Source organism: Rhodococcus sp. 114MFTsu3.1 (assembly GCF_000383555.1).
Taxonomy (GTDB): domain Bacteria; phylum Actinomycetota; class Actinomycetes; order Mycobacteriales; family Mycobacteriaceae; genus Rhodococcoides; species Rhodococcoides fascians_E.
The window spans coordinates 173014-226300 of record NZ_KB911554.1; the positions used below are offsets into that span (position 1 = coordinate 173014).

General features: G+C 65.2%; 51 protein-coding genes and 1 tRNA gene (1 of these 52 cut by a window edge). 25 read left to right on the plus strand and 27 right to left on the minus strand.

Translation table 11 applies throughout. The features are described from left to right. Positions 1–531, plus strand: the 3' portion of a protein-coding gene (locus H292_RS0119135) for a hypothetical protein (RefSeq protein ID WP_020112447.1). 123 nt of this gene lie to the left of the window's left edge; 531 of the gene's 654 nt are visible here — the last part of the coding sequence; its start codon lies off the left edge, out of view; the stop codon is at positions 529–531. Positions 532–534: 3 nt separating this feature from the next. Here H292_RS0119135 and H292_RS0119140 read toward each other — a convergent pair whose 3' ends face one another. Beyond that, positions 535–1299, minus strand: a complete 765-nt coding sequence (locus tag H292_RS0119140; RefSeq protein WP_020112448.1) for a deoxyribonuclease IV — start codon at positions 1297–1299, stop codon at positions 535–537. Between the two features lie 71 nt (positions 1300–1370). Here H292_RS0119140 and H292_RS0119145 point away from each other — a divergent pair, with 71 nt between their 5' ends. The 5 genes from H292_RS0119145 to H292_RS0119165 all read left to right on the plus strand — a co-directional run bounded on the left by H292_RS0119145 (position 1371) and on the right by H292_RS0119165 (position 9205). After that, positions 1371–2168, plus strand: coding sequence for an ABC transporter ATP-binding protein (locus H292_RS0119145; protein ID WP_020112449.1), 798 nt, complete (start codon positions 1371–1373; stop codon positions 2166–2168). A gap of 20 nt (positions 2169–2188) precedes the next feature. Next, a complete protein-coding gene (locus H292_RS0119150; RefSeq protein WP_020112450.1) occupies positions 2189–4696 on the plus strand; it encodes an ABC transporter permease in 2508 nt (835 codons plus the stop codon). Positions 4697–4854: 158 nt separating this feature from the next. Further along, positions 4855–7446 (plus strand): alpha/beta fold hydrolase, encoded by a 2592-nt coding sequence (locus H292_RS0119155; protein ID WP_020112451.1) that lies wholly within the window; start codon positions 4855–4857, stop codon positions 7444–7446. Between the two features lie 206 nt (positions 7447–7652). Continuing rightward, positions 7653–8570 carry an alpha/beta fold hydrolase gene (locus tag H292_RS27270; protein WP_051127775.1) on the plus strand — a complete coding sequence of 306 codons (918 nt, stop codon included), beginning with the start codon at positions 7653–7655 and terminating at the stop codon, positions 8568–8570. A gap of 2 nt (positions 8571–8572) precedes the next feature. Beyond that, positions 8573–9205, plus strand: coding sequence for an LON peptidase substrate-binding domain-containing protein (locus H292_RS0119165; protein WP_020112453.1), 633 nt, complete (start codon positions 8573–8575; stop codon positions 9203–9205). Positions 9206–9268: 63 nt separating this feature from the next. Here the strand turns inward: H292_RS0119165 and H292_RS0119170 are convergent. Next, positions 9269–9342, minus strand: a tRNA-Met gene (locus tag H292_RS0119170). A 160-nt stretch (positions 9343–9502) separates the two neighbouring features. On the opposite strand from H292_RS0119170, the gene H292_RS0119175 reads away from it, so the two are divergent. Continuing rightward, positions 9503–10147, plus strand: coding sequence for a ClpP family protease (locus H292_RS0119175; protein ID WP_020112454.1), 645 nt, complete (start codon positions 9503–9505; stop codon positions 10145–10147). After that, entirely contained in the window at positions 10144–10734 is a 591-nt protein-coding gene (locus H292_RS0119180; protein WP_020112455.1) for a ClpP family protease, read from the plus strand. The genes H292_RS0119175 and H292_RS0119180 overlap by 4 nt, the downstream gene beginning before the upstream one ends. Before the next feature lie 26 nt (positions 10735–10760). Here the strand turns inward: H292_RS0119180 and H292_RS0119185 are convergent, their stop codons facing one another. Further along, the gene (locus H292_RS0119185; protein WP_020112456.1) at positions 10761–11120 is read right to left on the minus strand and encodes a helix-turn-helix domain-containing protein; all 360 of its coding nucleotides are present in this window, start codon (positions 11118–11120) and stop codon (positions 10761–10763) included. Between the two features lie 9 nt (positions 11121–11129). After that, on the minus strand, positions 11130–12041 hold the full coding sequence (locus H292_RS0119190) for a DUF998 domain-containing protein (RefSeq protein ID WP_020112457.1): 912 nt from the start codon (positions 12039–12041) through the stop codon (positions 11130–11132). A 23-nt stretch (positions 12042–12064) separates the two neighbouring features. On the opposite strand from H292_RS0119190, the gene H292_RS0119195 reads away from it, so the two are divergent. Both H292_RS0119195 and H292_RS0119200 read left to right on the plus strand, forming a co-directional pair. Further along, positions 12065–12613, plus strand: coding sequence for a TetR/AcrR family transcriptional regulator (locus tag H292_RS0119195; protein WP_020112458.1), 549 nt, complete (start codon positions 12065–12067; stop codon positions 12611–12613). Then, entirely contained in the window at positions 12610–13962 is a 1353-nt protein-coding gene (locus tag H292_RS0119200) for an ABC1 kinase family protein (protein WP_020112459.1), read from the plus strand. Before H292_RS0119195 ends, H292_RS0119200 begins: the two co-directional genes overlap by 4 nt. Positions 13963–13981: 19 nt before the next feature. Here H292_RS0119200 and H292_RS0119205 read toward each other — a convergent pair whose 3' ends face one another. Next, positions 13982–14971 carry an NADPH:quinone oxidoreductase family protein gene (locus tag H292_RS0119205; protein WP_026348114.1) on the minus strand — a complete coding sequence of 330 codons (990 nt, stop codon included), beginning with the start codon at positions 14969–14971 and terminating at the stop codon, positions 13982–13984. 94 nt (positions 14972–15065) lie between these two features. Here H292_RS0119205 and H292_RS0119210 point away from each other — a divergent pair, with 94 nt between their 5' ends. Beyond that, complete coding sequence (locus tag H292_RS0119210) at positions 15066–15746, plus strand: dienelactone hydrolase family protein (protein WP_019666974.1); 681 nt, start codon at positions 15066–15068, stop codon at positions 15744–15746. Then, the gene (locus H292_RS0119215; RefSeq protein ID WP_020112460.1) at positions 15733–16665 is read left to right on the plus strand and encodes an amidohydrolase family protein; all 933 of its coding nucleotides are present in this window, start codon (positions 15733–15735) and stop codon (positions 16663–16665) included. The genes H292_RS0119210 and H292_RS0119215 overlap by 14 nt, the downstream gene beginning before the upstream one ends. A 22-nt stretch (positions 16666–16687) precedes the next feature. On the opposite strand, the gene H292_RS0119220 is transcribed toward H292_RS0119215, so the two are convergent. Continuing rightward, positions 16688–17551: a patatin-like phospholipase family protein gene (locus H292_RS0119220; protein ID WP_230595535.1), complete on the minus strand. Its 864-nt coding sequence runs from the start codon at positions 17549–17551 to the stop codon at positions 16688–16690. A gap of 56 nt (positions 17552–17607) precedes the next feature. Beyond that, positions 17608–18480 carry an alpha/beta hydrolase gene (locus tag H292_RS0119225; RefSeq protein ID WP_037188763.1) on the minus strand — a complete coding sequence of 291 codons (873 nt, stop codon included), beginning with the start codon at positions 18478–18480 and terminating at the stop codon, positions 17608–17610. A 152-nt stretch (positions 18481–18632) separates the two neighbouring features. Here H292_RS0119225 and H292_RS0119230 point away from each other — a divergent pair, with 152 nt between their 5' ends. Beyond that, positions 18633–19751, plus strand: a complete 1119-nt coding sequence (locus H292_RS0119230; protein ID WP_020112463.1) for an alkane 1-monooxygenase — start codon at positions 18633–18635, stop codon at positions 19749–19751. Positions 19752–19763: 12 nt separating this feature from the next. Here H292_RS0119230 and H292_RS0119235 read toward each other — a convergent pair whose 3' ends face one another. Then, the gene (locus H292_RS0119235; protein WP_020112464.1) at positions 19764–20954 is read right to left on the minus strand and encodes an ATP-binding protein; all 1191 of its coding nucleotides are present in this window, start codon (positions 20952–20954) and stop codon (positions 19764–19766) included. Positions 20955–21250: 296 nt separating this feature from the next. Here H292_RS0119235 and H292_RS0119240 point away from each other — a divergent pair, with 296 nt between their 5' ends. After that, entirely contained in the window at positions 21251–21802 is a 552-nt protein-coding gene (locus H292_RS0119240) for an alpha-isopropylmalate synthase regulatory domain-containing protein (protein ID WP_020112465.1), read from the plus strand. Positions 21803–21883: 81 nt separating this feature from the next. Here H292_RS0119240 and H292_RS0119245 read toward each other — a convergent pair whose 3' ends face one another. Then, positions 21884–22366, minus strand: a complete 483-nt coding sequence (locus H292_RS0119245; protein WP_020112466.1) for a hypothetical protein — start codon at positions 22364–22366, stop codon at positions 21884–21886. A 70-nt stretch (positions 22367–22436) separates the two neighbouring features. Between H292_RS0119245 and H292_RS0119250 the strand changes: the two genes are divergently transcribed. Beyond that, the gene (locus tag H292_RS0119250) at positions 22437–23333 is read left to right on the plus strand and encodes an alpha/beta fold hydrolase (RefSeq protein WP_027498933.1); all 897 of its coding nucleotides are present in this window, start codon (positions 22437–22439) and stop codon (positions 23331–23333) included. A 23-nt stretch (positions 23334–23356) separates the two neighbouring features. Here H292_RS0119250 and H292_RS0119255 read toward each other — a convergent pair whose 3' ends face one another. Beyond that, positions 23357–24289 (minus strand): quinone oxidoreductase family protein, encoded by a 933-nt coding sequence (locus H292_RS0119255; RefSeq protein ID WP_020112468.1) that lies wholly within the window; start codon positions 24287–24289, stop codon positions 23357–23359. A 112-nt stretch (positions 24290–24401) separates the two neighbouring features. Here H292_RS0119255 and H292_RS0119260 point away from each other — a divergent pair, with 112 nt between their 5' ends. Then, a complete protein-coding gene (locus H292_RS0119260) occupies positions 24402–25010 on the plus strand; it encodes a TetR/AcrR family transcriptional regulator (protein WP_019666984.1) in 609 nt (202 codons plus the stop codon). Here H292_RS0119260 and H292_RS0119265 read toward each other — a convergent pair. The 5 genes from H292_RS0119265 to H292_RS0119285 form a co-directional block, all read right to left on the minus strand. Further along, complete coding sequence (locus H292_RS0119265; RefSeq protein ID WP_019666985.1) at positions 24998–26269, minus strand: LLM class flavin-dependent oxidoreductase; 1272 nt, start codon at positions 26267–26269, stop codon at positions 24998–25000. The two genes, H292_RS0119260 and H292_RS0119265, sit on opposite strands and share 13 nt — an antisense overlap. Continuing rightward, positions 26269–27024: a 3-oxoacyl-ACP reductase gene (locus H292_RS0119270; protein ID WP_026348116.1), complete on the minus strand. Its 756-nt coding sequence runs from the start codon at positions 27022–27024 to the stop codon at positions 26269–26271. The genes H292_RS0119265 and H292_RS0119270 overlap by 1 nt, the downstream gene beginning before the upstream one ends. Before the next feature lie 290 nt (positions 27025–27314). Then, a complete protein-coding gene (locus tag H292_RS0119275; RefSeq protein ID WP_020112469.1) occupies positions 27315–28598 on the minus strand; it encodes an alpha-amylase family glycosyl hydrolase in 1284 nt (427 codons plus the stop codon). Next, entirely contained in the window at positions 28595–29755 is a 1161-nt protein-coding gene (locus tag H292_RS0119280; RefSeq protein ID WP_020112470.1) for an alpha-hydroxy-acid oxidizing protein, read from the minus strand. The genes H292_RS0119275 and H292_RS0119280 overlap by 4 nt, the downstream gene beginning before the upstream one ends. Further along, the gene (locus tag H292_RS0119285) at positions 29742–30500 is read right to left on the minus strand and encodes a type 1 glutamine amidotransferase (protein ID WP_020112471.1); all 759 of its coding nucleotides are present in this window, start codon (positions 30498–30500) and stop codon (positions 29742–29744) included. The genes H292_RS0119280 and H292_RS0119285 overlap by 14 nt, the downstream gene beginning before the upstream one ends. Positions 30501–30587: 87 nt before the next feature. Here H292_RS0119285 and H292_RS0119290 point away from each other — a divergent pair, with 87 nt between their 5' ends. The 3 genes from H292_RS0119290 to H292_RS0119300 are packed head-to-tail and all read left to right on the plus strand — an operon-like array spanning position 30588 to position 36365. Continuing rightward, complete coding sequence (locus H292_RS0119290) at positions 30588–32522, plus strand: helicase-related protein (RefSeq protein WP_231383876.1); 1935 nt, start codon at positions 30588–30590, stop codon at positions 32520–32522. 39 nt (positions 32523–32561) lie between these two features. Then, on the plus strand, positions 32562–33008 hold the full coding sequence (locus H292_RS0119295) for a PPOX class F420-dependent oxidoreductase (protein WP_019666991.1): 447 nt from the start codon (positions 32562–32564) through the stop codon (positions 33006–33008). A 45-nt stretch (positions 33009–33053) separates the two neighbouring features. Next, positions 33054–36365, plus strand: a complete 3312-nt coding sequence (locus tag H292_RS0119300) for a BTAD domain-containing putative transcriptional regulator (RefSeq protein ID WP_027498934.1) — start codon at positions 33054–33056, stop codon at positions 36363–36365. On the opposite strand, the gene H292_RS0119305 is transcribed toward H292_RS0119300, so the two are convergent. Then, complete coding sequence (locus H292_RS0119305) at positions 36355–37047, minus strand: hypothetical protein (protein ID WP_231383877.1); 693 nt, start codon at positions 37045–37047, stop codon at positions 36355–36357. The genes H292_RS0119300 and H292_RS0119305 overlap by 11 nt on opposite strands. Positions 37048–37216: 169 nt before the next feature. On the opposite strand from H292_RS0119305, the gene H292_RS0119310 reads away from it, so the two are divergent. Continuing rightward, a complete protein-coding gene (locus H292_RS0119310; protein WP_020112475.1) occupies positions 37217–37972 on the plus strand; it encodes an SDR family NAD(P)-dependent oxidoreductase in 756 nt (251 codons plus the stop codon). A 46-nt stretch (positions 37973–38018) separates the two neighbouring features. Here H292_RS0119310 and H292_RS0119315 read toward each other — a convergent pair whose 3' ends face one another. From H292_RS0119315 to H292_RS0119325, 3 genes are all read right to left on the minus strand, one after another. Next, a complete protein-coding gene (locus tag H292_RS0119315; RefSeq protein ID WP_020112476.1) occupies positions 38019–38450 on the minus strand; it encodes a DoxX family protein in 432 nt (143 codons plus the stop codon). A gap of 77 nt (positions 38451–38527) precedes the next feature. Next, the gene (locus H292_RS0119320) at positions 38528–39001 is read right to left on the minus strand and encodes an ArsR/SmtB family transcription factor (protein ID WP_020112477.1); all 474 of its coding nucleotides are present in this window, start codon (positions 38999–39001) and stop codon (positions 38528–38530) included. Further along, the gene (locus H292_RS0119325) at positions 38998–40092 is read right to left on the minus strand and encodes a serine hydrolase (protein ID WP_020112478.1); all 1095 of its coding nucleotides are present in this window, start codon (positions 40090–40092) and stop codon (positions 38998–39000) included. Before H292_RS0119325 ends, H292_RS0119320 begins: the two co-directional genes overlap by 4 nt. 495 nt (positions 40093–40587) lie before the next feature. On the opposite strand from H292_RS0119325, the gene H292_RS0119330 reads away from it, so the two are divergent. Both H292_RS0119330 and H292_RS0119335 read left to right on the plus strand, forming a co-directional pair. Continuing rightward, a complete protein-coding gene (locus H292_RS0119330; protein ID WP_019666998.1) occupies positions 40588–41343 on the plus strand; it encodes a GTP pyrophosphokinase in 756 nt (251 codons plus the stop codon). A 113-nt stretch (positions 41344–41456) separates the two neighbouring features. Further along, positions 41457–42041, plus strand: a complete 585-nt coding sequence (locus tag H292_RS0119335) for a hypothetical protein (protein WP_019666999.1) — start codon at positions 41457–41459, stop codon at positions 42039–42041. Here H292_RS0119335 and H292_RS0119340 read toward each other — a convergent pair whose 3' ends face one another. The 5 genes from H292_RS0119340 to H292_RS0119360 are packed head-to-tail and all read right to left on the minus strand — an operon-like array spanning position 42042 to position 46990. Next, positions 42042–42881 carry a DUF72 domain-containing protein gene (locus tag H292_RS0119340; RefSeq protein WP_020112479.1) on the minus strand — a complete coding sequence of 280 codons (840 nt, stop codon included), beginning with the start codon at positions 42879–42881 and terminating at the stop codon, positions 42042–42044. Positions 42882–42905: 24 nt separating this feature from the next. Next, positions 42906–44231: an MFS transporter gene (locus tag H292_RS0119345; protein WP_051127773.1), complete on the minus strand. Its 1326-nt coding sequence runs from the start codon at positions 44229–44231 to the stop codon at positions 42906–42908. Next, positions 44228–44812 carry a 3-isopropylmalate dehydratase gene (locus tag H292_RS0119350; RefSeq protein WP_020112481.1) on the minus strand — a complete coding sequence of 195 codons (585 nt, stop codon included), beginning with the start codon at positions 44810–44812 and terminating at the stop codon, positions 44228–44230. The genes H292_RS0119345 and H292_RS0119350 overlap by 4 nt, the downstream gene beginning before the upstream one ends. Before the next feature lies 1 nt (position 44813). After that, positions 44814–46058 carry a 3-isopropylmalate dehydratase large subunit gene (locus H292_RS0119355; protein ID WP_019667003.1) on the minus strand — a complete coding sequence of 415 codons (1245 nt, stop codon included), beginning with the start codon at positions 46056–46058 and terminating at the stop codon, positions 44814–44816. A gap of 59 nt (positions 46059–46117) precedes the next feature. Then, entirely contained in the window at positions 46118–46990 is an 873-nt protein-coding gene (locus tag H292_RS0119360) for an isocitrate lyase/PEP mutase family protein (protein WP_020112482.1), read from the minus strand. 151 nt (positions 46991–47141) lie between these two features. Between H292_RS0119360 and H292_RS0119365 the strand changes: the two genes are divergently transcribed. Further along, positions 47142–47939 (plus strand): IclR family transcriptional regulator, encoded by a 798-nt coding sequence (locus tag H292_RS0119365; RefSeq protein WP_019667005.1) that lies wholly within the window; start codon positions 47142–47144, stop codon positions 47937–47939. A 72-nt stretch (positions 47940–48011) separates the two neighbouring features. After that, on the plus strand, positions 48012–49532 hold the full coding sequence (locus tag H292_RS0119370; protein WP_020112483.1) for a metallophosphoesterase: 1521 nt from the start codon (positions 48012–48014) through the stop codon (positions 49530–49532). Here H292_RS0119370 and H292_RS0119375 read toward each other — a convergent pair. The 3 genes from H292_RS0119375 to H292_RS0119385 all read right to left on the minus strand — a co-directional run bounded on the left by H292_RS0119375 (position 49519) and on the right by H292_RS0119385 (position 52441). After that, entirely contained in the window at positions 49519–50433 is a 915-nt protein-coding gene (locus H292_RS0119375; RefSeq protein WP_020112484.1) for a TIGR03564 family F420-dependent LLM class oxidoreductase, read from the minus strand. The two genes, H292_RS0119370 and H292_RS0119375, sit on opposite strands and share 14 nt — an antisense overlap. Before the next feature lie 75 nt (positions 50434–50508). Continuing rightward, entirely contained in the window at positions 50509–51162 is a 654-nt protein-coding gene (locus H292_RS0119380; protein ID WP_020112485.1) for a response regulator, read from the minus strand. Positions 51163–51166: 4 nt separating this feature from the next. Continuing rightward, a complete protein-coding gene (locus H292_RS0119385; protein ID WP_231383878.1) occupies positions 51167–52441 on the minus strand; it encodes a sensor histidine kinase in 1275 nt (424 codons plus the stop codon). A gap of 232 nt (positions 52442–52673) precedes the next feature. On the opposite strand from H292_RS0119385, the gene H292_RS0119390 reads away from it, so the two are divergent. Further along, on the plus strand, positions 52674–53287 hold a 614-nt coding region (locus H292_RS0119390), incomplete at its 3' end, for a DUF222 domain-containing protein (RefSeq protein WP_020112486.1).

Here is a 53287-nt window from a genome sequence, read left to right on the forward strand (position 1 = left end):
GAGACGCACACGCAATGGGCCGCGCCGGAGCACCCGACGTCCGCGACGCTCCTGGCCGTCCTCGCCGCCACCGTCGGCGCGTGGCAGAGCGACCGGTGCCGCTGCTCCTCGTCCGGAGTTCTCGTGGATCTTCCGTGCAGCACCGTGGGGCAGGACCATGCCCGGTACCCGGTTCGGCTGCCGGTGACCGGCGCGCCGAGCACGATTCTCACCGAAGTTCGACGCCGCATCGCCGCCGTCCCGGACGGCGGCGCAGGTTACGTCACCGCGAAGCGAGCCCCCGCCCTCGCCCGCAAGCACGGCGCGCAGATCGCGTTCTTGTTCGAGCCCGACGCCGCCGCGATCACCGCGCCCGGCGACGACGATCCCCTTCGCCACAACCTCTCCGTCACGTGCAGCGTGTCCGAACTCGACGGAGTGGTCATGGTCGACGCCGAGTTCCGCTGGAACAGCCGAGTTTTCACTCGCGCCGACGTCGACGACTTCGAGAGGTTCTGGGAGAAGACCGTCTCGGCGTTCGTTCGGTCCTGAACCTCAGAGCGACTTCAGGTACTGCACGTCGGCCGCGAGTCCCTCCGCTGGAGTTTCCAGGATCACCGGCGCACCCGATGCCTCCGCGACCGCGACCAGAACGTCGGCGTCGATGATTCCGTCGGCAAGATTCGCATGGCGGTCACGAGCGGAATCGAACTCGTCGCGTGAATTGTTCAGGTGTACCAGGTCGATTCGTCCGGTGATGGCCTTGATCCGATCGACCACACCGACCAATTCCTCCCCACCCGCCCATGCATGGCACGTGTCGAGGCAGAAACCTGCACCGAATTCTCCGACGGCATCCCACAGCCGAGCGATGTCGTCGAAATGCCTGGCCATCGCGAAATCCCCGCCCGCAGTGTTCTCGATGAAGATCGGCACCGCGAAACCACCGTCGTCGGCCTGGCGCTCGAAAAGCTTGCGCCAGTTCTCGAATCCTTTGGCGGTGTCCTCACCGTCGCGGACATGTCCGCCGTGGACGACCAATCCGATGGCGCCGATGTCGGCCGCAGCGGACGCCTGCTCGATCACCGCTTTACGCGACGGAATGCGGATCCGGTTGTTCAGACTGGCGACGTTGAGAACGTACGAACTGTGTACGACGACGTCGACGTCACTCGCCTTCAACTCCTCACCCTGCGGATGCGGTGTCAGCTTGTTCCACTTCTGCGGGTCGGTCAGAAACATCTGAACGAAATCGACCCCGAGGCTTGCCGCAGAACCGAGCGGGTCGGCACTGTCACGAACGTGTGCTCCGATGCGCATCTCTCCATACTAGGGGCGGATGGGTGGTCTCCCCGATATGGAAATGCAGAAAACACTGAAACACTGATGCCATGACTGACACAGGACCCTCAGGTCGTTCCGCAGGCTCCACTCCTGGCCATCCGGGTCGTTCCGCAGGCTCCACTCCTGCCGCCCGGGCGAGCGCCCTCACCAAGACCTACGGTTCCGGCGACACTCAGGTCCATGCGCTGCGGGACGTGACGGTGGAGTTCGCCCGCGGCGAGTTCACGGCGATCATGGGCCCGTCGGGGTCGGGCAAGTCGACGCTGATGCACTGCCTCGCAGGTCTCGACACGGCCACCTCGGGAACGGTCACGATCGGTGACACCGAGCTGACCAATCTCGACGACAAGCAGATGACCGGACTACGCAGGGACAGAATCGGTTTCGTGTTCCAGTCGTTCAACCTCGTGCCCACGCTGACGGCGTTGGAGAACATCACGTTGCCGCTGGACATCGCGGGGCGCAAGGCCGACCCGCAGTGGCTCGACACCGTCGTCGACCGACTCGGCCTACGTGACCGTCTCGGCCACCGGCCGAGCGAACTGTCCGGTGGCCAGCAGCAACGCGTCGCGTGCGCACGTGCACTCGCCGGACGACCCGATATCGTCTTCGGCGACGAACCGACCGGCAACCTCGATTCCCGCTCGTCCGGTGAGGTGCTGAGCATCCTCCGCGCTGCCGCCGACGAGTTCGACCAGACCGTCGTGATCGTCACGCACGATCCCCGCGCCGCCAGTTACGCCGACCGGGTCGTGTTCCTCGCCGACGGTTCGGTCATCGATCACCTCGCGAACCCGACCGCCGAGAACGTGCTCGACCGCATGAAGCGTCTGGAAACGGCCTGACCATGCCTTCGACCAATCCCATGCGCAAGGTCTCACTGCGCAATCTCGCCGCCCACAAGGTCAGACTCGCACTGACCGTCCTGTCCGTCGTGCTCGGAACCGCCTTCGTTGCAGGGTCTTTCGTGTTCACCGACACACTGCAACGAACGTTCTCGTCGATCTTCTCCGACACCGCCCAGGGCGCCGACGTCCGCGTCAGTGCCGAGGACGCACGCTCGAGCGGCGTCCCTGTCTCCGCAGCCGACGTCATCTCGTCCCTACCCGACGTTCGTGCCGTCGCACCGTATGTCAGCGGTCAGATCGTCGTACTGGATTCCTCGGGCGCTGCCGTGCAGACCGGTGGCGCGCCGACTATCGGCGAGGCGTACCTACCGCCCGAGCGGCGACTGGGCGAGGACGCGGTGTTCATCGCAGGTTCAGCGCCCACGGCACCGGGCGACGTCGTCATCAACGAGGGCGGCGCCACGCGCTCCGGGCTCGGCGTGGGTGACACCACGCAGGTTCTCGTGCCGTCGAAAGGCACCGTGGACGTCACCGTGACCGGGATCTACGACACCGCCGTCGAATCCGGCGGGTACATCGGCATCCAGTTCACCGAGGGCCAGGCCGACGAATTGTTCTCCGACGGCGAGCACGTGCAGTACTACGACATCGCCGGAACAGGCGTGTCGCAGACGGAGCTTCGGGACGAGATCGCCGCCGCCCTACCCGACTCGAAGGTGCAGACCGCGGACGACGTCCGGGACGAAGCACAGGCCGAGATCGAACAAGCCCTGTCCTTCGTGAACTACTTCCTGCTCGCATTCGGCGCGATCGCATTGCTCGTGGGCACGTTCATCATCTACAACACCTTCTCGATGATCGTCGCCCAGCGCGTTCGCGAGCTCGCTCTGCTCCGCGCGATCGGCGCCAGCCGCGGCCAGGTCAGCCGCTCCGTGGTGCTGGAAGCTCTCGTCGTCGGTGTCATCGGCAGCGCGATCGGCTTCGCGGGCGGTATCGGTCTCGCCTACGGCCTGCGCGCACTGCTCAACGCGTTCGACCTCGGATTGCCCTCGGGGGCACTGGCACTCGAACCTCGAACCGTCGTCGTCGCTTTCGCCGTCGGCATCGTCGTCACCGTGCTCAGCGCATACGCACCCGCTCGTCGTGCCGCCAAGGTGCCACCCATCGCGGCGATGCGCGAGGAGTTCGCCTCCGCCGGTGACAGTCTGCGCGTGCGCACCTGGATCGGCGTCGTGATCGGCGCGATCGGCGCCGCTGCCGTCGTCATCGGAGCGCAATCCACCGGCGGCGCTGCCGCAGCGACCGTCGGCGCAGGTGCCGTGGCCGTGATCGTCGCCGTCGCGCTGGCGGCACCGTCACTGTCCCGGCCGGTCGTCGGTGCCCTCGGTTCGGTTCTGACGCGGCCGTTCGGCCCGATCGGACGCCTGGCCCGAACCAACTCGGTCCGCAATCCCCGGCGTACGGCCGCCACTGCCTTCGCTCTCATGCTCGGGCTGATGCTGGTGTCGGTCATCGGCGTCCTCGGCTCGACCGCCAAAGCGAGCGTCGACGCCCTGGTCGACAACGGAATCGAAGCCGACTACATCTTCAGCGGCCCACCGTCGATCGGAATCCCGACGGGAGCCGCCGCAGCCGCCCGGGAAGTGAACGGGGTCGACCGCGTCGCCGTACTTCACCCGGTGTCGGTGGACATCGACGACGAGCCCGCCTTCGGCGTCGCGCTCGAAGGGAGCCCGGAAGGATTGTTCGACAGCGTCGTCGTCGCCGGGTCGCCGGAGCTGCGGGGAGACAGCATCGCTGTGTCGTCCTCCGCGTCGCGCGACGAGGGGTGGGCGCTCGGCTCGATCGTGAACATGACGTCGGTCGACGGGCAGCAGGTTCCCGTCACGGTCACCTCCGTCTACGAGGACAACCCGCTGGTAGGGCAGTGGATGATCTCGAACGACGTCTACCAGAAGGTGACTCCCAGCATCGTCCGGTCGGACATCGTCGTGCTCGTCGGCGCCGCTCCGGGAACCGACCTGAACGTGCTCAGGACCGACCTGGAAGCCGCCACCAAGCCGTTCGTCGTCGTTCAGGTCCAGGATCGCGACGAATTCAAGGGGTCGCAGGGCCAGCAGATCGACACGCTGCTCGCCGTCCTCTACGGGCTGCTCGCGCTCGCCGTCGTCATCTCCGTGCTGGGAATCGTCAACACTCTCGCTCTGTCGGTCGTCGAACGACGCCGTGAAATCGGAATGCTCCGGGCCGTCGGCATGCAGCGCCCCCAGGTCAGGCGCACGATCTATCTGGAGTCGCTGCTCATCGCGCTCTTCGGGGCCATCGTCGGTCTCGGCCTCGGAGTGGCCTTCGGATGGGGATTCGTCAGAACTCTGCGCGACGAAGGTCTCGGTCTCCTGACCGTTCCGTGGGGCCAGATAGTGGCCATGCTGTTCGGCTCGGCCGTCGTCGGAGTCCTCGCGGCACTCTGGCCGGCGGTGCGCGCCGCCCGCACCCGACCTCTGGAGGCAATCACGGAACCATGAGACGGGTCGTGGCGGCCTCGTCGGTCGATCGAACGAAGAAGTTGCAGCCAAAAGGACCGCAGGGTTACCTTGTATGGAGTAAAACAGACTTTACGATTGTTTTCGGGTCGGTTTCCCGGTAGAGCGATCGCAAAGGACGCCGTACTCGAGGAGCAACCATGTCGGTGCACAAGCTGGAAGCGCCCACCCACGCGCCGCTTGCACCGCTGTGCAAACCCGGCACCAGGGATACCCTTCTCGACCGACTCTGCGAGGTCGCCCACGCGGTGCCCGACGCCGTCGCCGTCCACACCGAGGACGGGGCGGTCACGTTCGACGAACTCCTGCACCGCACCTATGCATCGGCGAGAAAGATCGCCCAGCTCGCGGGTGACGACCCTCGCCCGATCGCCGTGGAAGCCGCCTCCACGTCGGAGTCGATCGCCACGATGCTCGCGGTGATGGCGTCGGGCCACGCGCTGGTCCCGTTGGATTCCAACCTGCCGGCCAACCGCGCGGACCGCATCGTGGAGTCGGCAGCGGCACTCCGCCTCGACCAGGCGGACCTCGCGAACACGCAGGATTCCGCGATGCCGCTACCCACTCTCACCGGCAGCCGGACGGCATTGATCGCCTACACCTCGGGCTCCACCGGTGCCGCCAAAGGTGTGCTGCTGAGTCATCGCATGTGCCTGACCAAGGCGTACGAGGTCAGCTCCGCACTCGGCCTGTCCTCCCGCGATCGCGTCGGCAATGCGCTGCCGGTCAGTTTCGGTGCGGGCCTGAACACGTTGTTCGCCGGCATCCTCAGCGGTGCGACGGTCTACTGCACGGACCCACGCACCGTCCTGCCCACCACCTTGACCGAGTGGATCGAACGCTCCTCGCTGACAACACTGCACTGCTCCCCATCGCTGGTGCGGAGCTTCCGAGGGGGAGCAGGGGAAAGCCCGTCCGACGCCATCGTCCCGCTCCCGGACAACGCCGTGCCGTCGCTGCGCGTCGTGACCACCTACGGCGAAGCCCTGCACTCGCGGGACGTCATCGGATTCCGTAGCGCACTCGGCAGCGGCGCCACCTTCGTCAACTGGTACGCAACCACGGAAGCAGGCGGCGTGGCGTACGGCGAGTACCGATCGGACCACCCCCTGCCGTCGGGCTTCCTCACCGCGACGACCCTTCCGAAGGGCAAGATCGTCGACGTCGTCGACCCGGCGGGCACGCTCGCACCGGCCGGAGTGGCCGGGGAGATCCGCGTCTCCGCGGAATGCCTGTCCGACGGCTACCTCGGTCTCCCGGACCTGACGGAATCCCGCTTCGCGAGCGACGGGCCGCTCATGCGCTACGCAACCGGCGATCTCGGCCGATTCGACGAGACCGGACAGCTGCACCTGCTCGGCCGAGCCGACGACGCCGTCAAGATCCGCGGATACCTCGTCGAACCCGCCGAGGTGGAAGCAGCAATCCGCGGACTCGACGGCGTCCGAGACGTGGCGATCGTTCCCCGCTCGACCGACGACGAACCTCACCTCGATGCGTTCTTCGTCAGCGACACACGGGACAGTGCCTACGTCCGGGCGCGCATTCAGGACCAGCTCCCCACGTGGATGGTTCCCCGGAACATCACGCGCACACACACGATCGAACGCAACGAACGCGGCAAAGTGGACCGGCAGCGGCTGCCGGAGCAGGGTGCAGACCTGGAGTCCGCCACGGTGACGGAAGCGCCGCGCGGCGCGACGGAGATGTGGATCGCCAACATCGTCCACGATGCCCTTCGGGACGAGGTCGACGGGATCGACGACATCGGGTCCACCACCGACTTCACCGCCATGGGCGCTACGTCGCTTGCTCTGACTCGTATCTCGGTGGGGGTCGCGCGCGCCTTCCACATCGTGCTGTCGGCGGAGGAACTGGTCGGGGCCATGAGCGTCCGCCGTCTGGCCTCGATCGTGGACACCAAGCTCGCGTCCATCGACAACAACTCGGCCCGTTCCAGAGCCGAGTCGATCGCGGTGCCACTGCGCACCACAGGTGCGCTCACGCCTCTCTTCGTCGTCGCAGGTGGTGGGGTGCCCGCCGTCGGTCTGGCCGCGCTTGCTCGGCGGCTCGATCCGGACCGTCCCGTCTACGTGATCCAGGCCAAGGGAATGGACACCCGGGCACTTCCCGACCGCACCATCCGCGCCGCAGCCCGCACCTACGTACGAGAGATCACGCGAATCCAGCCGACGGGCCCGTACCTTCTCGCCGGGCACTCGCTCGGCGGATGGATCGCACTCGAGATGGCACACCAGCTTCGGGCCGGCGGCAGATCGGTGGCGCGGTTGGCTCTCCTGGACCCCCGCCTGTACCGCCATCTGCTCGACCGCTTTCCTGGCGGAAGCTCCCTCGAAGCTGCACCGGCGGGCGTAGGTGCAGCCGCGTCGCCGAAGATCACCGTCGCAACCCGCGTCGGTATCGCAGCGCGGGTGGTCACCGCGGGCATCGCACGTTATTCGACGACCGAGAGGTGGCTGGCATTCGCGGCGATCGGCTCGCTCGCTCTGCGCTTCCATCGTCCGAAACCATGGAACGGGCCGGTCAGCGTCATCGTCACGGCGGAGAACACCGACGATCGCCGGTCGTGGGCCGCGATAGCCACCGGTGACCTGTCCATCACACATGTCGACGGCCGCCACGTCGACATGGTCCGCGAACCGGTCGCCGAGGATGTCGCTCGAATCCTCGACCACGAACTACGCCGAGCAACCGAGGGAATCATCCACTAGTGCAGCACCTCGACCCGGAACGACGACACTCCTCTCGTCGTGCCGCCTCACGGTCACTGACGGCCTCCATCGCTGCTCACCGGGGCATCGACTGTCCCGAGGACGCCGATCCGCGTACGTTGGGCATCGAAGCCGCCGGCGGAACGACCCAAGTCGGCAGGAGTGGAGCCGGCGGAACGACCAGAGTCACTGCGCGAGGAGGATCGATGCCAGACCGAACGTCGCCCTACGAGCTCGAGTCGGTCGAGTTCCATCGGGACACCCTGCGGTACGTCGACGCCGGGGACGGTCCACCTGTGGTCCTAGTTCACGGCCTTCTCGGCTCGCACGAGTCCTGGGCAGGTCAGATCGAGCGGCTGTCGGAGAAGTACCGCGTCATCGCACCGGACCTGTTCGGCCACGGCGACTCGGACAAGCCACCCGGCGACTACTCGCTCAGTGCGCACTCGGCCACCATCCGCGATCTACTGGACCACCTCGACATTCGTTCGGCACCGATGGTGGGGCATTCGCTCGGCGGCGGAATCGTCATGCAGACCGTCTACCTGTTCCCCGAGCGCGTGGAGCGGATCGCCCTCGTCAGCAGTGGCGGCCTCGGACGCGAAGTCAGCTTGTTCCTGAAGGCTGCGACTCTGCCGGGCAGCGAACTGGTGCTGCCGGTGTTGGCGTCGGACTGGGTCCGTAGGAACACCGAGAACGTGGTGACTCAGCTCGGTAAATGGGGGCTGCCTGTGCGTCCCGGTAAGAGCACCACCGAGACGTGGCGCGCGTTCAAGACGGTGGCGGACCACGGCTCCCGCTCCGCTTTCCTGGCGTCGACCCGCGCCGTCGTCGGTCCACGCGGTCAAACCGTCAGCGCCAAGCAGCATTTCGAGAAGTTCGAATCGCTGCCCTCTCTCCTGGTCTGGGGCGGGAAGGATCGCATGATCCCAGCGTCGCACGCGGACAACATCCGCCGCGAGGTTCCGAACTCGCGCGTCGAGATCTTCTCCGATGCAGGGCATTTCCCACAACTGGACGAGCCCGATCTGTTCTTCCGGGTGCTCGACCAGTTCCTCGGCACGGCAGCGGTGTCCGAGCTCGCACCGATTCCGCAGTCGACGCGGCCGGCCTCGTCGGACTGACCGTGGCAGTGATTCCGATGTTTCCCCTGGGAAGCGTTCTGCTCCCGGGTGAGCCGCTTCCTCTGCACATCTTCGAACCGCGCTACCAGGAGATGCTGCGAGACTGCCTCGCTACCGAGGACCCGAGCTTCGGGGTGGTGCTCATCGCCCGCGGCCACGAGGCCGGAGGCGGAGACGTTCGGCACGATGTCGCCACCAGGGCACACATCGTCGCGCACCAGGACATCGGCGACGGCCGCTTTCTCGTGGAATGCGTAGGAGGGGAAAGAATCCGAGTCGACGCCTGGCTCGAGGACGACCCGTACCCTCGTGCCGACGTACGGCCGTGGCCCGATCATCCCGAGGATTCGGTCACCGAATCCGAGTTCGCCGAACTCCAGGAGCAGATCAGGGCGCTGTATCGACTGATCGGCACTCTCGCCGAAGCGGAAGGCTCGACGCCGCCGGACGATCCCGAATTCTCCGAGCTTCCCGCCGCGTCGGGGGAACGCCTGTTCCGCCTCGCCGCACAGGTTCCCATGGGCCAATCCGACCGCCAGGACGTCCTCGAGGCACTCGGCGCGTCGGATCGACTGCAGGCCCTGACCGACGCCATCGACAACGTCAGCGACATAGTCCGGTTTCGCCTGCAGTAGCGCATTCAGCGCACAAAGGAAGAACCCCCGGGAAGCAATGCTTTCCGGGGGTTCTTCTTTCAGTAGCGGGGACAGGATTTGAACCTGCGACCTCTGGGTTATGAGCCCAGCGAGCTACCGAGCTGCTCCACCCCGCGTCGGGTGCTTCATTAGCGTACCTCTCCACGGGCCCGAACACCCAATCGCCTGGTCAGACGCATTATGCCCACAGCGATCTCTGCTCGGAGCAGAGAATCCTTCCTTCCCGCCGACCCACCGCGCAGCCTGATGGGGACCGACGACACTCACGAGTGAGGAATGCACATGTACACCACCATGAACGAACGCGACACCGCCGCGGTGTCACCGTTCGACGACCAACTGGCGTCCCGACTGCTCGATCAACGCATCGTCGTACTGGGGGCCGCCGTCGACGACGGCATCGCCGGCCGGATCTGCGCGCAGCTGCTCCTCCTGTCCGCCAACGACTCTCGCCGCGATATCAGCCTCTACATCAACTCACCTGGAGGTTCGGTGAGCGCGGGCCTCGCGATCATGGACACCATGCGGCTCATACCCAACGACGTATCCACCCTCGCAATGGGTTTCGCCGCCAGCATGGGCCAGTTCCTGCTCACCGCGGGCACCAAGGGAAAACGCTACAGCCTCCCGCACGCCCGCGTGATGATGCACCAGCCGTCCGCAGGCATCCGCGGCACCGCCGTCGACATCGAGATCCAGGCGCAGAACCTCGAATACACGAAAGCATTGATGCACAGCCTCAATGCCGAACACTCCGGCCACGACGTGTCCACGGTGACGGCGGACAGCGAACGCGACCGTTGGTTCACGGCCGAGCAGGCTCGGGACTACGGCCTTATCGACCACATCGTCACCACCCTCGACGACATACGACCATCGGCACCGCACCACAAGGTAGGACTGGGAGTCGAGCAATCATGAGCCAGTACACGATCCCCACCGTCGTCGAACGGACTCACAGCGGCGAGCGCGCCTACGACATCTACAGCCGACTCCTGTCCGAACGCGTCATCTTCCTCGGAACCGAGATCGACGACGGCGTCGCGAACGTCGTCATCGCGCAGCTCTTCCACCTCGAATCGGACAACCCCGATGCCGACATCAGCTTGTACATCAATTCACCCGGCGGATCGTTCACCGCGATGACCGCCATCTACGACACGATGGAATACATCAAACCCGACGTGTCCACCTTCTGCGTCGGGCAGGCAGCGTCGGCCGCGGGAGTGCTGATGGCGTCGGGAGCACCAGGTAAGCGAATCATGCTGAACCACGCCAGGATTCTGCTTCACCAGCCGTCAGGTGGAGGTGAGGGAACCATCTCCGATCTCACGCTGCAACGCGACGAGATAGTGCGCGTGCGCTCGGAGATGGAGAAGATCCTCGCCCATCACACCGGTCAGAAACCCGAGACACTACGGCTGGACACCGACCGTGATCGGATCTACACCGCCACCGAGGCAGTCGATTACGGGTTGGCAGACCTGATCGCGACCAATCGGAACTGACTGCGCTGCAGACCACTCCGCCCCGGTCAGGCGGCCAGCATGGTGACGGGAGCGGGACCGCGCGAGACTCGTTGGGCGGAGTTCGTTCCAGCGAGTTCTCGCCCGGTCAACATCAGCAGGCGAGACGGGGCGATCTCCAGCGCGCCGCACAGAGCCGAGAGCACCTCGGACGACGCTTCCTTTCGTCCCCGCTCGACCTCGGAGAGGTAGGGCATCGACACCCGCGCCTCGGACGAGACCTCCTGCAAGGTGCGGCCCTGTTCCGTGCGGATTCGACGCAGAACCCGGCCCATACCCTCACGGACCAGCGGTTCGGGGCCGGGCGGCGTACGACCTGCGGCGGGGCGCAGCGGGAGAACCTTCGCGATAGCTCGTTCGTCTGCCATGCAGCCAGGCTAGGAGCTGTGTGGACCCTTCGCTCGATCTTCCGAACCTATTCTGCTGTCGGCAGAAATCGGTCCCGTCCGTCCTGGTCGTCGCCATACTGTCGCCGCGGTCATGAGCTCCCACGCCACGAAGGTGTAGATCGAGCCACGCTCCACCGCGCCGACCGGCCCGATACCCGTGAGGAGCAACGCCGACGCCGCGAACCCCACCGTCCCCAGCCCGACGGAAGCGCGCGAGTACCAGCGCGGGAATCTCGTCGCATCGGAACCCACAGTCCGTGCCGAACCGACAGTCCGTGCAGAACCGACAGTCCGTGCAGAACCGACAGTGAGGGCGATGACGTTTCCTGCGCCGATGGCCAGAACCGCCCCCAGGGTGTGCAGGTTGCCCTCGCCCGTGTGCACCACGGCAACCAGCACACTCCCGACCGCGTAGGCGAGGACACTGCCACGCATCAGCTGCGCCCGTCCCCTCGTCAGCAGGGGAGCCGCGACGAGTCCCGCCGCGAGCACCGACGCCGCGGACACGCAGAACGAGGCGTTCATCAGTCCGTGCCACTCGGACACCTCCGGCACCCCGAGCTCGCTGACGGTGTCGTGCAGTGGGCTGTAGCCGTCGAACCGGAGAGCTGTAGCCGCCTCCGCGAGCAGATATTGCACACCGGCCACTCCGAACAGAGCGCCGGCAATGCGGCATCGTCGACCTACCGATGCGCCGCGTGCCCAGGCAGTACGCAGTGTCCCGATGACTGTCTCCCTGTACGAACGATCCGGAACCAAGGGGTCCGGGTGAACAGCCTGTACCGGTAGGTACAGTCGGGGTCGTTCCCACGCAGCGCGGCGCGGGAGCACCCCCTCGAGGAGCAACTGTGCCACGAACAGCAGCGTCACGAAGAGCAGCGTCACGAACAGCAGCGTCACGAACCACCGCCGACAGGCGGGACGTGGTGCCCGTCCTGGCAGGTGTCTTCGGAGACCTGGGCTGGAACGGGTCCTCGCTGTCGGTGATCAGCAAGCGAACCGGGCTCGGCAAGGGCAGCCTGTACCACTTCTTTCCCCGCGGAAAGACCGAGATGGCGGAGGCAGTTCTCGACGAGGTCGAGCGGTGGTTCCAGAGCAACGTGTTCGCACCGCTGCGTGCCGCGACGGACGCCCGCGCGCGCTCCCACGACATGTTTGCGCAGACCTCGAAGTACTTCCAGTCCGGCCGTCGGGTCTGCTTGTTCGCGGCGTTCTCGCTCGGTGAGGAGCGGGCACTCTTCGGCTCCCGCGTCGCCAAGTACTTCAGCGATTGGATCGACGCGCTGACGCCGGTGCTGCGGCAACTCGGACACGGCGACGACGCCCAGGGTTTGGCGGAGGAGATCGTCGCCGGGATACAGGGAGCGTTGGTGCTCTCCCGCACGTCCGGCGACACCCGTAGCTTCGAGCGTCTCATGTCCCGCCTGGAGACCGCCGCGCTCGGCACGGGCTCGCTGGAGATGGCGCGATGACCACCGGACCCATCACCACCAGACCTGCTCCGCCGCTGCGTACATTCGGAGTTCGCGAATTTCTGCGCCTGCTCGTCATCGGCGCGGTCCTGGTGTTATATCAGGTGCTGGCTGTCGGAAAGTGGGCGCTCGCACCGCGTCGCGGTTGGCCGCTTCACGCCTCGGAGGGCGTCGTCGACGCCTTCTTCGTCCTGGGACCGACGTTCGTCAAGGTCGGGCAGTTGATGGGCTCGTCCCCGGGACTGTTTCCCAAGGTCCTGGCCGACACCTGCCTCCGATGTCTCGACGAGGTCCCGCCCTACCCGGGTGCGCAGGCCCGCGCCACCATCGAGTCCGACCTGGGACGGCCGACGGCGGAACTGTTCAGCCGCTTCGACGACGTCCCGCTGTCCTCTGCATCGGTCGCGCAGGTGCATCTGTGCGTCCTGCGCGACGGCCGCGAAGTGATCATGAAGGTCCAGCGCCGGGGCATCTACCACCGCATGAAGGTGGACCTGCGCATCGCCTACATCTTCGCCCGGGCGCTCGAGAAGTTCATCGTGTTCTTCAAGACCGCCAACGCATCCGCGATCATCGTCGACCTCCACGCCGCCACATTCGCCGAGTTGGACAGTGTGGTCGAAGCGCGCAGGCAAGCACGCTTCCGCGAATCGATCTCCGCGTTCGGCGACAACGAGTACGTCACCGCGCCAGAGGTGTTCACCGAATACTGCGGCAGCCGCGTGATCTGCATGGAACGAATGCACGGTTCACCGCTCGACCAGTGCACGCCGGGCGACGCGTCGGAACTCGTCGTCCGGCGAGCCGCGAAGGTGTGGATGGAAGCGCTTGTGCTGCACGGCCTCTTCCACGGCGACGTCCATGCGGGCAACGTCTGGGTGCTCGACGACGGACGCGTGTCCTTCCTCGACTTCGGCGTGATGGGCGAACTCGACGAACAGTGGCGGATGCTCCTGCAGGACCTGTTCCACGCCACAGTCGTCGACGGCGATTTCACCCGCCTCGCGGGCAGCGTCAAGCGTCTCGGCATCGTCACCGACGACGTGGGCACCGACGCCGAGGTCGGACTCATCCTTCAGGCCGTGTTCGCACCGATGCTGTCGGACACGTTGGCGCACTTCAGCCTGACCGATTTCATCAAGGCTCTCGTCGGAATGGGCAAGCAGTACCGAACGTCGAGTCCCGAGGAACTCATTCTCGTCGGCAAGCAACTCGGATACTTCGAGCGGTACGCGATCGAACTGGCCCCGAACTGGGCGCTCGGGACCGACCCGTTCGTCTTCAAGAACGTCTTCCCCGCGGAGATCGCTGCGTTGTCCACAGCACGCGGAGTGGAACTTCCCGATTGAACCGGAGTGGAACTGCCGGCTACTTCAGTTGGAGAACCACTTTTCCTGCGGCGGTGCGATTTTCGAGTGACAGTATGGCATCGGATGCCTTGTCGATCGAGAACACCGTCGGCTCCGGGGCGGTCAGTTCTCCCGACGCCAGCAGCGGTTCCAGCTCCGCCCACTGAGTCGCGAGGTACCCCGGCCGCGTCATCCACCATGCGCCCCAACCGACACCGACGACGTCGACGTTGTTGAGCAACAGGCGATTCACCTTCACTGTCGGGATCTCGCCGCCCGTGAAACCGAGCACCAGGATGCGTCCCGACGGCGCCAAACTCCTGATGCTGTCGGTGAACCGATCACCGCCGACAGGATCGACGACGAGGTCGACGCCTCTGCCGTCGGTCAGCTTCTTGACGGCGTCCTTCCATCCTGTTCCGTCCGCGTCCGCGGTGAGCACGACGTCGGTGGCGCCTGCAGCCCTCGCGATCTCACCCTTTGCCTCGGTGCTGACGACCGCGATCACGCGCGACGCTCCGAGTACCGGCGCCAACCGCAGCGCAGACGTTCCGATACCGCCTGCAGCGCCGTGCACCAGCACGGTCTCGCCCTCGGCCAATCGCCCTCGTTCGCGAAGCGCGAAGTGCACCGTCAGGTCGTTGAAGAGCAAACCCGCCCCTGCCGTGAGCGACACGGCGTCGGGTAGTGGAAACACGGTGTCGGGCGAGACGACGGCGACCTCCGCCATACCGTCGGACAGTCCGGTCAGCGCGGCGACACGGTCGCCAGGGGCGAAACCCGATCCCTCCGGCGCCGAGCGCACGATCCCGGCGATCTCGCTGCCGGGGACGAACGGTAGTTCCGGCTTGTACTGGTACAGCCCCCTGGTCAGCAGCGCATCCGGGTACGCGACGCCCGCCGCCTCGACGTCGATCACCAACGCGTCGTCGCGAACCGCGGGTTCGTCGATGTCGACGATCTGCACCGATTCCGGGCCGTCGAGACTCGTGATGTGTACCGCGCGCATGTGCTGTCCTCTCGGAAGATCTGCTGCCAGGGGGAATGCCGACGATCTACGTACCTCGATCCCACCGTACAAGTCGATGTGATCGAATCGACTCATGAGTACCCCCCTCACCGTCGAAACACCGTCCGGGCCGGCGCGCGGAGGCATCGTCGTCGTCCAGGAAGCCTTCGGAGTGACCACCCACATCGTCGACATCTGCCGGCGCCTCGCCGACGCCGGCTGGGTAGCCGTCGCACCCCATCTCTTCCACCGCCAGGACAAGCAGATTCACGATTACACCGACATGGACTCGGCGATGGCGTCCATCGGCGCGCTGCAGGCCACCGAGGTCGATGCCGACGTCGACGCGGCCCTCGGTGACATCGCCGCCCGAGGCTTCGAACCGGCCCAGTCCGCGATCATCGGGTTCTGCATGGGCGGATCGGTTGCCTTCCACACCGCTGTTCGACGCACGCTCGGCGCAGCCGCCACCTACTACGGCGGCGGTATCGACAAAGCCCGCTTCGGTTATCCGACAATGCTGTCCGTCGCCGACGCACTCCAGACACCGTGGCACGGTTTCTTCGGCGACCTGGACACCGGCATTCCCGTCGAACAGGTGGAACAACTGCGTGCCGCCGCAGCAACGGCCCCTGTGTCGACCGAGATCACTCGCTATGCAGAAGGCCGGCACGGCTTCAACTGCAACGACCGGCCCGCGGTCTACAACCCCGACGCCGCCGCCGACGCCTGGGTCCGCACTCTCGACTGGTTCGACGGCCATGTCGCCCGCTGAACCGAGCTCGACCGAACGAGGAACGGACGAACCAGGAACGGACGAGACGGAGCAGGTCCGAGCGTTCTGGCAGGAGCTCGAACTTCCGGGGCTGTTCGACGTCCACACCCACTTCATGCCGAAGAACGTCATGGACAAGGTGTGGGCGTACTTCGACAGTGCGGGGCCGCTCGTGGGCATGGACTGGCCGATCACCTACCGCGAGGACGAGGAGGTGCGGCTGAACCGGCTGCGCGAGTTCGGCGTACGCGGTTTCACGTCGATGATCTATCCGCACAAGCCGGGGATGGCCGCGTGGCTGAATTCGTGGGGTGCAGATTTTGCGCAACGCACACCGGATTGCCTTCGGACGGCAACGTTCTATCCCGAGCCCGATGCGGGACGGTATGTCGCCGACGCGATTGCCTCCGGGACCCGAATCTTCAAGTCGCACATCCAGGTCGGGAACTACTCTCCCGGCGATTCGATGCTGGATCCCGTGTGGGGCGCCATCGAGGATGCGGCGATACCCGTCGTCATCCACTGCGGTTCCGGCCCTGCACCCGGCGATCACACCGGGCCTGAGCCGATCGCGGCACTGCTTCGACGCTTTCCGCGCTTGCCGTTGATCATCGCGCACATGGGCATGCCCGAGTACACCGAATTCCTCGATCTCGCGACGCTTCACCAGGAGGTACGGCTGGACACCACCATGTCCTTCACCGATTTCTCCGAGTCGGCGTGGCCGTTCCCGGTCGCCGAGAGATCGCGTCTACTGGATCTGCAGGACCGCATCTTGTTCGGAAGCGACTTTCCCAACATCCCGTACCCGTATCTCGATGCGCTCGAGGCCGTCCGTCGACTCGATCTGGGCGACGACTGGGTTCGAGATGTCTGCTACCACAACGGCGCAACCCTCTTCGGACTGCACGACGCCTGAGCCGAAGCACCTGAACCGAAGGTCAGGCCAGCTTGAAACTGCGAAGCGCCTCGCTGGCCGCACTGCCTTGGCGGAAGCCCGCCTCGGCGGCTGCAGAACGCACAGCCGGGTCCGTGGGGTCGGGTCCGATGACGGACAGGGTTTCGGCGTCGGGCCGGATGACCTCGACGCTCGAACCTCCCGCGATCAAGCGTTCACGCTCGGCCGCCGACGGATCCTGCCCGGCATCGATGACGCCGACCTGCAGGATCAGGACTTTCGCGAAACCGACTGCGAGGTCGGCGTTCTCGCTGGATCGAACGCCTCCGTCGACATAACGGTGCACGCCTATCGTCACCGGTGGCCACATTCCCGGGATGGCGCAGCTGGCCGCGACAGCGTCGACCAATCGCACTCCGGAATCACGATTCAGCACGCGGTGTCGGCCCGACTCCGCGTCCACCGCCACGACCCTGAGATCGCGGTCCGGCCACTCGTGCGACGGCAGCCGGTGTGCGATCACCGCACGCCGTTCGGCTTCGGACGGTGTCGACGCCGCCAGTGCGGCGGTACCGACGTAGCGGGCGAAGCGCTGACGGTCGCCGGCGGCCCGCTCGGCTGCCGTGTCGAGCAGCTCGTTCAACGAATCGATCGACACGTTCGGGCGCGGCTCGTCGATCTGCAATTCGGGCCGAACCTGCTTGTCGTAGAGGTCCGCGAGCGACACACCACTGCTGACCTGGGCTGCGACGGCTGCGCCCGCCGAGGTGCCGAGCAGCATGTCTGACCAGTCGGGGCCGGTCACGTCGACGCCGGCGTGGGCCAGTCCGTGAAGCAGTCCCGTCTGCCATGCGATTCCGGCGACCCCACCGCCGCCGAGAACCAACGCTGTGCGCGACACATTCATCCCCTTCGATACGAACATCCCCGGCTACGTTCTTCGAGCCCCAGGCACAGAACCTACTACCTCGGTGTCGACTCACTCGCGGAGCCAGACTGTCGATTCACCCGCGGAGCCAGCCAAGCGACCAGATCGGCGAGGACCTGCTCACGTTCGGGTTCGTTGAAGACCTCGTGGAACAAGCCGTCGTACACCTCGAGGGTGAGGTCGGTGGAGCCGGCTCTCTCGGCGATCATCCGGCTGCCTGCCACGTCGGCGAGCTTGTCCTCGCTGCCGTGCTGCAGCAGCACCGGCAGCGTCAACGACGGCAGAGCCGCCGGGAAACTGTCCATCGCGCCGACGAGGTGGCTGGCCAACCCGGCAGGAACCTTTCCGTGATGCACGAGAGGATCCGCGTCGTACGCGGCGACGACGGCGGGGTCGCGCGAGACGTCGGCCGAGTCGAGTGCCTGAACCGGAACGGACGGCGCGATTCTGCCGAGTAGCTTTCCGATCGGCACGAGGATCTTGGGTGTTCCGTCACCGAGCACCACTGCCGGGCCGGACAGCATGAGACCGTCGAGCTCGGCTTGATGCTCGAGTGCGTAGGACAGCGCGATAGCGCCGCCCATGCTGTGCCCGAGCAGGAATGTCTTGGTGTTCGGGTGCGCGGTGCGGGCGATGCGGAACAGTTCGTGCAGGTCGCTCACGTAATCCGACCAGTTCTTGGACTCGAGCCGTTTGCCACCCGACCGCCCGTGCCCTCGGTGGTCGATCGCGTACACGATTAGGCCGAGGTCGCCGAGCACGGCGGCAACGTGGTCGTAGCGTCGGGCATGCTCACCCAGTCCGTGGGACAGCACGACCAGCCCGGTAATCTCGGCATCGGGCGTCCAGACGTCGTAGACGATGTCGGTCCCGTGCCGGCCAACGAGCGAGAACTCGGCTCTGTCCACAGTGGTGCTCCTCACGTCGGGTCTGTGTGCCCATCCGATCACGTGGCTGGTTCGAACGACAATGGTGAGGACCTTTGCCCGAAAATAACTGTTACCTTTAGTCAGAGTAAATTTCTTGCGGTCGATTTTCCGAGAGGGGGTATGCGACCCTCATGACCCAGCAGACTCCGAGCGTGCCGCTCACGTGGCGCGATCCCAAGAGATACCTGTGGCCTCTCGGCCTGGTGATCCCGCTCAGCCCGTTCATGGCCTGGGGCCTGGTCAGTTGGCTCGGCCCTGGCGCGTTCTGGCTGCTGGGCCTGGTGATCATGGGCATCGTCATCCCGCTCGTCGACGCCTTCTCCGGCGTAGACCGTCGTAACCCGCCCGTCGAAGCCGCCGAGGCGCTCGAAAAGGACAAGTACTACCGCTGGTGCCTGTATCTGCTGATCCCGCTGCAATACGCCGGGCTGGTCCTGGCCTGCTACCTGTGGGCGCACGGACCTCTCGGAGTTCCGGAGCGTGTCGGGTTGGCGATCACCATCGGAATCGTCGGCGGAGTCGGCATCAACGCCGCGCACGAACTGGGCCACAAACGTGAGAACGTCGAGCGCTGGTTGTCCAAGGTGACATTGGCGCAGTCGTTCTACGGGCACTTCTACGTCGAGCACAACCACGGTCACCACGTGCGCGTGGCGACGCCGGAGGATCCTGCGTCGGCCAAGTACGGCGAGAGCTTCTGGAGGTTTCTTCCGCGGAGCATGATCGGCGGCATCGTCTCCGCGTGGGAGCTCGAGCAGCGCCGGCTTCATCGCATCGGCAAATCGCGCTGGACCGCCCACAATCACCTGTTCAACGCGGCGGCCATCTCGGTCGTGTTGTTCGCGGCTCTGATCGCAGGCTTCGGCTGGATCGTGGCGCCGTACCTGGTGCTGCAGGCTGTGATCGCGGTAATTCTCTTCGAGGCCGCGAACTACCTGGAGCATTACGGGCTTCTGCGGCAGAAGACCAAGCGCGGGCGGTACGAGCGCACCAATCACACCCACAGCTGGAACAGCGATCACCTGTGGAGCAACCTGTTTCTGTACCACCTCCAGCGGCACAGCGACCACCACGCCAACCCGGTGCGGCGGTACCAATCCCTGCGCAGCATGGACGATTCACCGCAGCTCCCGGCCGGGTATGCGGTGATGATCTTCTGTGCACTCGTGCCTCCGCTGTGGCGGAAGGTGATGGATCAGAGGTTGATCGACTATTACGACGGGGACATGTCGCGCATCAATTCCCTGTGAGCGCGGAGCGCCCTAGTCGTCCGTCTGCGCCCGCAGGTATCGCCCGAAGTGGGGGACCGTGAAGGCGATGGTTCCCCGCTCGGCGGAGTAGATCAGCCCCTTCTTGATGAGCCCGTCCCGTGCGGGGGACAACGACGCGGGCTTGCGGCCCAGTTCGGTGGCCACCGCGGATGTCGGCACCGAGGCATCGTCGCCCGAAAGATCGGCCATTGCCCGCATGTACTCGCGCTCCGCTGGAGTTGCCCGCTCGTACCGCGAACCGAAGAATCCGACCGCGAGCTCTTCCTCCGCAGTCGGTGCTGCGACACGGACGTCCTCGGCGGTGATCGGTGATTCGGCCGCGAGATCCCACGTCGCCTTGCCGTACGCCTGCACGAAGTACGGGTATCCGTCCGCAGCGTCGTACAGCGCGTCGAGTGCCTCGGTTGTGAACTCGACGTCTTCGCGATCCGCCGGCGCGATCAACGCAAGATCTGCCGCGGTCCGTTCGAGCCTGCCGATGCGGTGATAGCTGAACAGCCTCTCCGAATAGCTCTTCGACGCGGACAGGACTGCAGGCAGATGCGGCAACCCTGCGCCGACGATGATCAGCGGCGCCGCGTCCTGGCTCAGCTCGTGGCAGGCCGCGCACAGGGCCGAGATGTCCGCAGGCCCGAGATCCTGCATTTCGTCGATGAAGATGGCGATACCTACTCCGACGTCGCCGGCGAGCGCCGACGCGTCGAGCAGCAGTTCGACCAAGTCGATCTCGATGTCACCCGAGTCGGCGCGTCCGGTCTTCGCCGGAACGTCGATGCCGGGCTGCCAACGCTCGCGCATGCCCTTGTCCGCCGACGCTCGGAGCGCGAACGCCTTGAGCACACCGAGAAATTCGTCGACGCGCTCGGGATCCCGGTGCGACGCGGCGATTCCTCGGACGGCCATGTGTAGTGCCGACGACAGTGGCCGTCGCAGCTCCTGGTCCGGCCGCGCTTCGATCTTGCCGGTGCCCCATCCTCGCGCGACGGCCGCCGAACGCAAGTGATTCAGCAATACCGTTTTCCCGACGCCTCGCAGACCCGTCAGTACGACGCTTCGCTCCGGACGGCCACGGGTGATGCGCTCGAGTACGACGTCGAAGGCGTCGAGTTGCTTCTTTCGCCCGGCGAGTTCGGGCGGACGTTGACCTGCGCCGGGAGCGTAGGGGTTACGCACGGGGTCCATGGGGTCAAAGTAACAAGTGGGATTGCTCTTTATGGGTACATCTAGGCCGTGTCCTAGAGAGTGTTATCGAGGCCTAGCAACTTCATCGCGCCGTATCGGGCACTATCGGCTGGCCGCTAGACACCGTTAGACGACCGAATTCTTGCTCTGCACGGGCAGGCGAGAGTACTTTGACACTCGTGCAGAAGTTTCTCGTAGTACACCGCCGTAGCGGGGTCTGATTCGGACCGACCCCCGCTGCGGGTCGTTGTGCTACCTATCTCGGTCCTTCCTTCACATTCGGAAAGACCACTTCCATGAACGCTCTCCCCTGCACCTCTTCCGCCCCGTCGTCTGCCAGCGAGTCCTTCGCGTCGCGTTTCGGCGGCATTCTCCCGCCGGAACTGACGGCCTCCGCGCAGGCCATGACCTGGTCGGAGTTCCGTGCCGAGTTCAGCGGCGCCTCGGGTCCGATCCGCCTGGGCAGCTGGCAGGAATCCGACGCGCGAGGCGGCCGGAAGACCTTCGATGCGACCTTCGGGATCGGCGACTCCATTCACTCCACGACGGCAACCAGCTTCGGCCCGATCGACGCGTTGACGTCGATGCTCTACGACGCAGGCATCCACATCGAGATCACCGCGTTCCACCAGCAACCGCTGGGCCTGCATGAGCTTCTGCACGGCTCGACGGCGACCTTCGTCCAGTGCGACATCGACGGTCGACGCGAATGGGCGATGGCCATCGACGCGAGCAGCGTCGAATCATCGATCAGGGCCGTCATCGGCGCAGCCAACCTACTACTCGACCGGCGCAGGGCTGCACGTCCGTCTCTGGATGGTTCTACACCTCTATCGGCTGCGCGCTAGATATGCGTAGAAGGCGATAGCAACGCTCACTATCGCCTTCTACGGCTTTCTTCCATGGACACTAGAAACATGTAGAAAGCGTTACGGCATTTCCATCGTCTCGGCCCGCCGAATCTCGCCGACCGCGCGTTGGATGTAGCCCTGGGCCGCGACCTTTCGCCTGACCAGCAAGTCGGTGATGATCAGGATCGCGTGCTCCGGCCGGGGAAACGGCCGTTGCTCCGCGGCCTCCTGCATGTGATCGGCGACGCCGAGCGCCCCCGTCAGCACCTCGACGAAGCCGGGAACGTCCAGATCCTCGTACCACGCGGCCGACGCCCGGACCGCGCTCGTCAATGCATCCTGGACGTCCTCGCCGGTGAGACCGTCGGGATGCAGTTCTTCGAGTAGCGAACGCACCATCTCGGCGTGGATCGAGGAGACCTGGGCTCTGTCCTCGGAGTCGAGACTCCGCGCGGCGTCGTCGAAGTCGCCTTTCGAGCGGGCGCGTGCCGCGGTGATTGCGTCATCGGTTGCGTCGGCGATCGCGCGTACGGTCGGCGGCCAGTCGGAGTTCTCGATCACCGGTCGATTCTCGCAGGCAGGACCGACAGTTCGTGTACATGTAACCCGGATTCATACTAAAGTCGAGTGCATGAACACCGCTATGGACCGCAGAATCGTCGTCAACGAGGGCATGCACCTCGCCGTGTTCGAGACCGGCAACCCGGACGGTGAGACGATCGTGCTGGTTCACGGCTGGCCCGACACGCACGAGTTGTGGAGCCACATCGTCCCGCTCCTCGAAGACGACTATCGCGTCGTGTCCTACGACGTGCGCGGAGCAGGCGAGAGCACGATTCCTCAGGAGCAGTCGGCATACCGGCTCCGCAACCTGGCCTCCGACTTCTATGCAGTGATCGACGCCGTCAGCCCGGACCGGAAAGTCCACGTCCTCGCGCACGACTGGGGCGCAGTCCAGGCCTGGGAAGCAGCGGCCGAGCCACACGCCATCGACCGCATCGCCTCCTACACATCCATTTCCGGTCCCAACCTCGACCACCTCGGCAAATGGTCGCGCTCGCGCCTCGCGAAACCGACGGCGGAGGGCATCCGACACGTCCTCGCCCAGGTGCGCGCCTCCTGGTACACGGTCACGTTCCACATCCCCGGACTGTCGACGCTGCGAATCAAACGCCAGTTCGCCAAAGGGTGGCCCGCGTTCCTGCAGGAGTTCTCGGGCGTCGATCCTGCTCTGGTGAAACAGAATTCGACCCTGTGGTCCGATGCAACCAACGGCACCAACCTCTATCGCGCCAACATCATTCCACGACTGACGAAGCCGCGGGAACGCTACGTGGACATCCCCGTCCAACTGATCGTGAACACCGAAGACGTCGCCGTGCGCCCGTACCACTACGCGGACACAGGCAAGTGGGTGAAGAACTTGACTCGCAACGACATTCCAGCAGGCCACTGGTCGCCGATCTCCCACGCGCGCGACATCGCGGAACTCACCAGGACGTACATCGCCGGACTGGCCGCTGAGTAGCCGGCAGCCAACCGAAGAACATCTCAGGGCGCGAGAACCAGCTTGTGCCGCACCGATGATGCTCGGCTCCATGCCTTCTCGACGTCGGACAGCGGAACTTCCTCGTACTCGATCCGAAGCTTGCCTTCGGCTGCCCAGTCACTGATCCGACGGTAGGCGTCGACCACCGCTTGCGGCCCGTGGTGAATCGGCATGAACCCTGCGACCGTCGCTCCCAGTGCCCTCATGAGCTGTGCCGGGATCGTGATGTCGGCTCCGGCTCGGTCGCCGATCTGAATGGACCGCACGCCTCGGTTTCCCGCCCGAAGCGCGGCGAGTGCCACAGTGCCCCAGGTGTAATCGAGGATCACGTCGACGCCTCCGGACGCGTCGCGGATCGCTGCCGTCAGGTCGCCTTCGGTCGAGCCGACGGCGACCACACCGGTGGCGCCGAGTTCCAGCGTCGCCTCCAATGCCTGCCGGTCGCGTCCGACGACCGTGATGGACCCGGCGCCGAGCAAGGACGCAGCCTGCACGGCGATGCGCCCGACCACGCCGGTGCCGCCCAGGATGACGACGCTCTCGCCTGCCTTCAGGTGCGCCCCCTCGACGAGCGGCATACTTCCCGCCAGGCCTGCGTTTCCCAAGGTCGCGGCGGTTCCGAAGTCCAGGCCGTCCGGAATGTCGATCAGGTTGCCCACGGGTACGGGCGCGAACTCGGCCATCGAACCGAACGGAGCCCGCGGCAGGGAGAAGTACACCCGACGTCCGTCGGCGGTGACGCCACCGCCTTCGATGCCTGCGATCACGGGCAGGGTTCGCGGGCTCAGGTAGTGCCCGCCCGAGGCGATGGCAATATCGACGGCATTGATCGTGGCCGCTTCCACCCGAAGCACCTCGATGCCCTCCGCACCCGTCGGGTCCTCGTGATCGGCGAACCTCGGAATCCCGTACTCGGTCAGAACTGCTGCTTTCACGACGTGCCTCCACCCATCGTCCGCACCCTCACGCGGGTGACTGAATCGGTATTCACTGAATCTAGATTCAGTCTGTACGCTACACACGTAGCTGTCAACCGAAAGGGCGCATGTGCCGACCACTTCACGCGAGCTTCAAGCCGCCCGAACCCGCACGGAACTCGAGGACGCCGCGCGCGTCGTGTTCGCGCGGACGGGATACCTCGCGGCCAAGATCACCGACATCACGCGCGAGGCCGGCCGGTCGACGGGGTCGTTCTACAACCATTTCGACAGCAAGGACGCACTACTGCTCGCCCTCGCCGAACGGCTCGGCGAGGAAGCCGACGCGATAGTCGCCGCGCAGGATCCGGTCGCACGAACCGCGCGAACCATGCGTCCCCACCTCGAGGTGTTCTGGCGGATCTTCGGCGAGAATCGAACAGTCATCGACGCGCTCCGCGACGCAGCCCTCGTCAACGACGAACTCTCCTCCCGTGTCGAAGAATTCACCATCCTGCAGTTCGAGCCGTGGGTCGACAGACTGCGCGGATTCGAGAGCGACGGCGTCGAGCTGCCGGCGTCACCCGCGGTGACGGCGCAGCTCGTAGCCGGCGCCGCCGAGTCGTTCGCACGCCGATGGACGGGCGAACCGTCGCACGGACTCGATGCGCTCGTCGACTTCGTCGATCGCGCAGTCTTCGGTCCACTCGTGAACACACGCCCCGATCAGGCGAGGTGACCACGCAGCGTGTCGGAGGTGTAGTCCCGACGGAAGAGCCCCCGCGACTGCAGGACAGGTACCACATGGTCGACGAAGTCGTCCAAACCGTCCGGATACAGCGGGGGCATCAGGTTGAAGCCGTCCGCTGCACCGCCGTCGATCCAGGCCTCGATCTCGTCGGCGATGGACTCGGGAGTGCCGATCATCGTCGCATGGCCGCCGCCTGCGGCGAGCGTACCGAGCAGCTCACCGACGGTCGGGGAGTCCTTCGCGATGATCCGAAGGATGGTCTCGTACCGTCCGTGGGGCCCGGTGAATTCCTCGATGGGAGGCAGTGAAGGGACAGGAGCATCGAGTTCCCACGCACTGCAGTCTTGTTCGACGAACGTGCTCAGTTGTTTCAACGACTGCTCCACCGGCAACAAGGCGTCGAGCTCGTCCTTCTTCGCCCTCGCCTCGGCTGTGGTCGATCCGACGTAGGTCACGAGGCCGGGCATGATGCCGACGGACGCCGGTTCCCGTCCAGCGCTGCGGACCCGCGCCTTCACATCTGCGTAATACGCTGCGCCGGAGTCGATATCGTAGGCAACTGCATAGATCGCCTCGGCGTAGCGGGCGGCCAGATCCCGGCCCTGCCCCGACGCGCCCGCCTGGAACAGCACCGGCCGGCCTTGCGGCGAACGAGGGACCGTCAGTGGACCGTCGACCCGGAAATGTTTGCCCGAGTGGTCGATCCGGTTCACCTTGTCCGGATCGGCGTACACGCCGTCACGGTCGAGCACGAGCGCGTCGGCGTCCCACGTGTCCCACAGAGCGAGGGCGACGTCGACGAACTCCTCGGCACGCGCGTATCGCTCACCGCGAGGCGGGATCTCGTCGAAGCCGTGATTGCGTGCCTCGGCGTCGAACATCGAGGTGACGACGTTCCATCCGGCACGTCCGCCGCTGATGTGGTCGAGGGAGGCGAGCAGGCGCGCGGCGTGGAACGGCGTGTAGAACGTGGTGGACACCGTGGTCACCAGACCGATGTGCGTCGTCGCCCGCGCCATCGCCGTCAGCGCGGTGATCGGTTCCAGAAACCATGTTCCCGCTCCTGCCGGGTCACGCACCGAGTGGCCGTCGGCGAAGAACACCGCATCGAGCTTGCCGCGCTCCGCCGTTTGTGCGAGCTTCTCGTAGTACCCGATGTCGCCCAGATCCTCGACGCGCGAACGCGGATGTCGCCAGGCGGCGCTGTGGTGACCGCAGTTGTACAGGAAGGCGTTCAGATGCATCATCAGTCCTTGACCAATCCACCGTCCACGACGAGATTCTGGCCGGTCACCGAACGGGACCACGGCGATGCGAAGAACAGCAACGCATCGGCGAACTCCTCGGGCGTCACCACACGCTTCAGTGGAGTGGAGGCGGCGATGAAATCGAAGACCTCCTCCGGCGTCGCGGCGCTCGCGTCGGTGGTGCGCAACAGGCCGCCGGACACCATGTTGACGGTGATGCCGTCGCCGCCGAGGTCGGCCGCAAGCGTCCTGGTCAGGGACAGAAGCGCGGCCTTCGATGCCGTGTAGTCGTGATACGGCACCACCGGGTTCTGAAACAGGTTGGTGCCGACGTTGACGATCCGGCCCGATCCGGCGGCCCGCATACCCGGCACCGCGCGCTGAGTCGTGTTGAGTGCGCCGCGCACTGCGCCTTGGAACTGGGCGTCGAACTGGTCCCAGGAGATGGTGTCCGCCTTGCTGCGCGCGTCACCGTCGAACGAGAAATCGGCGAGAGCATTGTTGACGACGGTGGTCACCGACGTGCCGAAATGCTGCTCGGCTGCGGTGAACAGGGCGTCGACCTGGGCGGGATCGGTGACGTCGGCAGCGACGGCCACACCACCGATCTCCGACGCCAGTGCCTCCGCAGCCTCGCGGCTACGTCGATAGTTGACGACGACGCGTGCTCCCTGCGCAGCGAACGCGCGGGCCACTGCGGTTCCCAGGCCCCGTCCGGCTCCGGTGACGACGACGGTCTGACGATCGAAGTTCATGCGTGTGCCTCTCGCTCGGCGGACACCACGAACGTGAGGATGCACGGACACCCAGATAAAACTTTCGATCCGCGCTGACATCCCTAGGAATACCGGGGCATTCCGCAGGCTCCACGCCTGCCGCTGGTGTTGACCAGATCAGGTTCGACGGGTGTGTTCTCAGCCGCGTCGGTGCGGCACCCCGTGTCGACTGCACACTGTAGTCCCTTCGCTGGGCACTACCGTCTATCACTGCTTCTACGGACATCTATCGAAATTTGTAGAGAGTTATAGATCGTCCTACGGTCGAGCTAGCCGATGACCGCCCATCCGTGTGCCGGCACCGTCGTCCGTCCCCCGTCCACGGAGGCAACACCTGCCAGGACTTCACCGGAGATGGGGTAGTCGACGGTGTCGTCGCCGAGATTCAGCGCGACGTGCAGTGCGTTGTCTCCACTGTGGACCCGATAGAGCATCGCGGTGTTGGCCAGCTCGACGGTCTCGGTTTTCGCGGTGTGCAGCCACGGAGCGCGTCGACGTAGTCCGATCAGTTCCTGGTGCAGGTGGAACGTCGACCATCCCGCCGAATCGAGTTGCTCACGGGTCATGGGGAACTCGGGCCGGACGTCGTCGTCGCCGCCGACGCGCTCCTCCTTGACGCCGCGGAATCCCTGCTCGTCGCCGTAATAGATCATCGGTGTTCCACCAGTGGTGAACAGCGTGACGAGCGCGTGGGGGAGATGCCGTTCGTCGGAGATGGTGCTGGCGATGCGATTGACATCGTGGTTGCCCACGAACGTGGCGGGCACGAAGGTGTCGAGCCACTCGTTGTGGCGACCGAGGGCGTGCGAGAGCTCGAAGAAATTCTGCTCCGCGATTGCACTCCACGTCGCCTTCCACAGCTCGTACTGGGTCACCGAGTCCAGCGAGCTCCGCTGCACGATCTGTGCGTAGTCACCGTGGATGACCTCGCCGAGGAAATACGCGTCGGGGAACCGTTCGCGGACCCGCGGTAGCACGGTCGCCCAGAACTCCGGCGGCACAGCATATGCCGCATCCAGACGCCATCCGTCGGCGCCGCGGCCGAGCCAGTGTTGCATGACGTCGACGACGTAGTCCTGCACTGCCGCGCTGCTGTGGTCGAGCGCGACGAGTTCGTCGTGACCTTCGAAGTTGCGGTGACGCCCGGAGGCGTCGAGATGAAACCAGGATGCCGCGTCGGAGTCCCCGGCAAGAGCGCTCTGGAACCGTGGAAAGCTCTGCCCCACATGATTGAAGACACCGTCGAGCATGACCCCGATTCCCCGGCCGTGCGCTCGGTCGATCAGAGTGTCGAAGTCCTCGTCGGTACCGAGCCGCTGATCGACGCGCAGGTGGTCGACGGTCTCGTACCCGTGGCCTTCCGAGGCGAAGATGGGACCGAGTGCGACACCGGATGCCCCGAGTTCCAGTGCGTAGTCGAGCCATTCGACCACCTTGAGCAACCGATGCTCCTCGGCCAAGGAGGTTCCGTCCCACTCTCGCACCGGCGCACCGGCGAATCCGAGAGGATAGACATGCCACCAGATTGCGTGCTCGACCCAGGACGGACTCATGCGCGCACCACGGATTCGCGGCCGAGTTCGCCGGCACCGGTGTGCCCGGACAAGCTGGTGACCAGATCGAATTCGGCGAGGATGCAGCGTAGTACGTGCTCCACGCCCTCCTGCCCGCCGAGCGCAAGGCCGTACAGGAACGGCCGGCCGAGCAGTACCGCGTCCGCTCCGAGCGCAAGCGCCTTGGCCATGTCCGCACCCGTGCGCACACCGGAGTCGAACAACACCGTCACCTGGTCACCGACGGCGTCGACGATGGCAGGCAGCGCGTCCAACGATGCTCGTGCGCCGTCGATCTGGCGCCCACCGTGATTGGACACCACGATGCCTTCGACTCCGTGCTCGACGGCCGACCTCGCATCTCCGACGGTGCAGATCCCCTTGAGGACGATCGGACCGTCCCAGTGATCCCGCAGGAACTTCAGCTGACCCCAGTTCAGCCCCGGATTGGGGAACATCTTGGCCCAGTGCATCGCCGCAGCAATGGGATTGGTCTCCACGGGCTGCTCGAGACCGGCCTTGAACGCCGGATCGGTGAGATAGTTCTCGATGCCGAGGTTGGCGAGAAAGGGGAGATAACCGCGGTCGAGGTCCGCCGGACGCCATCCCAGCAGGGTCGTGTCCAGGGTGAGCACGAGCGTCGTGAAGCCGGTGGTCTTGGCCCGATCCAGAAAGCTCAGAAGCACCGATTCATCGGTGGGCCAGTACAACTGGTACCACCGCGGTGCGTCGCCACCGGCTTCCGCCACTTGCTCGAACGAGTGCGACGCCTGCGTCGAGTGGATGTACGGAATGCCGAGCGCCGCTGCGGCTCGTGCGGTGGCGAGCTCACCGTCCGGATGGGCGAGGGTCTGAATTCCCACCGGAGCGATCAACACAGGCGCGGGTAGCTCCGTACCGAGCACCGTGACCGAGTGATCCCGCTCGGCCGCACTACGCAACATACGCGGTGCAATGCGCCACCGGTCGAACGCTTCTCGATTGGCCCGGGCCGTCGAACCACTACCGGCGCTGGCGACGATGTACCCCAGCGCCTCGGGCGTCAGCCTCGCCGCGGCCTGATCCTCGAGTTTCGCGAGGTTGGTGGTGATCTTCGGCTTCTGATCGGTGAACATGCCCTGGGCATAGATGCCGATCTGATGGTCACTGAAGTTCATGCTCCCCACCGTAGTGGGCGGCGGGAAGTGGACGGCACGAAATCCACCCGTCGAGCAGCGCAGCGCAGCGTGCACGCAGGTCGGCTTCGTTATCCACCAGGTCTTTCCTGATGGCATCGACCATGTCCTGGTCCTGCTCGATACCGTCGCGCACCCACGCGTCGGCCCAGGAGTCGAAGACGTCGACGTCGATCTCGGGGTGGAACTGCAGTCCCAGGTGCCTGCCGTGCACGAAAGCCTGCTGGCCGGCACTGTTGCTCGCGATCACCGTCGCGGCGTCCGGCGCGACGAAGGTGTCGTCGTGATACTCCATCCACGGTCCGGGCCCGATCAGATCCGGGCGCGTCGAGCGGGTCTCGGTCAGGCCGTGTTCGGGGAACTGCGACCGCGTGACGGTTCCGCCCAGGATTCGCGCCAGCAACTGCCCACCGAAACAGACACCCAGAATCGGTACGTCCTTCTCGATGGCACGCTCGAGATAGTCGATCTCCGGGCCGATCCACGACGACTCTCCGTACGCGGCGTCCGGCGATCCCATGACGACCACCATCCCGGCGTCGTCCAGCGACGGCGGAGTATCGGCGTGCCCGTAGTCGAAGGAATGCACGTCGAGTCGGTATCCGCGACTCTCCAACTCGGGCGCGAGCGTACCGATGTTGCGTAGGCCCAGCGCCGGGTCACGATCGTGGACCAGAACGACTGCGCGCTTGTCGGTCGCGGAATCCTGTCGAGAATCGAACGTCATGAGGGACGAGGTTAGGACACGGTGCCGAACGGGACGTCCTCTGTACCGATACTGCCGTGTCGGTCGTGTGCTCTACGGTTGTTCTCCGTGCCACCACGTCGACGCAAACCCGCTTCCACCACTGCCCACACGGTCGGCGCGGGCAAGAGCGCTGCCGCACGTAAGTTCAAGGCGTCGTCGGGAACCACCACCGCGAAGAAACGCACCACCACACGCAAGAAGCCGGTCCGTAAGACGGCGTCGCCGGATCTGCCGCTTCCCGATCCAGGCGAGCGCGTCTGGGTACTCGACGTCCCGTTCGAGGATCGCGCATTGGCATCGGCGTCGGGCGCCCGCTGGTATCCGGGCCCACGCGTGTTCGCGTACTACGGAACCGATCTGCCCGACGGGTTGGCCTCGTTCGAGTCCATGCCGTACAGCCTCCAGCGGTGGGTGGAGGACGACGCGAACGAAGAGTGGAGACCGGAGGTCGTCCACGAACGGTCGTTGACGCCTCGCGAGACGCAACTCGAATCGGTGCGCCGGCAGCTGGGCGCGATGAACGCTGGGTTCCCGTACTTCGCGCAGATGGACTCGACGGGTCTCGGTAAGACTCTCGCCGTCTGCGAGGCCGTCCGGCAGGCAGGCTCCACTCCGGACATCGGCACGGTTCTGGTCGTCGCACCCAAGGGCGCGCTTCCGGGCTGGCGACGGACCATCGCCGATACCGAGGCGGATCTCGATCCCGCGGATCGCAAGCGTTGGCTGCTGGTGACGTATCAGTCCACCAAGAAGTTGTTGATGGTTCCCGAGGACACGGACCTGGGCAAGCGCAAGAAGACTCAGAACAAACGCACGATCACATTGGGCGAGTTACGTTTCGACATCGACGTCGTCATCGCCGACGAGTCGCATGCGCTGATGAACATCGAGTCGCAACAGTCGCAGATTCTGTGGCGGTATCAGGAGGCCGCGCGTGCGGTCGTGTGGATGTCGGCGACACCGGGGTATCAGCCGATGCACTTCGCGTACATGGCTCGCGCGATCGAGCAGAGCCGGGCGGCCGGTCCCATCGTCGGCGACGAGGAGGTCCTCGGGTACGGCGTGACCACCAAGTGGGCCGAATTCCTGATCGAGCAGGGTTTCGCACTGAAGGAGGGCAAGGCGACCACCGGGCTGAAGACGTGGAGGTGGGAACCTGAGGACGCCGCGCAGCGTACGCGCGACATCGACACCATTCACCGGTGGCTCTCCGGAGGTGCTGTGCCGTGGTCGATCTCGCGGCCCTCGCCCCCGACGCCGCGTGAGCCGCTCGGCCAGGAACTCACTGCCGCGCAGAAACGCCTGTACAACTCGGCGTGGGTGGATTACCGCAAGGAGCTCGGCCTACCACTGTGGAAGTCCGTCGGCGGCAAGCGTGTGCTGCAGAAGAACCCGAGCACGAGAGCTGCGGCACTGCGGTTCCGTCAGAAATGCTCCTACCTGCGGATCCCGTCGACGGCCGATCAGGTTCGCGCGTGGATTCGCGACGGCAACCAGGTGTTCGTCTCCATGTTCTACCGCGAGTCGGTCGCCGGCCTCGCGGAGGCGCTCCGCGACGAAGGCCAGGAGGTCGCCGTCGTCGACGGCAGCATGAGCAGTCAGGACCAGGAGCACGAGATCCGACGCTTCCAGACCGGCGCTGCCCGGGTGATCATCTCGACCACGACGAGTGCGATCAACCTGCACTCGAACGAGCTGTTGCTTCCGGAGCGGACGGTGTCGACGTCGGCGCCGCGTGTGACCTTGATTCACGATCCACGATGGACACCGATCGAGATTCGTCAGATCGAAGGCCGAGCCAACCGCATCGACAAGGACCACGAGCACACGACGTCGACGTGCTATTACGGATACGCCGAGGGCACCGTCGAGGAGGAAATGGTGCTCACCGGGATCGAGCGCATCGCGGACCTGGGCTCCATCGTCGGTCAGGCCGACCTCATCGACCCGGAAGCATTCCTGGCGGCGCGGGCGGAGGCGGGATCGGCGTCGGGCGAATAACGTGGGGTAGTCGACCGAGCCACTACGCGAGGGGGAGTCATGAGTCCAGACAGTTCCGATCCGCACCGCTTCGATCCGCACGATCTGTTGGCCGAGGCACGTCTCGGCGTCCTGGCGACCATCAAGTCCGACGGTAGGCCGCAGCTGTCGCCGGTGACGCCGTACTACGACCGCGACGCCGGAATCGTCTACGTGTCGATGACCGACGGTCGCGCGAAGACCAAGAACATCCGGCGCGATGCTCGGGTGTCCATCGAGGTCACCAGCGCCGACGGCAGGTCGTGGGCCACGGTGGACGGGACCGGGACGCTGGTCGGGCCGGGAGCGGACGCGTCGAGCCCAGAAGTCGACGCACTGGTCGACTACTACCGAGCCGCCGCCGGAGAGCACCCCGATTGGGACGAGTACCGGTCCGTCATGGTGTCCGACCGCCGCGTGCTGCTGAAGCTTGCCGTCGAGCACGTCTACGGCCAGCGAATCGGCTGACGAACCAGCTGCCCGTCGGGAACCGGCTGCGTTGACTTCCGCGACATGAGTCTTGTGCCCACCCACACGCTGACGATCGGCGTGCTGGGTCCGATGCGTGCGCGCCTCGACGATCGCGACATCGACCTCGCCGGCCCCGGCCGACGCGCAGTACTGGCGCGACTCGTCCTCGCCAGGGGTTCGGTGGTGTCGACGGATCTGTTGATCGAGGATCTGTGGTCGGGTGAACCTCCCCCCAAAGCGCTGGCAGCCCTGCAGGTTCACGTGTCCAATCTTCGCAGGACCCTCGAGCCCGACCGCAGGCCTCGCACGCCGGCGACGGTTCTGGTCAGCTCCGCGCCGGGATACAGGCTGGTCCTTCCGACCGAGCAGGTCGACGTCTGGCATTTCGAATCCCTGGTCGTCGGCGGCATACGCGAGAGCGACCCGACATCTCGGCTCGGAAGGTTAGATCGTGCGCTCGCGTCGTGGTCGGGTAGCCCGTATCAGGGTCTCGCGGACACGCACTGGGCTGCAGTGGAGATCGCACGTCTCGACGAACTACGAAGCACGGCAGTCGAAGAACGGGCGCATACGCTGCTGGATCTCGGTGCTGCACCCACGGTCGTCATCGCCGATCTCGGGAGGCACGTCGCCGACAGTCCAGGACGTGAGCGCCCCGTCCACATCCTCGCTCTGGCGCAGTACCGCGCAGGGCGACAGGCCGACGCCCTCGATACCCTGAGCCGGGCGAGGAGATACCTGTCCGACGAACTGGGCATCGACCCCGGCCCCGAGTTGCGCACACTGGAACGCGCCATCCTTGCCCAGGATCCCGCGCTCGATGCACCGCACGTGGTGGACGCCGCTACCGCCCGTGTGTCGTTCCCTGCGCCCGCGCCCAAGGCCCCGGTGGTGAACTGCAGACCGGAGGAAACGCAGGTCGTCCTCGATGCTGCCCGTGGTGTCGAACACGGCTCGTTCGACATCGTCTGGCTGGGAGGCGAGCCGGGCCAGGGCAAGTCGACACTTGCCGACACCGTCGCGCACCACTTGGCTGCCCGCGGATGGACAGCGGCATGGGGGTCGTGCCCGGAGGTCGACGGGACACCGCCGGGCTGGCCGTGGTCCGAAGTTCTCGCGTCCCTTCGGTCGCAGGCGCCAGTCCCCGGAAAGCTGCGGCAGATACTCGATCCCGGCTCGGCGTCCCATGATGTCGCCGTCGAGACATTCTGGCTGGCACGGGCTCTCATCGGCTATCTGACCCGTCTCTCGGCAACTGCACCGCTCGTACTCGTCTTCGACGATTGCCACCGAGCGGACGAGCTGACCATGCAGTTGCTCCGGCACCTGATTCTCGCTCCGAGGGGTGCGCGGGTGCTCATCGTCGCGACGTATCGAACCTCCGAGGTATCGGCCGAGCTGGACACGGTGTGGGCAGCAACGGCGGGCACTCCGTCGACCAAGATGCGCTTGACGGGGTTGACTCCCGGTGGTGTAGCGGAAGTCGCGAAGCAATCCGGCTACACGGACATGGACGCGGACGTACTCGACGTGCTCGCCGAAAGAACGGACGGCAATCCACTGTTCGTCCGTGAGTTCGCTCGGTTGATCGTGTCGGAAGGTGCAGCCGCGGCGCGCTCCTCGATTCCGGTGGAGATCGGTGAAGTCCTCCGGCGGCGCATCACCAGACTTCCCGAGAACAGCGTGCTGACACTCAGGCGCGCATCGGTTCTCGGCCGCGACGTCGATCTCTCCGTGCTCTCCGCGATGAGCGACAGGACCGAGGACGAGTTGATCGACGCACTGGAGCCGGCAGTCCTTGCCGGCCTTCTCACCGAGACCGACTCGGAGCGACTACGTTTCACCCATGCGCTCGTCCGCGACACGCTGTACACGGAACTGCCGCTGATGCGACGCACGCGGTTCCACGGCAATGCGCTACAAGTGCTCGCAGCCCGAACACCACACGATCCCGCACTTCTCGCTCACCATGCTGCACTGTCCGCAACTCCCACAACAGCACTCACGCTCGTGCCCTTCGTCGTGGACGCGGCCAGGCGGGCTGCAGCATTCGGTTCGCACCGAGAGGCGCTCGTACTGTGGAGCTCCGCCGTCGAACTGCACGAGAGCGCCGTCGACGGGTCCGAGACGGACCTGCTGGACATCCTGATTCCCTACGTCGGGTCGTTGGCGCGGGCGGGCGATACGGCGTCGGCGCGACGTCGACGGCGCCGAGCGGTGGACATCGCGTCGGCACCGGGGACCACAACGCACCTCGGGCGTCGCCGGTCGATCGACGCTCTCACGTCCTGGTCCGCGCCGGTCGTGTGGTCCATCCGGCCCGATGTCGTCGTCGATGCGTCCATCGTCGACCCCGTTCGAGCGTTGTTGCTGGATGCCGATATCGGTGTGGCTGATCGCGCACTGTTGCTGAGCACGCTCGTGTTCGAGATAGAGGGCAACGATGTCGCCGAGACAGTCGCCGCGGCGTCGGATGCGGTGCGTCACGCCCGACTGTCCCAGAACGACGCCGTTCTGTGCCGGGCACTCAATGCGTACGGTTACGCAACCCTCGGTCCTGATCTGGCGCACACTCTGTTCGCGACGAGCGAGGAACTGCTGCGTGCGGCGGTAGCCGACCCTGCATATCAATCTCTCGGTCACTACTATGCATTCTTGTCTCATTGTGCCGCAACGGAACTGGATGAAGCAGACGCGAGCGCCGCCGCCGTCATAATCCACGCCAGCGGGCAGCAGCTGGGTGAGATGCTGGGCGTCGTCCGGATCTACCGAGCCGCCTGCGACATCGCGTCCGGCCGCACCGACAGTGCGCTGCGCGGATACTCCGAGGCAGCGGCCCAGATGGTCGCCGGCGGCAGCGCGATCGCCCATCTGATCACCATGATCGGACGACTGGGCGTGGCAACGTATCTGGGCGATCTGGCACCGATGGTCGACGAGCTGAGCGCCATCGAGAACATGCGCCCCCAGAGCGTCCGGTACCCGCTGATCGTGGCATTGCTCGACTCGGGCGAGAAGCACAGGGCACGCGAACTCTGGCTCGACGCGGAGCCGTACGACAGGGATTACCACTGGCTCGGCATGACCGCCCACGCGGCCCGCGCCGCAGCGAGGCTCGGTGACCTGGAGGCGGCCACGAAACTGCACGACGAGCTCTCACCGTTCTCGGGTCGGATCGCGGGGTTCGACTCGGGCGCCTTCTACGCGGGCACGGTCGACTCCGCCCTGGCGGCAACGGCCGAAGCCCTCGGCGACACCGCTGCCGCCGAGGAGCTCCGAGCGCGTTCCGATGCCCTCCTCGAGTCACTTCGTCATCGGGTAGCTACGTCATCGGGTAGCTACGTCATCGGGTAGCTACGTCGACTCGTGAACTTGACTGCAGGCCGCGTGTGTCCGCTCCTGAGCTGTTGCCTTTGATCATCAGGACTCCGATTGCTGCGATGGCCAGGCCGCGGGGGATCTCGGTGACGAGCCCGGACAGAACCGGGGCCTGAGGGATCGGCGTCAGGAGAATCAGTCCGCCGAGCGTCATCACCGCACCGATCCACAGCGGTACTGCACGAGACTTCAGTAGCGCGATTCCGATGATCAGCATGCTCACCATGAAGACCAGGCCCGCGAACAACTGCAGGTTCTGGAATGCCGGATCGGCGAACAGCGAATCGTCCGTCGGGATGAGGAAATGAGCGGTCTCGTGCTTGGCGGCTATCGGTACCGAGACGAACGCTTCGACGGTCAGATGCGGGAGGATCACGAGCATCCCACCGAAGAAGTAGAGAGCGAATCCGATCAGGCCGAGCAGTCCTGTCTTCCTGGACACCCAGACGTAGACGGCGGGCAGCCCGAGGAATTGCAGCAGCGTCCCGATCAGCAGCAAGTACTGCGCGTAGGGGTTGAAGGGTTCGCTGAGCGCTTCCACCGAATGCGCCCATCCGCCGACGACCGGATGCAGTGTTCCGCCGATCAAGTTGAAGACGAAGGCGACGACGACGGCGATACCGCTCAGCCTGTACAGGAGCGAAGGTGTGATGTTCATGGTCGACAGCGTCGCCCACCGCACTTGGTCGCCACTTGGCGAGAACTTTCGGCAGCTCACATCAGCCGCAACCCGGAATAAGTAAGCCGACGTAACTATTGTACCTTTACAGAAAGGTAGTTCTAGGTTCAACTACCACTAGTTTCGATTCACGAGGAGATGGGTTGTCATGGCCACGTACGATGTAGCAGATCGCTCGGCGATCGTCACCGGAGCAGGCTCCGGAATCGGCCGCGCGGTTGCACTGGAATTGGCGGCGAACGGAGCATCGGTACTGGTCGCCGATCTCGACGGAGACCACGCCACGGCCGTCACCGACGAGATCACTGCAGCCGGAGGCACCGCGGCAGCCTTCGTCGGCAACGTTGCGAACCTGGACGACGTGAAGGCCATGGTCGCTGCGGCCGGTGACCTGGCTCCGCTTCGCATCGCCGTCAACAACGCAGGCATCGGAGGCGAACCCCTCCCCGTCGGCGACGTGTCGGTGGACAGCTGGCGCAAGGTCATCGAGGTCAATCTCAACGCGGTGTTCTACGGAATGAAGGCCCAGATCCCGGCCATCGCCGCAGCAGGCGGTGGATCCATCGTCAACATGGCCTCGGTCCTCGGCAGCGTCGGAATTGCCAACTCGGCCAGCTACGTCGCATCCAAGCACGGCCTGCTCGGTCTGACGAAGAACGCTGCGCTCGAGTACGGCGCACAGGGCGTTCGCGTCAACGCAGTCGGCCCCGGCTTCATCCGCACGCCGCTCCTCGTTGCCAACATGGACGAGGATGCGCGAAAGGCGTTGGAGGCCAAGCACGCTCTCGGTCGTCTCGGCACCTCCGAAGAGGTGTCCAGCCTCGTTGCCTTCCTTGCCAGCGACGCCGCAGGCTTCATCACCGGCAGCTACCACCTCGTCGACGGCGGCTACGCAGCCCAGTAGCTCCGGGCCGTGTCACCGCAGTCGATTCCGTCCGCTCGACGGTGCATCAGCGCACGAACGGCATGACCTGACGCACCTTGGGGTCGCGGAGGTAGAGCGCCGCCCACACCGCGACCCCGACGTACACCGCGAACAACACCGTGCTGAACAGTGGCTTGTCGACCCTCCAATTGGTCAGGACCGCTCCACCGAGGTAGCCGGTGAGCAGTACCGCGCCGAGAAATGCCGTGCGCGGCACCAGGAACAATGCAAGGCTGACCAACAGAACGACACCGATGACCGGCGTCATCTCCTCGCGTAGACCGAGATCGACCGTCGCGTCCCGCACTTGCTGCACATTGATCAACTTGGTCACTCCGTCGAAGATCAGGAAGATCGCGAGGAGTGCCGTCAGCACCCACCCGGCGCGTGCGGCAGTGCGGGAGCCGGACGGGACGGTCGGTGTCACGTTCTCGGTCTGTGTGTTGTTCGAGGCCATTGTCTTCTCCGATGCTCGCGGGGGAGTGTGTGCCTGTACCGACACCGCCCGGCTCGGAAACTCATCGCACGACGCGGTCAGATACCCAGTTCGCCCGAAATGTCCGCCGCGGCGAGCATCGACACGAGCAGAGGCACAACCTTCTTCGCTCCGACTCGGTACTCACCTCTCCCATGCTGTTCGACGATGTGGGCCGAGCCCAGCACCTTGAGGTGGTGGTAGACCTGCCCCGTCGACCCGAGCCCGACGGCCTCCTGGAGTTCCGACGCGTTGGCCGGTCCCCGCAGGAGCACTTTCACGATCTGCAATCGGACGGGATGGCCAAGGGCAGCAAGCACATCAGTCGTACGCGCGACCGAGAGGTCCAGGACCCCGTCGGGCGAATACCCGATGTCCCATGTCACGTCCCCGTGTAGATGGACGTCGCCGCGGTACGCGATCTCACCGCCCGTCGGGGCAGCTTTCTCTGTCGGAGCACCGACTTCGCGGCGTTCCAGCTCCGCGACCCTGGCCTCCAACTCGGCGAGTCTGGCCTCGAACTCCCCGCTCACACTGCGCAGGCAATTCGGTCGAAGCCCGACGGCGAGCTCAGCGCGTCGACGATAAGCGTCTGCTGGTTCCCGAAGCCGGCGAGAGCTGCCTCGTACCGATCGGCAGGCAACGAGTCGATCAGCCACACCGCCGTCGCCACGGTGCCGTCGTCCCGCCGTAGCTCGAATGCCTGCGTCAGGACGCCCGGCAGGTTGCCGCCTTTGAACCCGATTCCGGCGGCACCGTCGGGCGCGGGTCGGTATTCGAGCTGCCGCAGTGCGACATCGCTACCGTCACCGAAAGTTCCGTCGGCGATCGCGCGATAGAACCCGGCGAGTTCGGCAGCCGATCCCTGCGCCGACCGCTCCTGCACCCCGTCGACCTGCTGATCGTACGACGGCAGTTCGAGGCCTGCACTCACGTCCACACGGAACTGCTGATCGAAGGCCCACCTCTCCGCCGTCGCCCACGTGTCACCGTCGCCCAACGCGGGATCGAACAACGACAGCGTCTGCGTCACGAGTGTCGGAGCCTGGAAATTCTCCCACCCTCCGGCCGCGGCAGCACGCGTGAGCGCGTCGTCACCCAGCCGATAGCGCAGGTAGTCCGGCGCGGCATTGTCACTTTCCTGGATCATCGCGGAGACGATGTCGTCCAGCCGAACGGTGCCGGCAAGATCGGTCGCGCTGGTGCCGTCGCTCGCGATCCCCAGCCGTTCCAGCGCCGCCGGGTGCGCTCCGCCGTCCGTTCCCGGTACGTACCACCGCTCCCAATCCAACAGCGGCACTTGCTCGTCCGGGTCCAGTTCACCTACGGCGACTGCGCGAGCGTAGGCGCCGAGGTGGACCACTTTCACGGCCGATGCCAGCGGCTGCTGCTCCTCTGCGCGATGTTCGACGGTGCGTCCACTGCCGTCGTCGACCAGCAGGCTCACGGACTCCGGCGCCTGACCGATCAGACCCAACCACCCGTCCTCGGTGTTCAGATCCGTCGACGTCACCGGCGTGCACTCGTCCGGCTCCGGCGCACTGTCGGTGCCGGATGTGGACGTGCACCCCGTCGACACGAGTAGAGCCAGGCAGCTTGCGGATACAGCAATGGTTCGACGCATCGTGACCCCTCTGTCATTCCGTAATTTCGTAATTTCGTAATTTCAGATTAGGACACAGTGTAAGCAAGTTCAATGGGAACATATGTTCGAATGCGTGTTACTCTGAGTGGGCCGTCCTGGAGTCCCCCGGCTCCGGACGGTCCAAACGTCGAGCAGGCGGTGGCAAGCATGGATTCACCCGGAAAGAACGCGGCGGCGCATGACGACAGCGGAGGGTGATGACGGCAGCGGAACCCTCCATCGATTGGGCGATCGATGGGTCGAGAACGCACCGTGCAGGTGCGCTCGCGGTCACGCCCTCGGCCCACGGACCGTACTGGTCGGGTCGAGGGCGTGTTCCTGCGGACGAGGGCACCATCGAACCCACGCGTGCCGCACCTGCGGAGATGTCACCTTCAGCCCGCCACTCGGCCCGAGATGCGCGGACGCGAGCTTCGACTCACGCGGATCCCACCGCACCTAGGGCCGCCGGCCCGGTAAGGGACAATCGAGGGCATGGAACGCGATGCCACGGGCGACGAACCCCAGGCGGTGCCGGATTTCGACCGGCTCCGGAACGACTTCACCCGATTCATGATGGGGTACAAGTTCGGCATCGACGAACTCATGACCAAGATCAACATCTTGAAGGAGGAGTTCACCCACATCCATCGGTACAGTCCGATCGAGCACGTCGGTTCACGGCTCAAGACCCCCGAGAGCATCATCACCAAGGCTCGACGAAAGAACTGCCCGCTGACCCTCGACGACATCCGGTCGAACATCGTCGACATCGCGGGCATTCGCATCACGTGCAGCTTCATTTCCGACACGTACCGCATCGCGGACATGATCGGCAGCCAGACCGACGTGCGTGTACTCGAGGTCAAGGATTACATCGCGACGCCGAAACCGAACGGTTACAAGAGCCTTCATCTCATCGTCGAGATTCCGGTGTTCATGAGCGACCGTATCCAACCGGTGCCGGTGGAACTGCAGATCCGTACCATCGCGATGGATTTCTGGGCGAGCCTCGAACACAAGATCTTCTACAAGTACTCCGGGACCATTCCGGCGCCGTTGCTGGCCGAGCTCACCGAGGCCGCGGACAGCGCCAACCGCCTCGACGTCACAATGGAGCGGCTGCACGACGAGGTGGCCGAGTTCAAGAACGACAAGTCCGACGACGCCATCCACCTCAACTCGATGCCGCCGTTGGCTCTGCCCCGCGAACTGTTGATCGCCATGCTCGACGGCACCCGATCACTGTGACACGTCACAGAATCGTGGACGTGATCGACTGATACCGAACCGGTTTCGCCGTAGGACCCCCTCCTGGTGTGTCAGACTCCGATCGCGGGACCGTACAGAATCGGGGGATCGGGATGTCGGCAGCCGGCGACACGCTGGAAGAGCGGTACGAGTGGGTCGTCGACGCGATGGCGTCGCTCGCGATCACGACGATCGTCAAACGTGTGCTGGCGTTCGCGACCCTGAGCATGGCTATCATCCCGGCGTTGGAACTCGCGTCGGGGTACGCCCCCGCCACCACGGCCGGAGTAGCCGTCACGTGGGCATCGATGCTGTTCGCCTTCGCCGCCGCAGTGTGGTGGTGGGTGTCGCCGTGGCCTCGCATCGGCCCGGCCTTCGTATTCGTCATCGGATCCGACATCGCCATCTTCCTCGCAGTCTTCTCCTCGACCACACCACCCGCGATCACCCTGGCCAAGACTGCGTTCTTCATCGAGATCGGCATGTTCGTCGGCTTCTTCCTGGGCCGGTGGATGCTCGCGACGCACGTCGCGCTCTGCACACTGTTCACGACGGTGATTGCCGTCTGGGTGGTGGTCGAAGACGGTCTCAGCCCCATGATGACCGTGTTCGTATGGGCCCCGATCGTCGTGTCGATCAACGGATTCGTGCTTCTCCTGTACTTCTGCGCCAGCTCGGTCCGAATGGAGTTCGAGTAGTCAGATACGTTCGCGCAGTCTCATCGCATCGAACGGAGCGAAGCCCTTGACGTCGTTGTCGAAGTACGCGAAGACGTCTCGGCCCGTGGCTGTCCACTGCGCGATGCGATGAGCCCACTTGTCCAGGGCGGCATCGTCGTAACCGCTCGCGTACAGTTCCTCGTCGCCGTGCAATCGGAGGTACATGAAGTCCGACGTCGGCGTATCGATGAACGGGTAGCGTCCGGCAGTGTCGGCGACGACGAACGCAACATCTTTCTCTCGCAACAATTCGACGGCCTCGTCGCATCGGAAACTGTCGTGCCGTACCTCGAGTGCGTGACGCAACGGGCGGTCACCGTCGATCACGAGACTGACCCTGTCGTCGGGCAGCTTGTCGTCCCGTAGGCCCGCGAGAGCCACGGCCTCCGTGGTCGTGCGCGGCAGTAGATCGAAGAACGCAGCCAGCGCACCGGCGTCGAACTGCAGGTTGGGCGGCAACTGCCACAGAAATGGACCGAGTTTCGGTCCCAAGCTCAACACACCCGTCGAGTAGAAGTTGGCGAGAGCGGATTCGACGCCGACGAGCCTCTTGATGTGGGTGATGTACCGCCCGCCCTTGACGGAGAACACGAAGTCCTCCGGCGTGTCGTCACGCCACTTCACGAAGCTCGCCGGCTTCTGCATTGCGTAGAACGTTCCGTTGATCTCGATGGAGGACAGCCGTTCCGACGCGTACTCCAACTCTCGGCGGTGTGCCAGACCTTCGGGGTAGAAGTCACCACGCCACGGTGCGTACGTCCAACCCGAGATGCCGACCCTGACCGCCGGCGTCGATGTGTCCGGTACCCGTCGCGTCATGCGAATCAGTATGCCCTCACCGCATCAGACCGGCAGGGCTGTCTTTCCGGTTTCGCGAATGGTGAGAACCGTGGCGACGCCGATCGCGCAGACACCCATGACCCAGTATGCGGGAGACATGGCGTTGCCGGTCGATTCGACGAGCTGCGCCGCGACGTACGGAGCAGTACCACCGGCAGCGATGGTGCCGATGTTGAAACCGAGCGAGACTCCGGTGTAGCGAACGGACCTGGGGAAGAGCTCGGTGAAGAGAGGAAACGCGGGTACCTGGACGACGCCGTTGAGCACCATGTAGACGAAGTACACGATTCCGACGACGACGATGCTGGCCGTGGCACCGAGAATCATGAACGCGGGCAATGCGATCACGATGTACGCGAGGTATCCGGCGAGCAGCACGGGTTTGCGGCCGAATCTGTCGGTCATCATGCCGCTGAGGGGGAACGTGGCGCACGCCAACGCAATACTGATCGCGGATGTCCAGTACACCGCGTCCTTGGAGAACCCCAGATCGTTGATCAGGTACACACTGAAGTACGTCAGGCCGATGTACCCGGACCCGTTCATCGCGATCGCGATACCCACGACGCGCAGCACCGACCACGGGTTGCGCTTCACCACGTCGGACAGCGGGCTCTTGGTGACCTGGTTCTTCTCGGCCATCTCCTCGAATTCGGGACTGTCCTCGAGCTTCAACCTCACCCGCAGGCAGACGACAGCCAGGGGCAGAGCGAGAAGGAACGGAATTCGCCATCCCCAGGACGACATCTGCTCGTCGGTGGTGACGAGGGCGACCAGACCGACAACCGCTGCGGCGACGGCGAATCCGAGTGTCGAACCGATCGGCGTGAACGATCCGAAGAATCCCCGACGGTTGGGCGGCGCGGACTCGGCGATGTACGTTGCGGCGCCGCCGATCTCACCCCCGGCCGAGAACCCCTGCGCCAGGCGGATGATCACCAGCAGAACCGGAGCGAGGTAGCCGACGGACGAGTGCGTCGGAAGCAGCCCGAGGATGCCGCAGGCGATGCCCATGCAGACGACGGTGATGACCAGAGCGGATCGCCGACCACGTCGATCGCCGAGGCGGCCGAAGAAGATGCCGCCGAGGGGACGTGCGACGTAGGCGACGCCGAACACGGCGAGTGTTGCCAGGATCGACACTCCCGGGCTGGTGGACGGGAAGAACAGTGGAGCGATGACGACGGCGAGGAACCCGTACACCGCGAAGTCGTAGTACTCGATCAGAGTTCCGACGCCGCCGGCGATCGCGGCCCGTCTGGCGGTGGTGTTCGACTTTCCGGCGATTGCCACGTCGGTCCTCGTGGATGGGTGCGGCGCATTATTCATGTCGGCTGTCCTTGCTGTACGAGTGACTGCTGTGCGAGTGACTGCTGTGCGAGTGACTGCTGTGCGAGTTGGTGCTCGGCGATGAGGAGTTCGTAGGATCCGCCGGCCTCGATGACGGCGACGGTCCTGGGGTTCGGGGGCGAGCCGACGAGTTCGGTTCCGTCGTCGGTGCGGAGGGTCGCGGAGCGCCAGTCCAGTGTCACGGAATCACCCGTCGCCACGGCGGTGGACACTCCGGGAACGGTGATGAGCGGCATCCCGTTGAACGTTTCGCCTCGCCAGAATCCGGGCGAGAACGACTCGGCGACGATCGCTGCGATTCCGGCGTTGCGCAGCGCGACCATCGGCGGGTAGTGCGGGTGACCGTATCCGAAGTTCCGGCCACCGACGATGATGTCTCCGTGCCGAACTCGGTCGACGAACCCCGGGTCGTAGGCGTGCATGCACACAGACCTGAGGTGGTCGGGGTCGTAGGACTTGATGTTGGAGACCCCGACGACGAGGTCGATGTCGAAGTCGTCGCCGAAGATCCAGGCGACTCGTCCCTCGATGACGTCGGGTGGTGGTGGATAGGCACTCACGTCATGAACTCCATTCTCGAACGGTTCCGGCCAGGGCACTCGCCGCAACCGTGTACGGCGATCCCATGTAGATGTTCGCGTCGGAACTACCCATCCGGCCGGAGATGTTGAGAACTCCCGTGGAGATGCAGTTCTCACCTGCCTGGAGTGGCTTCTGATAGCCGAAGCAGAAGTCGCAGCTCGACACCGCGATGGTGGCCCCTGCGGATCGGAGTACGTCCAGAATTCCCTCGCGCTCGGCCTGCTCGTGTACCTGCTGCGAGGTCGGGACGACGTTCAGTTCGACGCCGGGGGCGATGGTGTTGCCGTCGAGCACCAGGGCAGCGGCACGAAGGTCTTCGATGCGCCCGCTCGCACAGGATCCGATGAAGGCCTTGGTGATCGGCGTTCCGGCGGCCTCCTTCGCGGTCATGGTGTTCGCGGCGCGCGCCGAGCCTGGCTGTACGACGCGGGGGACGACCTCCGACAGATCGATGGTGTGCCGGGCCGCGTACACGGCGTCGGCGTCGGGGTGAACCGGCTCGAAGCTCTGGCGTGCAACCGTGTTCGCGTACGCCAACGACGTCTCGTCCGGCTCGAACACCGCGGACACTGCACCGGTGAACATTGCCATGCCGCACAGTCCTTGACGGTGATCGATCTTCATCGACCGAGCGCCGGGACCGCCGAATTCCATGACCTGGTGCGCGCATCCGTCGGCGCCGACGAGATCGATGATGGTGTGGACGAGGTCTCTGCTGTCCACGCCCGGGGAGAATTCACCGACGAGATCGAACCGTGTGGTGGCTGGAATGTCGACGTACACCTTCCCGGTCACCCATGCCTCGATGAGATCGCGTCGGATTCCCCACCCGAGCGCTCCGAACGCTCCGACGCCGCTGATGTGGCCGTCGAAATGAACGAGGAAGTCGCCCGGAATCGCCAGTCCCAGTTCGGCCGTCAGCTGGTGGCCGATTCCGCGGCCTTCGTGCAGTTCGATCCCGTAGAACTCGCACCAGTCACGCGTGACCTTGTGGACCTCGGCTTCTTTGTCGTTGTTCTTCGTCAACATGTGGTCGATGAACACGACGTACCGACTCGGATCCTCGAGCTCGGTGATGCCGAAGTCCTCCCGCATCTGACGGAACATCACGTCGGTGTACCCGGGGAAGTCGTAGGCGATCATGCGGGCCGGACGGACCGGGTGATTCTCACCCGCGCGTACCGTCTCGCTGTCGCAGGTGCGAGCCAGAATCTTCTCGGTCATGGTGTAGCCGGGACTCGTCGGGTGGGGACTCGTCGGGTGGGGACTCGTCGGGTGGGGACTCATTTGGCAGCCTCGGGGAGGTATTTGCGCTGTTTGGCTTCGACGTCGGAGAAGCCGATGAGGTCGACGAATTCGTGGTGCGACAGTGCGTCGGCGCTGACCGCGGCGGGAGCTTCGCCCCCGGCGAGGCGCCGCAGTGCCGTTTGCGCGGCGCCGGTTGCCGCCATGAGAACCTGCGTCGGCAAGAGGGCGAGTCGAACTCCGATGCGCTCCAGCACTTCCGGAGTGAAGTCGCGTTCGGTCCAGGTCGACGCCGTCAGCGTGGCCATCAGTGGAACGCCTACCTCGTCGTGGCAACGCTCCCATTCCTCGATGGTCTCGAACGTCTTGGTGACGGGCATGATCATGTCCGCGCCCGCCTCGACGTATGCCTGCGCACGACGGATCGCGTCGTCGCCCCGAGCATCGGTGCGCGCGATGAGCAGCACCGTGTCGGGTGTGGAGTCTCGCACGGCACGGATCTTGCCCGTCGCCTCTTCGACGTCGACGAGTGCCACCGGGTCGCCGACGCAGATGGGGCAGGACTTGGGAGACACCTGGTCCTCCATGAACATTCCTTGCACGCCTGCGTCGACGAACTTCGTCGCGGTTCGTGCAGCATTGACGGCGTTGCCGTAGCCGGTGTCGATGTCCGCGACCAGGGGAAGTTTCGAGGTTTCCCGGATGGTCCTGATGGCCTGAAGGTTCTCCGACATGGTGTACAGCTCGGCGTCGGGGAGTCCGAGCGCAGCGGACACCGCGAATCCCGACGCGCACAGTGCGTCGAATCCGGCCTGCTCGGCGAGCTTGGCCGTCAGACCGTCCCACACCCCGGGGGCGTAGACGAGTCCGGCGGAGGTGAGGTCCTTGAGGGTGGGTGTCGAAGCCGTCATCACTGAGTCCGTTCCGTATTGCGGAATGAGTTCCGTATTTCGTGATACGAAGCTAGAGTGGTCCGGGTCACATGTCAACACGGCACCCCGAAGACGCCGGTTCGTATGATGGCCAGACCGATCACGGACTACCCCCGAAAGCGAGTAACCAGTGGCTGCGCCCTTCCAGTCCGACACCCAGGCGGGACGGGACATCGTCGGAGCCGTCCTCAAGGCATGCACTCTGCTGGAGCATTTCGACGCCTCCCGCCCGGTCTGGACTCTCGGAGATCTCACCGCGGCGAGCGAGATGAACAAGACGACGGTGCATCGCTTGATGACCACTCTCGTTCACGCTGGGTGGATCGACCGGACGGCGGACGGGGCATACCGCGTCGCGATGCCGGTGTTCGAAATCGGCTCGGCGGCATTGGTGAACCTGGACATCCGAACGGCAGCGCGGCCGTATATGACCCAACTCGCCGACGCATTCGGGGACACCGCCTACCTGATGGTTCCCGCCGAGGAAGGTGCCGTGTGCATCGATCGGCTCGAAGGGAACAATCCGTTGGTGGTCGCGGGCATCAACATCGGCTCGGTGCTGCCCTACCACGCTGCTGCAGGCCCCATCGTGATGCTCGCCAACTCGGACACGTTGCGTGACAAGTGGATACAGAGCGATCTGCACGCATTCACCGAACACACCGTCACCGACGCAACCCGCCTGCGCGAGCACCTCGACGCCGTCAGAACTGCCGGATATTCCGTGAGCAATTCCGACTACCTGACCGGCGTCGCCGCTGTCGCCGCCCCGATCCTCGGACGAGGAGGAGCCGTCGTGGCCTCCATCAGCATCGGCGGACGAGTCGAGGCATTCGAAGGCGAAGCCCTGGACCGGAAGATCGAACGCGTTCGCGACGCTGCCACCCGGCTGACGCGTGCTGCCGAGGCGTTACCTCAGCGAACGTGACGTTTCGGTCCGTGATCGGGCCGTCACTCTCGCCCCCGACACCTACTCCCGAGCGTCGGTAGCCTGGACAGAGTGAAGGCCGCCCCGACCATCGGATCTCTCCTGCTCGCGTGTGCTCTCGTCGGCGCCGACGCCGTGGCCGCCCCCGGCGAGATCCGGTCGCAGGCACCCGCCACGGCGGTACCCGCCCTCGGACTCACCTCCGTTCCGGAGGCGGTGTCCGCCGACATGGTCGCCGGAGTGGGCGACGGCACCGCGAGTGTCGAGGAGTCGTCGGGCTCCGCCTCCCGAACATCGGCGTGGGACGAATTCCCGTACCTCCGCTACACCGCGACGTTCGCCCCCGGAGTCGAGTCCGCTGTTCTCACGTGGAACGGCACCTCCGTCAACACCAACGATCTTGCAATGCATGTGCGCGCACCCGGGTCGGACTCCTGGGGGCAGGCCGTCGCCGTCGCCCGCCCCGACACCAGCGGGGGCGACATCACTCTCGCGGCGCCCGTGACGGGAATCGACGGCGACGTCGAGGTGATGATCATCGACAGCCCCCGCGCCGATCGGTCCTTCGTCGACGACAACGCCTCTCCCGACGGCGCTTTCGCCGAGCCGGGCACCTACGACTTCGCGCTGCAACACATCAGTGACACCCAGTACATCTCGCGGGACGATCCCACCGTCTACGACGACATGACGCAGTGGACCGTCGACAATGCCGAGAAGTACGGCATCGACTACAGCATGCACACGGGGGACATCATCCAGAGTTGGATCAGCCCCGGCCGTCCGGATGCGCAGTCGCGCATCGAATTCGAGGCTGCGAGCGAGTCCATGAAGCGGCTGGAGGATGCGGGTGTTCCGCACGGGGTGCTCCCCGGCAACCACGACAACCTGTGGAATGTCGCGGGCAAACTGGTGCCCGGAATGCACGAGCAGAACCACGCTCTGTACAACGAATACTTCGGCCCTCAGCGATACCGAGATCAGCCGTGGTGGGGTGATTCGTTCACGGCCAAGGACAATTCGGCACACTACGACCTGATCGACATCGCAGGCGCGAAGTTCCTGATGCTCTACATCGGATACAACCCGCCCGAGAAGGTCATGAAGTGGGCCGAGCAGGTTCTCGACGATCATCCGGATCGGAACGTCGTGATCGGCACCCACTACTACCTGGACGAAGGCGGCGAGAAGAAGCTGATGGCCTTCGGCGACATCGGCGCCAGCTCGGGTCAACAGATCTGGAACCGCCTCGTGAAGCCGTACGAATCGGTGTTCCTCGTGTTGTCGGGGCATGTCGACGGGCAGGCCACCGTCGTCGACAGAGAGGTCGACGACACCGGCCGCACCGTCGTCCAACTCCTCGCGGACTACCAGTACTTCGAGGTCGACGGCGAACGCGCCACAGGCTTCCAACGCCTCCTGCAATTCGACGTCGACGGCGGACAGATGGCCGTCACGACACATTCACCTGCTCTGAATCGGTTCGACGTGGAGAACTACGATCCCCGACGCCGATTCGTCCCCGAGGACGGAGAATTCGTCACCGACTTCACACTCCGCGCCGACGTTCCCCGAGCCGTCAGCGCGCGATAGCCGCCCAGGTGTCTTCCTGTGTACGTGGGCCGAGCAGACCTGATTGCGTGACAACGACTTCCGTCGCACCTGCATCGTAGTAGCGCTGAATTCCTGCCTTCACGTCGGCTGCGGATCCGACCAGTACCAATTCGGCCGCCCGCTCCACCCCTTCCTCGGCCACCACCCGCTGATACGACGGGATGGCATCGTAGAAGGACATGGCATCCTCGGCGGCGGCCCGGCCGGCGTCCACGTCGTCGGTGACGAGCGCGGCAACGAACGCGATGACGCGGACCGGTTTCCGGCCTGCGCCGGAGGCAGCCCTGTTCACCTGGGGAACGATGCTCGTGTCGAGTACCCGCGGACCGGCCAGGAAGGGCAGGATGCCGTCGGCGAGTTCCCCGCTGGCCCGTAGCGCCCGCGGTCCCATCGCAGCGACGAGCAATGGTAGATCCGTGCCGGCGCCGGCCACGGTGGTCGGCAACGGCGGCGCGGCGGTGATGAACTCGCCGTGATGATCGGCGGTTCCCGTCTCCACGAGCGATCTGGCGACGGTGAGGAATTCACGAACCCGGTCGACGGGTTTCGAGTAGGTCACGCCGAACGCTCGCTCGACGAGGTCGGGTGCGCCCAATGCCAGACCGAGCTGGAACCGCCCCTGAGTCGCAGCCTGTACGGTTTGCGCCTGCGACACCACCAACAGCGGATGACGCGCGAAGATCGGGACAGCCGAGGTACCGACCTTCAGCGCGGGAACCTCCCGTCCGACGATTCCGGCCAGGGTGATCGCGTCGTAGTCGAACCTCTGCCCGAACCACGCGGAATCGAATCCCGCGGACGCCGCGACCGTCGCCTGACGGACCACGTCGTCGACCGCATTTCCCTCGTCACTGGTGCTGAGCGCAACTCCGATAGTCATTCTTCCGACAACCCGTCGGCGAGGCCCCTGGATTCCCGGTTCGCGACTTTCGCTCAGCCTGATTTCAATCCGCGTTCACGTCCGAACACCGTCCAGATACTCGAGCACGGCCAGCACTCGACGGTGCTGCGCATCCGAGGGAGGCAGATCGAACTTGGCGAAGACATTGCCCACATGCTTCTCGACGACCCGCTCGGAGACTGTCAGCTTGGACGCCACCGCAGAGTTCGTCAAACCCTGTGCCATCAATGCGAGCACCTCCCGTTCACGGGGTGTCAACCTGTCCAACGACGTCCGCCGCTTGCTGGCGCCCATCAACTGGGTGATCACCTCGGGATCGAGAGCGGTGCCGCCCGCCGCGACGCGAGCCAACGCCTCGACGAATTCGCCGACGTCGGCGACACGATCCTTCAGCAGATACCCGACTCCCGACGCCCTGTCCGCCAACAGCTCTGCCGCATAGCGCGTCTCGACCCACTGGGAGAAGACCATGACCCCCGTCTCCGGGCGTCGGCGTCGAAGTGCCACTGCCGCGACGAGACCCTCGTCGGTGAAGCTCGGCGGCATCCTGATGTCGATGATCGCGACGTCGGGACGATGCTCGTCGACGGCGGCCTCCAGCGCCTCGGCGTTTCCGACTGCCGCACACACCTCGTTGCCACGTTCGATCAGCAGCTGCGCCAGACCATCCCGCAGGATGACGTTGTCCTCGGCGATGACGATTCTCACGACATCATCCTTTCTCGGTCATCGGCAGCACCAGGGTCACGACCGTCGGTCCACCTGCCGGACTGGCCACTGTCATCGTTCCGTCGACCGTCGATGCTCTCGACTCCAGCCCGGTGATTCCTGTTCCGGCACCGGGTACGGCTCCGCCGATTCCGTTGTCCCGCACGGCGACGACAACCCGGTTCTGCTCCTCACGGACCGAGATCCATGCGGTCGACGCATGAGCGTGCTTGACGATGTTGGTCAGGAGTTCCGCCACACTGAAGTACGCGATCGTTTCGACACTCCTGCTGGGCCTGGACCCCAGGTGAACCGAGAGCACGGTCGGCACGGCCGACCGAGCCGCGAGTGTCTTCAGTGCCGCCTCGAGCCCGAGATCCAATGCCGGCGGGTGGATACCGCGAACGACCTCCCTGAGTTCGCGAAGCGCGTCCTTGGCCGTGCCGTGGGCGGCGGTGATCAATTCTGTCGCGTCCTCGCCTCGTGCGAGTTTGTCCTCGGCTCGCCCCAAAGCCATTGCCATCGTCACCAGACGTGCCTGGGTTCCGTCGTGCAGATCTCGTTCCACCCGGCGCAACGTCGCGGCCGAATCATCGACCGCCACAGCGCGCGTCGTCTCCAGTTGTGCGACCCGTACGTCGTACTCGCTTTCACCGAGCAAGGCCTCGATCAGGAAGCGCTCGACAGCGGCCAGCAGTCTGATCGGCCACGGTGCAACGAAGAGGCACACGATTCCGAGCAGAACGAGCACGATCATCTGCGGCCAGGTGTCGAAGTAGACGGAGCCGAACGACACGAACGAATGCCGCACGTTGCCGTCGCTGTCGAGCTGAGTCGGATCGAAGACAACTCCGACGACCGGAGACAACGCCATCGCGAGCGCGATGACAAGAAAGAGAAATGCTCCGAATGCGCTCGCCAGCGCCACGACCGACTGAATGACCATGAACAAGATCGCACGCCATCCCGCCCGATCGGTCAATGCAGCGGCCAGTGACCCGACCACGCCCTGCCACCGAAACGGCTGCGGCGCAGGCACGTGCGTACCCAGAAGTCGATCCGACAGCAGACGGAACGCAACACCCCACGCACGCGCTCCGACAATGACCACAGCCAAGATCGGAATACCCACCAGCAGTACGACGAGGACCGTTCCGAACATGAACCCGACGAACAGATACGCAGCACCCAGCGCTCCCAGCATCGAGCTCACCAGAAGATAGCCGCCCTCGCGCCAGGTGCGGCCGTCGATCGGCGCGCGCAGTATCAGGCTCGTCATCGATCTCGCCCTCTCTCCCGTTCCGGCTGATTCAGTATCCACTGCCTCGATCTCCACCAGAGTTGTCATGCACTCAGCCTTGCCTGTCAGGGCCGACGAATCGAGGGTGCGGGCCACCATGCCGAAGGTGTGGCCAGCTACACCACGGGTCGTTCAAAGTTCAACTTGCACAGCGTTATTCATGCGAACGTGTGTTCGAAAACTTGTCGGTGGGTCTGGTTATCGTGGTGTCATGCTCATGGGGGATGAGGGTTCGGGGACAGCAGTCGACGACTCGGCGGTCGGTGACGCGGCGGTCGGTGACGCGGCGGTCGACAGTACGGGGTCGGTGTTGCCGATCGAGGCGGCGTATCTGGCTCAGGTGGTGGCGACGTTGGAGCGTCAGGTGGAGATTCTGAGTCGGATGAACATGCGCGGCGCCAGCACGGCGGATCAGCGTGCGGTGTTGGTGCGTACCGAGGCGGTGACGCGGTCGTTGTTCGGGCAGTCGCACACCTGGCTGGCGGATCTGATGGATCTGCGTGGTCTCGACGACATCTGGGGATCGGTCCCCGACGCTCTGGCGGTGTTGCTGCGGATCTCCCGCAGGCGGGCTGGGCAGCGTATCCGTTTGGCGGAGACCCTCGGTACCCGCACAGCGATGACGGGGGAACGTCTGGCCCCGGAACTGCCCGCGACAGCTGCTGCCGCGCAGGAGGGGGTGCTCGACGAGGAACCGCAGGAGGTGATCCGCAAGTTCTTCCGGCGCCTGGGCAGCAAAAGCGATGTCGAGACGCGGGCGAGCGCGGAGCGGCAGTTGGCGCAGCTGGCTCGCGAGCTCGGTCCGGACGAGTTCGCGGCCGCCGC

What these genes read in the sequence shown, in the direction of transcription:
- H292_RS0119185 (WP_020112456.1), bottom strand. Translation starts at nt 11,120, where the DNA reads ATGGCAGACGAACGAGCTATCGCGAAGGTTCTCCCGCTGCGCCCCGCC.
- H292_RS0119140 (WP_020112448.1), bottom strand. Translation starts at nt 1,299, where the DNA reads ATGCGCATCGGAGCACACGTTCGTGACAGTGCCGACCCGCTCGGTTCT.
- H292_RS0119270 (WP_026348116.1), bottom strand. Translation starts at nt 27,024, where the DNA reads ATGAACTTCGATCGTCAGACCGTCGTCGTCACCGGAGCCGGACGGGGC.
- H292_RS0119335 (WP_019666999.1), top strand. Translation starts at nt 41,457, where the DNA reads ATGTCGGCAGCCGGCGACACGCTGGAAGAGCGGTACGAGTGGGTCGTC.
- H292_RS0119295 (WP_019666991.1), top strand. Translation starts at nt 32,562, where the DNA reads ATGAGTCCAGACAGTTCCGATCCGCACCGCTTCGATCCGCACGATCTG.
- H292_RS0119280 (WP_020112470.1), bottom strand. Translation starts at nt 29,755, where the DNA reads ATGAACTTCAGTGACCATCAGATCGGCATCTATGCCCAGGGCATGTTC.
- H292_RS0119235 (WP_020112464.1), bottom strand. Translation starts at nt 20,954, where the DNA reads ATGGACCCCGTGCGTAACCCCTACGCTCCCGGCGCAGGTCAACGTCCG.
- H292_RS0119265 (WP_019666985.1), bottom strand. Translation starts at nt 26,269, where the DNA reads ATGATGCATCTGAACGCCTTCCTGTACAACTGCGGTCACCACAGCGCC.
- H292_RS0119150 (WP_020112450.1), top strand. Translation starts at nt 2,189, where the DNA reads ATGCGCAAGGTCTCACTGCGCAATCTCGCCGCCCACAAGGTCAGACTC.
- H292_RS0119340 (WP_020112479.1), bottom strand. Translation starts at nt 42,881, where the DNA reads ATGACGCGACGGGTACCGGACACATCGACGCCGGCGGTCAGGGTCGGC.
- H292_RS0119180 (WP_020112455.1), top strand. Translation starts at nt 10,144, where the DNA reads ATGAGCCAGTACACGATCCCCACCGTCGTCGAACGGACTCACAGCGGC.
- H292_RS0119385 (WP_231383878.1), bottom strand. Translation starts at nt 52,441, where the DNA reads ATGACGAGCCTGATACTGCGCGCGCCGATCGACGGCCGCACCTGGCGC.
- H292_RS0119360 (WP_020112482.1), bottom strand. Translation starts at nt 46,990, where the DNA reads ATGACGGCTTCGACACCCACCCTCAAGGACCTCACCTCCGCCGGACTC.
- H292_RS0119355 (WP_019667003.1), bottom strand. Translation starts at nt 46,058, where the DNA reads ATGACCGAGAAGATTCTGGCTCGCACCTGCGACAGCGAGACGGTACGC.
- H292_RS0119375 (WP_020112484.1), bottom strand. Translation starts at nt 50,433, where the DNA reads ATGACTATCGGAGTTGCGCTCAGCACCAGTGACGAGGGAAATGCGGTC.
- H292_RS0119205 (WP_026348114.1), bottom strand. Translation starts at nt 14,971, where the DNA reads ATGCGCGCGGTACACATCACGAGTCTCGACGGCCCGGAATCGGTGCAG.
- H292_RS0119325 (WP_020112478.1), bottom strand. Translation starts at nt 40,092, where the DNA reads ATGCGTCGAACCATTGCTGTATCCGCAAGCTGCCTGGCTCTACTCGTG.
- H292_RS0119330 (WP_019666998.1), top strand. Translation starts at nt 40,588, where the DNA reads ATGGAACGCGATGCCACGGGCGACGAACCCCAGGCGGTGCCGGATTTC.
- H292_RS27270 (WP_051127775.1), top strand. Translation starts at nt 7,653, where the DNA reads ATGCCAGACCGAACGTCGCCCTACGAGCTCGAGTCGGTCGAGTTCCAT.
- H292_RS0119285 (WP_020112471.1), bottom strand. Translation starts at nt 30,500, where the DNA reads ATGACGTTCGATTCTCGACAGGATTCCGCGACCGACAAGCGCGCAGTC.
- H292_RS0119300 (WP_027498934.1), top strand. Translation starts at nt 33,054, where the DNA reads ATGAGTCTTGTGCCCACCCACACGCTGACGATCGGCGTGCTGGGTCCG.
- H292_RS0119155 (WP_020112451.1), top strand. Translation starts at nt 4,855, where the DNA reads ATGTCGGTGCACAAGCTGGAAGCGCCCACCCACGCGCCGCTTGCACCG.
- H292_RS0119210 (WP_019666974.1), top strand. Translation starts at nt 15,066, where the DNA reads ATGAGTACCCCCCTCACCGTCGAAACACCGTCCGGGCCGGCGCGCGGA.
- H292_RS0119310 (WP_020112475.1), top strand. Translation starts at nt 37,217, where the DNA reads ATGGCCACGTACGATGTAGCAGATCGCTCGGCGATCGTCACCGGAGCA.
- H292_RS0119240 (WP_020112465.1), top strand. Translation starts at nt 21,251, where the DNA reads ATGAACGCTCTCCCCTGCACCTCTTCCGCCCCGTCGTCTGCCAGCGAG.
- H292_RS0119145 (WP_020112449.1), top strand. Translation starts at nt 1,371, where the DNA reads ATGACTGACACAGGACCCTCAGGTCGTTCCGCAGGCTCCACTCCTGGC.
- H292_RS0119315 (WP_020112476.1), bottom strand. Translation starts at nt 38,450, where the DNA reads ATGGCCTCGAACAACACACAGACCGAGAACGTGACACCGACCGTCCCG.
- H292_RS0119220 (WP_230595535.1), bottom strand. Translation starts at nt 17,551, where the DNA reads ATGAATGTGTCGCGCACAGCGTTGGTTCTCGGCGGCGGTGGGGTCGCC.
- H292_RS0119230 (WP_020112463.1), top strand. Translation starts at nt 18,633, where the DNA reads ATGACCCAGCAGACTCCGAGCGTGCCGCTCACGTGGCGCGATCCCAAG.
- H292_RS0119175 (WP_020112454.1), top strand. Translation starts at nt 9,503, where the DNA reads ATGCACATGTACACCACCATGAACGAACGCGACACCGCCGCGGTGTCA.
- H292_RS0119200 (WP_020112459.1), top strand. Translation starts at nt 12,610, where the DNA reads ATGACCACCGGACCCATCACCACCAGACCTGCTCCGCCGCTGCGTACA.
- H292_RS0119345 (WP_051127773.1), bottom strand. Translation starts at nt 44,231, where the DNA reads ATGAATAATGCGCCGCACCCATCCACGAGGACCGACGTGGCAATCGCC.
- H292_RS0119275 (WP_020112469.1), bottom strand. Translation starts at nt 28,598, where the DNA reads ATGAGTCCGTCCTGGGTCGAGCACGCAATCTGGTGGCATGTCTATCCT.
- H292_RS0119305 (WP_231383877.1), bottom strand. Translation starts at nt 37,047, where the DNA reads ATGAACATCACACCTTCGCTCCTGTACAGGCTGAGCGGTATCGCCGTC.
- H292_RS0119250 (WP_027498933.1), top strand. Translation starts at nt 22,437, where the DNA reads ATGAACACCGCTATGGACCGCAGAATCGTCGTCAACGAGGGCATGCAC.
- H292_RS0119215 (WP_020112460.1), top strand. Translation starts at nt 15,733, where the DNA reads ATGTCGCCCGCTGAACCGAGCTCGACCGAACGAGGAACGGACGAACCA.